Origin of the sequence: Variovorax boronicumulans (assembly GCF_009811375.1) — a bacterium.
Lineage (GTDB): Bacteria > Pseudomonadota > Gammaproteobacteria > Burkholderiales > Burkholderiaceae_C > Variovorax > Variovorax boronicumulans.
In genome coordinates, this window is record NZ_BKDH01000001.1 from 1 (window position 1) to 54989 (window position 54989).

Consider the following 54989-nt stretch of genomic DNA (forward strand, 5'->3'; position numbering starts at 1 on the left):
ACAGGATGCGAGAGGTGCGCACGCCCAGGGCCCGTACGGCTTCGACGAACAGCAGTTCGCGCACGACCAGCGTCGAGGCCCGCACCACCCGTGCGACACGCGGCGTATAGACCAGCACCAGCGCGAGGACGGTGTTCATCAGCGACGGCCCGAGGATGGCCACCAGCGCGATGGCCAGCAGGATGTCGGGGAAGGACATCATGGCGTCGACCACACGCATCAGCGGTGCGTCGAGGCGGCGGAAGAAGCCTGCCATCAAACCCAGCACCGTGCCGGCGATGACGGCACCCAGGGCCGTGAGTGCCGCGATGGCCAGCGAGTAGCGTGCGCCATGCACGATGCGCGAATACATGTCGCGCCCGAGTTCGTCGGTTCCGAGCAGGTGTTCGGCGCTGGGGGCCTTCAGCCGCTGCAGCACGGCGGTGTCGTTGGGGTCGGCCGAGGCGACCAGCGGCGCGCCGATGGCCATGATGGCAATCACCAGCAGCACCAGGGCGGACACCATCACGATGCGGCGGTGCATCAGCTGGCGGAGCATTCGAGGCATGCGCATCGTTCAGACCTTCACGCGCGGATCGACCACCGCATACAGCAGGTCGATCGAGAAATTGATGAGCACGTAGATCGCGGCAATCACGAGCAGTGCACCTTGAATGACCGGGTAGTCGCGCCGCAGCACGGCGTTGACCACCAAATTGCCCACACCGGGCAGGCCGAACACGGTCTCGGTGATGACGGCGCCGCCGATCATCAGCGCGACGGTGAGGCCGATCACCGTGACGATGGGCACGAGCGCATTGCGCAGCGCGTGCTTCAAGACGACGACCTTCTCGCTCAGACCTTTGGAGCGTGCGGTGCGCACGTAGTCTTCGCCCAGCACGTCGAGCATCGAGGCGCGCGTGAAGCGGATGATGAGTGCGGAGTTCAGCAGGCCCAGCACGGTGGCCGGCAGCACCAGCGCGTGCAGCCGCTCGGCGAAGGGCGCATCGGGCGCGCCGTAGCCCGAGACCGGGAACCACCCGAAGGACACCGCGAAGATCTGGATCAGCACGATGCCCAGCCAGAAGCTGGGGATGCTGGCGCCCAGCATCGCGATGCCGGTGAAGAACTGGTCGACCACGCGGCCGCGGAACACCGCCGAGACGATGCCGCAGGGCACGCCGATGAGCGCGGCGATGGCCACCGCCAGCAGCGCGAGCAAGGTGGTGGGCTCGGCGCGCTCCCACAGCGCCTGCGTGACCGGGCGCTGCAGGAAGATCGAGGTGCCCAGGTTGCCCTGCAGCACTTCGCGCAGCCAGTAGCCGAACTGCACGGGCAGGGGCTTGTCCAGGCCGTAGTCCTTCTGCACGCGGGCGATGTCGGCGGCGGTGGCCTGGTCGCCCAGCAGCACGGAGATGGGGTCGCCCGAGGCGGCGCGCGTGAGCACGAAGACCAGCACGGCCACCAGCGCCAGCACGATGAGCATGCCGGCGAAGCGCGAGGCAATGAAACGGAACAAGTGCGCCTCCTACTTGATCTTCACATTCCAGAAGAACGGCCAGTTCGTGGGTTGGTAGTTGTCCAGCGCGGGGCTCTTGGCCGAGAGGGCGTTGAACTTGCCGACGCTGATGTACGGCACCTCGTCGTACACCACCTGCTGCACCTTGCCCCACAACGCGCCGCGCTTGGCAGGATCGCTCTCGGTGTTGAAGGCGCTGAGCGAGGCCTTCTTGGCAGGCGAGTCCCACCAGCCTGGTGCACCGTCGCCCAGTTGCGGTGGCGACAGCATCGGCTCGGGGAACAGCCCCGAATGGGTGATGAAGATTTCCCACAGCCGCGGGTCGTTGCGGCGCTGGGTGAGCGTGGCCCAGTCGACGACGTTGAGGTCGACCTTGAAGCCGGCGCGCTTGAGCTGCTCGGCCATCAGGAGCGACATGTTGTAGTGGAAGTCGTACTGGCGGCTGGTGAGCACGCGGATCGGCTCGCCCTTGTAGCCGGCCTTGGCGGCGGCGTCCTTCGCCTTGGTGGCGTTGCGCTGGTTGTACTGGTCGGCGCCGGCCGCCGAGTAGAACGGCGAACTCTTGGGGAAGTGGTTCGCTTCCGCGATGAAGAAGCGCGTGTCGCCGAAGCCGGCCGCGAGCATTTCTCCCTGGCCCATCGCCGTCTGCAGGGCCTGGCGCACGGCCTGGCTGGCGAGCGGGCCTTCCTTGGTATTGAAGACCACCAGCGGAAAACCGAAGGCAGGCGTGATGATCGGCAGCGTCTTGCCGCCGGCCTTCTCCAGGCGCGGCAGCGCTTCCACCGGCAGCAGGTCGGCGAAGTCGTACTGGCCGGCCAGCGCACCTTCGACGCGCGTGCTGGCGTTGGGCACGGGAACGAAGCGCAGCTCTTCGATGACCGCTTCGCGCTTGCCGCCGTAGCCGCTCGCGGGCTCCTTGCGCGCGGCGTACTTGTCGAAGCGCGTGAGCAGCACGAACTGGTCGGGACGGCGTTCCTTGAACTTGTAGGGGCCGGTGCCGACGAAGTCCTTCAGCGGCGAGGCCATCGATTCCTTGGCCATCATCGCGGCGGTGCCATTGCTGGGCAGCGCGAGCTGCGAGAGCAGCGGCGCATACGGCGCCTTCAGCACGATCTCCACGCCCAGCGGACCCTTGGCCTTGAGGCTCTCGATTTCCTTGCCCACGGCCTTGCCGCGCGGCGACTGGTCCATCCAGCGCTGCAGGCTGGCGACCACGTCGTCGGCCGTGAGATCGCGCCCGTTGTGCAGCGCCACGCCCTTGCGCAGCGTGATGGCGTAGGTCTTGCCGTCGGCCGAGATCTTGGGCATGCCCTCGGCCAGCATCGGCACCACGTTCCACTTGGCATCGAAGGTGTACAGCGTCTCGTACACGTGCTGCATGATGGTTCCGACCAGGTCGGCCGTGGAGGCCATCGGGTCGAGCGTCTGCGGCTCGGCCACCATCGCCAGCGTGGCGAAGTTGCGCGGGCCCTGCGCGTGGGCGCTGGGGTGAGGCAGTGCGGCACACAGCATCGCGAGCAGCGAAGCGCCCAGCAGGCTGCGCTTGGACAGACGAGGCAGGCGCTGGACAACAAGACCGGCGTGAGACATGGGGTGTTCCTTCATGGGCGATCGGTGGGCAATGAATTCACTTTTTTCAGGCCCGAACTTTGAAGCACAACCTATGCCAAAACATCACCATTTACCCTGAGCAATGATCTAAATATTCGAACTCTCCCTTCGAAATTCAATGCCGTTCGCGCACGCATCCGCTGCTAGATTCCGGTCGAATCTTTTCCCACCGAAAGATGGCGTCCGATCGAATTTGCGAGGATGAAAATGAGCACCAAGAAAGTTCTTGCGGTAGGTTTTCTGTTCGGCTGTGCGTTGCTGACGCATGCGGCGATCACGGGGGTGAACCCCCTCGACACGATCAAGAAGGCTGCCACCAGCATGGCCTCCGCGGCCGCTGAGCTGGTGGCCGATCCCTTGCCGCTGCAGGGCCCCGGGCTGGGCAACCTGACTTACACGCAGGCCGAGCTGTTCAAGCCCATCTCGATGATCAAGGAGGAGGTCGACACCGGCGTCGGAGCCGGCACCGGCGCCGACGTGCCGAAGATCCCCGGGGGCAGTGTGACGCACCCCACCGCCGGGTACACCAAGTACCACTACGGCCAGAACGTGGGCCTCATGATCAACGGCTACTTCCTGACGACGTTCACGCCCGACGGCGGCCTGGGCCCCGGTGGCTTCCTGCTCTACGACGTCTCCGATCCGCGCAACCTGCGGCTCGTCAAGCGCATCTACGAGCCGGACGGCCGTACCAAGGAACTGAGGGAGCCGCATTCCATCGGCATCGCCAGCATCGGCGGCAAGCAGTACGTCGCCGTGCCCAGCGTCTTCGGCGTGGAGTTCTGGGACTTCACCGACATCAACGACGTCAAGCAAGTGAAGAAGCTGGTGCTGCCCAACGTCAACAAGGGCGACTACAACAACGTGAGCTGGCAGCTGTGGTGGCAGGCGCCCTACCTGTACGTGGCGGCGGCGGAGCAGGGCGTGTTCGTCATCGACGCCGCAGACCCCGCGAACGCAGTGCTCGCGAACCGTGGCGCCGGCAAGCCCAACCCGATACCGACGGGCGAGCTCGGCGGCTTTCGCGTGGGGCCGATCTTCACCATGGGCAACCACATGGTGCTGACGTCCATGACCAACACCAGCGGCTTCGCCAGCCTGGACATCTCGGACCCGCTGAATCCCAAGGTGCTCGACACCGTCTCCGGGTCCACCGCCAGCTACTACTCCACCTGCTTCGACGGCAAGAAGGTCTACGCCTCGGCGCAGGAGAGCGGCGGCAAGATGTACGGCTACGACCTGAGCGACCGCTCGCGCTTCGTGGCCGAGGACAACCGGCTGGTGATCAACCAGCAGCTGTACTGCAGCACGCAGGACAACTTCGTGTTCCAGGGCGCGCAGAACTACATCCACAAGGTCGATGTGAGCAACCCGCTCAACCACGTCGAAGTCGGGCGCGGCGGACTGTTCGCAACGACGCATCCCGATTTCTCGAGCTCCGACCATGGCCAGGTGTCGCCGTTCGGCAACCTGATCTACGTCGGCAACGACCACGGCTCGGGCAGCGGCTTCATCGTGCATGCGGTGGACCCCGACACCACCAAGCCCGAAGTGAAGCAGGTCTCGCCCGTGAACGGTGCGAAGCAGCAGGCCCTCACCTCGCGCATCGGCCTGGGCATGACCGACAGCATCCGCCCGGAGAGCGTGAACGCCAACACCTTCATCGTGCGCCCGGTCGGCGGCAACACGCTCGCGGGCACCTACAGCGTGCAGCTGGGCATCGTCAACTTTCACCCCGCGCAGCCGCTGCAGCCGGGCACCGCCTACGAGGTGTTCCTGCCCGCCAACGGCCTGAAGGACTATGCGGGCAACGCCATCGCGGCCGACTACCGCTCCACTTTCAACACCGGCAACGCCAACGACATCAACCTGATGCACCACTGGGCGCTGACCGGCAACCTCGGTGACCAGATCAGCGCCAACAACGGCACGCCCGCCACCGGCGACGCGTTCGAGAGCATCGGCCTGAACTTCGCGAACCGCACCACGGGCGTGCAACTGAAGAACGACAGCGTGTCCACCACGCTGGGCGGCACCGCCTCGCTGAGCTTCTACATGAAGACCACGCAGGCCGGCGGTGCGAACTCGTGGACCGCGCCCGGCATCTTCGGGCGCGACCAGTCGCCGGGCGTCGACGACGTGTTCTGGGGCTGGCTCGACAGCACCGGCAACATCAAGCTGTCGGTGGGCGACCACGCAGGCACGCGCTCGCAAAGCGCCGTGAACGACGGCAACTGGCACCACGTCGTGCTCACGCGCGACGCGGCCTCGGGCGCGCAGGCGGTGTACGTGGACGGCGTGAAGACCACCTCGACCGGCCCCACCGGCACCAAGGGCCTGTCGACCAAGTTCCAGCTGCTGGGGCAGATCCAGGGCAACGCCGCACTCTTCAAGGGCACGCTGGCCGAGGTGCGCGTGTACGGCCGCGTGCTCGGCGACACCGACGTGGCGGCGCTGCGGGCGCAGGCCGTGATCGGCGATCCCAGCATCGTGGGCGCACCGAAGATCGTCAACGGCCAGCTGAACTTCAACCCGGCCACGCTGGGTGCCACCGGTGCGCAGTTCCGCTGGAACTTCGGCGACGGCACGCAGAGCGCGTACGCCTCGCAACCCGGCGTCACGCACACCTACAGCAGCCCCGGCCACTACACCGTGACGCTGACGGTGAAGGCCGCGAACGGCCAGGAGACCTTCTACACCTACAACCTCACGGTGATCGCACCCGTCACGGCGGCGGCGCCGACGCACACGACCAACATCGCGGGCGATGCGAACGCGGTGTATTCGGTGAACCCCGACAGCGGCACGGTGGCCGCCATCGACGCGCAGACCTTCGCCAAGCGCTGGGAAGTGCGCGTGGGCGATGAGCCCAAGACGCTGGCCGTGGGCCCCGACGGCCGCATCTGGGTCACGGTGCAGGGCGAGGACAAGCTGGTGGCGCTCAACGCCGCCGACGGCACGCTGTCGACGACGGTGCCGCTGGCCTATGGCAGTGGTCCGTACGGTGTCGTCTTCACGCCCAATGGCACCAAGGGCCTGCTGACGCTCGAGAGCAAGTCGGCCCTGGTCAGCTTCGACCCGACCACCGGCGCCGCCACCGGCACGCTCGCCCTGGAAGGCAGCGTGCGCGGCATCGCGGTCGATGCGGGTTCGCAATCGGCCTACGTGACGCGCTTCAAATCGAAGATGACGGGCGGGCAACTGCACAAGGTGAACCTGCAGAGCTTCAGCGCCGCCACCACCATCGCACTGGCGGTCGACACGACCACGGTCGACACCGAGGCCGCCTCGCGCGGCGTGCCCAACTACCTGAGCCAGGTGGTGATCTCGCCCGACGGCGCGCGTGCGCTGCTGCCTTCGAAGAAGGACAACATCGTGCGCGGCACCTTCCGCGACGGCCTGCCGCTGGAGCACGACAAGACCGTGCGCTCCATCCTGTCGCAAGTGAACCTGCAGACGGCCGCGGAAATGTTCAGCGAACAGCTCGACTTCAACGACCGCGCCCCCGCGCGCGCCGCGCTGTACTCGCCGGCCGGCGACTACATCTTCGTGGCCCAGATGGAAGGCAACCGCATCGCCATCGTCGATGCCTACAACCGTTCGGTGCGCGGCGAGATCAACGCCAGCAGCGCGCCGCACGGCCTGTACCTCGATGCGGCGCGCAAGCGGCTGTACGTCAACAACTTCCTGGCGCGCTCGGTGTCGGTGCACGACGTGGCGCAGGTGCTGTCCTCGGAGTCGGCGGCCCCGGCCTTCCTGCAGAACATCACCACGGTCGCGCAGGAGCCGATGGCGGCCGCGGCACTGCGCGGCAAGCAGGTGTTCTACAACGCGTCGGACCGGCGCATGAGCATGAACAACTACATGTCCTGCGCGAGCTGCCATGCCGATGGCAGCGACGACGGCATGGTGTGGGACTTCACCCAGCGCGGCGAGGGCCTGCGCCGCACCATCAGCCTGCAGGGCCGTCGCGGCACGGGCCACGGCAAGCTGCACTGGACGGCCAACTTCGACGAGGTGCAGGACTTCGAGCACGACATCCGCAACGAGTTCGGCGGCACGGGCTTCCTGACGAACGCCGACTTCTCGGCCACGGGCGACCCGCTCGGCGTGCCGAAGGCCGGCCGCAACGCGCAGCTCGACGATCTCGCGGCCTATCTGAACTCGCTGAACAAGTACATGCGCAGCCCGGCCCGCGCGGCGGACGGCAACCTCAGCGTGGACGCGGTGCGTGGACAGACCGTGTTCAACACGGCCCAGTGCGCGACCTGCCACACGGCCGGCAGCCTGCGCGACGGGCTGCGGCACGACGTGGGCACGATCCAGCTCTCGTCGGGCAAGGGCAGCAACCAGCCGCTGGCCGGCGTGGGCTTTGACACCCCGACGCTCTACGGCACCTGGAGCAACCCGAGCTTCTTCCACAACGGCCAGAAGGCCACGCTGCAGGACGTGCTCGCGGGCGGCCACGGCAATGCCTCGGGCCTGCCGGCGGCCGACCTGCTGGCGCTGGGCGAGTACGTGAAGTCGTTCGACACCGCACCGGCGATCGACACGCGCATCCGCTCGGAGGTCAACAACCTGTGCGTCAACGTGTCGGGCGGCTCGACGGCCAGCGGCGCCACGGTGGTGCAGTGGGCCTGCGGCAACGGCGCCAACGAGACCTTCACCGTCAACAGCAGCGGCGGCTACACCCAGTTCGTCGCGAAGCACAGTGGCCTGTGCCTGGCGCAGGGCAACACCAACGCCGGCGGCGGCCCGCTGGTGCAGCTGGCGTGCACGGCGGGCATGGCCACGCAGTGGAGCGTGGTCGGGGCGACGCTGCGCAACCGGGTGTCTTCGGGTGCGTGCCTGGATGTGCCCGGCTCGACCACCACGCAGGGCACGGCGCTGTCCACCTACGCCTGCCATGGCGGGGCCAACCAGCGCTGGAGTCAGATCCCCTGAGCTCTTCTGCCCGTTCTCTCTCTTTTTCTCTCGCTCTCTCCAAAAAGGAAATCACGTGTCGGCACTCCAACTCTCCCTCCCAGGCGGCTATCGGTTCATTCCGGGCGTCCAGCAGTACTCGGCTGGCGTGGCCGCCGAACCTGGGTTTCGCATCGAGCGCGTGCGCTTCCTGGAGCCCCTGCCCCTGAAGCAGGGCTTTGCGCGCATCAAGGAAATCCTGGAGGAGGCCTCGCGTCCGCTGGCCGCCTTCTGCGCGTGCGAACTGCGGTCCCCGGCACCGTTCACTGAACAGGGCTTCGTCGAGTTCAACAACCTCTACGTGGGCACTTTGAAGGAGTGGGGCATCTTCATCGGCGACCTGAATCCGGTGGCGCGAAGCAACGTGTGCCCCGCGCTGTCGCCGCCGTCGGAGCCCTCGTTCCATGCCTTCAGCTACACCGTGCCCGACGCCGAGGCGGCGGCGTCGTTCGTGGTGGCGGGCAGCGCCGAAGCGCCGGAAGGCAAGGGGCACTACCGCGACCATGCCGTGCGCCTGGGCGACACCTCGCCGCCCGCCATCCTGAAGAAGGCGCAGTGGGTGCTCGACGAAATGGAACGCCGCCTGGCATCGCTGGGCTTCACCTGGGCCAGCACCACGGGCTCGCAGCTGTACACGGTGCACGACATCCACCCCTTCATCGCCGACGAGATCGTCAAGCGCGGTGCCGCGCGGCACGGGCTGACCTGGCACTACAACCGCCCGCCCGTGGTCGATCTCGAGTACGAGATGGACTGCCGCAGCGTCCAGTTCGAACGCGTCGCGGTCTGATCGCACGCGGGTCGCCACACCTTCTCACCGAGATGCCCATGCCCAAGAAATTGCCGCATCGCCTGGCCGCCACCTGCCTCGTCCTGAGCGCGTTCCTGGCGGCCGGCCTCGCCGCTGCGCAGAACATCCAGGAGCGCACCTTCAAGTTCGCCTTCGTGAACCAGAAGGAGCATCCGCAGGGCATGGGGGCGCAGCGCTTCTCGGAGATCGTCGAGAAGAAGAGCGGCGGCAAGATGAAGGTGAAGCTCTTTCCTTCGGGCGTGCTGGGCGGCGATGCCTCGGTCATCGCCTCGCTGCAGGGCGGCACGGTGGAAATGACGATGGCGATCCCGGGCCTGCTCTCGGGCATGGCCCGGGAGTTCTCGCTGTTCGACCTGCCGTTCCTGTTCAACAACGAGAAGGAAGCCGACTTCGTGCTCGATGGTCCGGTCGGCCGCAAGCTGCTGGACAAGCTGCCCGAGAAGGGGCTGATCGGCCTCACGTACTTCGAGCACGGCTTTCGCAACGTCACCAACAGCCGGCGGCCGGTGGCGAAGATGGAAGACCTGCAGGGCCTGAAGCTGCGCGTGATGCAGATCCCCGTGATGATCGATGCCTTCCGCGCGCTGGGCGCCAACCCGTCGCCGCTGCCGCTGCCAGAGGTCTACACCGCGCTGGAGCAGAAGGCCGTCGACGGCCAGGAAAATCCGTACTCGCTGGTGGAAGCCTCGAAGTACTACGAGATCCAGAAGTACGGCTCCAACACGCGGCACGTGTTCAACCCTGTCGTGCTGCTGTTCAGCAAGAAGCGCTGGGAGCAGCTGTCGGAAGACGAACGCAAGATCCTTCTCGATGCGGCCCGGGAGACGCAGCCCTTCCAGCGCGCCGCCAACCGTGATGTCAACGCCAGGGCCGCCGAGTTCCTGAAGGGCCAGGGCATGGTGCTGACCGAGTTCCCCGCCGCCGAACGCGAACGCCTGCGCGAGAAGCTCGCGCCGGTCACGGACAAGCATGTCAGGCAGATCGATCCGGCGCTGACCCAGGAACTGTTCTCCGAGCTCGGCAAGGCGCGCGGCAGCGCCGCCAGATAGCCAGCCAATCAACCACCAAGGAATGACGAATGAAGCTGTTGCGTTACGGGGCCGTCGGCCAGGAAAAGCCGGCGATGCTCGACGCAGAAGGCCGCTTGCGCGACCTCTCCATGCACGTGAATGACATCGCACACGAGGTGCTGTTGCCCGCCGGCCTGGCGCGCCTCGCCGCGCTGGACCCGCAGAGCCTTCCACTGGTGGAAGGCGCCCCGCGCATCGGCGCCTGCGTGGCCGGCTCGGGCAAGTTCATCTGCATCGGGCTCAACTACTCGGACCACGCGGCCGAGACAGGCGCCACGGTGCCGCCCGAGCCCATCGTTTTCCTGAAGGCCACCTCGGCGATCGGCGGACCGAACGACGTGCTCGAGATTCCGCGTGGTTCCACCAAGACCGATTGGGAGGTGGAGCTGGGCGTGGTGATCGGCAAGACCGCGAAGTACGTCAGCGAAGCGGACGCGATGGACCACGTTGCGGGCTACTGCCTGATCAACGACGTGTCGGAGCGCGCGTTTCAAACCGAGCGCCAGGGCCAGTGGACCAAGGGCAAGTCGGCCGACACCTTCGGACCGATCGGCCCCTGGCTCGTGACACCCGATGAAGTGCCCGACCCGCAGCAGTTGGACATGTGGCTGGAGGTCAACGGCGTGCGGCGCCAGAGCGGCTCCACGGCCACCATGGTCTACGGCGTGCGCTACCTGATCGCGTACCTCTCGCAGTTCATGAGCCTGCGCCCGGGGGACATCATTTCCACCGGAACCCCGCCCGGCGTGGGCATGGGGTTCAAGCCGCCGGTCTACCTCAAGCGCGGCGATGTCGTCACGCTGGGCATCGAAGGGTTGGGCACGCAGCGGCAGGTTGCCACGCAGTTCGATTGAAGGGGAGGTGGCAGGGGGCGGCAGCGGGCCGTGAGGCGCCCGCTGCTGCCGCTGTGTCAGACCAGCGTGGCGCTCACGCCGCGTTGCACCACGGGCGCGATGCCGGCGTAGAAGAACGCGAGGCTGTCTTCCGGGCCGTTGACGGCGCGCCCGCGCACCTTGGCCATGGCGCAGACGCCGACCTGTGCGCTGTCGGGGCCGATCACGAGGACGAAGGGGTTGTCGTCGTCGCCGCGCAGGTAGCGTCCGCCGAACTCGCGGCGTGCGGTTTCGAACACGTAGGCCGACGCCAGGAAGTGCAGGTCGTCGGGCAAGGGCGCCTGCTGCTGGAAGAAGTCTTCGAGCACCTGATCGACCAGGACCAGCGAGGCTTCGGAGTAGTCGAGCGCCGCGCTGTCGATGGGCGCGCCGGGTTGCGAAAAAGCGCCGATGAAGTCTTCCGCCTGCGAGGCCATGCCGGCCTCGAGCGTCGACGGCATGTCCACTTCCGGCTGCTTTTTCTTCTTCAGGAAATCGAACAGTCCCATGGTGCTCAGGCCTGCACCGCGGCCGACAGTTGCCGCAGCATGGCCGACTGCCGCGCCTCTTCGGCGTCGCGCAGGCTCTTCGCGGCGCGCGCCGCAACGTAGCTGACGTACAGGGTCTCGACCGCCCGCGCCCATTCGTGGGCCTTCTGCGACACGCCTTCCGCCTTCACCGGCGAGCCGGTGGCCATCGGCGTCGACAGGTCGTCGAGCGGACGGGCCGGGACGTCGACGCCGGCCTTCCCGAGGATCACGGCTTTCTGAAGAATGGTGAGCATGGCGGACCTCTCTTTTTTCTTGTTCCAGAGTAACAGCGCCCTTCGCGGGCTGCCATTCGCCAGATGACGTATCCGCCCCCGAATTCAAGATGAACTTTCGGCTGACATGGGGTTTGTCTGGGTGGCCGGAAGCAGGGCCTACACGAAGCGCCACCGGCCTCTCGCAATGTCCCTTCGATGGTTCTGGATGCAAATAATATTTGTTTTCATTCTCAATAGAATTGATGCTGATCAGTTGGTACGCAACAACAACGCATCCCGAGAGCGGCCCTGTTTTTCCTGCCGTTTCCCGTGGAGTTTTTGCATGTTGTTTTCGCGTTGCGGCCGTCGGCCGCGTCCGTCGGTGCTGGCGCTGGCCGCCGCATCTCTTTTTTCTCCCGCCCTGTTCGCCCAGACGCCCGCTGAACAACAACTGCGCGAGGTCGTCGTCAGCGCGACCGGTTTTGAGCAGGAACTCAAGGACGCGCCCGCGTCCATTTCGGTGATCACGCGCCAGGAGTTGGAAACGCGCCAGTTCCGCGACTTGGCCGAGGCGCTGCAGAACGTCGAAGGCATCGACGTGGGCGGCTCGACCGGCAAGACCGGGGGCCTGGACATCTCGATCCGCGGCATGCCCAGCGACTACACGCTGATCCTCATCGACGGCCGCCGCCAGAACGTGGCCGGCGACGTGACGCCCAACGGCTTCGGCGCCGCGCACACCAGCTTCATGCCGCCGCTGGCGGCCATCGAGCGCATCGAGGTCATCCGCGGCCCGATGTCGACGCTGTATGGCTCCGACGCCATGGGCGGCGTGGTCAACATCATCACGCGCAAGGTGGCGCGCGAATGGGGCGGTCAGGTCACGATGGAAACCGGCATCCCGCAGGACAGCGAGTGGGGTTCGCAGACGCGCTCCAGCGTCTACCTGAGCGGCCCCGTCGCCACCGACCTGCTGGGCCTGACCCTGCGCGGCAACATCTACCGCCGCGAAGCCGCCGACTGGGTGCTGGCCCCCGGCCAGGCGCAACCCGCGACGGCCCGCAACCCCGCGCCCGCCGAGAGCCGCCAGCACAGCGTGGGCGGGCGCCTGATGCTCACGCCCAACCGCCAGCACGACATCTGGCTCGACGTGGAATCGGGCCGCAGCTGGTACGACAACGAAGACGGCCGCCTGGGCACGCGCGACGCCGCCGCGCCCAACCGCACCGGCAACAACCCGCCGGGCTACCTGGACGCGTTGCGCTTCAACCGCGACCAGGTCGCCATCGGCCACACCGGGCGCCTGGGCTTCGGCACCGTGGAAAGCAGCCTGATGCACACCACCACCGAGACCGTCGGCCGCACGATTCCCGGCGGCGCCATCCCGCGCAATGCCGCGGCCCGCCGCACCGTGTACTGGCTGAACGAAGCCGACCGCGGCCGCGCGCGCGAACTCAAGACCACCAACCTCGTGCTCGACAGCAAGCTCGTCGCGCCCGTGGGCGATGCCCACGTGCTCACCGTCGGCGGCCAGTGGTGGGACGCCAAGCTGGTCGACGGCCTGCTGCCCCGCTCGCAGAGCCAGACCATGTGGGCGCTGTTCGCCGAAGACGAATGGCGCCTCGCGCCCGGCCTCACCGCCACGCTGGGCGGTCGCTACGACCACCACAGCGCCTTCGGCGGCCACGTGAGCCCGCGCGGCTACCTGGTCTGGGACGCCACGCCGCAGTGGACCTTCAAGGGCGGCGTGAGCAAGGGCTTTCGCGCGCCGCGCCTGAACCAGCTGATCGACGGCATCAGCGGCGTGAGCGGCCAGGGCGCCACGCTCAACATCGGCAACCCGAACCTCAAGCCCGAGACCAGCACCAGCACCGAGCTGTCGGCGCTGTTCAACAACCAGAAGGGCCTGACCGCCTCGGCGACCCTGTTTCACAACAAGGTGAAGGACAAGATCGCCAGCGGCGGCGACTGCAGCGTGGCGCGCATCTCCAGCTGCGTGGTCGACCCGACCGCCAACTACTCGGTCAACGTCGACCAGGCCAAGACCTGGGGCATGGAGCTGAGCAGCCGCGTGCAGCTCACCAAGGCCTGGGGCCTGAAGGCGGGCTACACCTGGACCGACAGCGAAGTGATCGAAGGCGGCGTGAAGAACGGCAAGCTGGCCGACACCGCGCGCCACCTGCTGCACGCGCAGCTCGACTGGAACCCCGACGCCAAGTGGCGCTTCTGGCTGCGCGGCGAGTACCGCGGCAAGAGCCCGCGCTTCACCGGCGACCCGGCGCGGCTCACGGGCAACAACCTGGCGATCTACCGCGCGGTGGGCGACATCAAGGCGTACCACCTGTTCCACCTCGGTGGCTCCTACCAGGTGTCGAAGAACGTGCGCCTGAACGCCAACATCAACAACCTGTTCAACAAGGACTTCCGCAAGTTCCAGCAGGTGAACCTGGCGGGCACCTCGGCCTGGGTCAACGAGTACTTCCAGGGCGGTGCCTCGGTGGCGGGCACCACGCCGGCCGGACGCACGATCTGGCTGTCGGCGAACGTGACGTTCTGAGGTTGATGGCGGGCGGCGCGGGCCTCAGGGGTCCGTGCGCGCCTGCCACACGAGCGTCGCCGCGCTCAGGTCTTCGAGCGCGCTGCCCACGGCCTTGAACACCGTGCGCTCGGCATCGCCCGTGCGCCCGGGCCGTGCGCCACGGCACAGCTCGGCCAGCGTGCCCTGCACCGCGTCGGCGCGCAGGGTACCGGCCGCGATCGCATCGAGCAGGTCGCCGGCCTTCTGCAGCGCCTCGGGCGTGTCGATGAAGGTGCGCGTGCCATCGAAACAGTGCACATCGGCTTCGCGCATCGCGGGCGTGAAGCTGCCGATCAGGTCCAGGTGCACGCCCGGCGCCAGCCATTCGCCGCGCACCAGCGGCGTGGTCGCCAGCGTGGCGCAGCTCACGATGTCGGCACTGCGCACGGCCGCTTCGAGGTCGGTGCCGGCCGCTTGCGCGTTCCATCCTTCACTGCGCCATTGCTCGGCCAGCGCCTCGGCGCCCTCGGGCCGGTGGTTCCACACCCACACCTCGTCAATGGGCCGCACGCTTGCGTGCGCGGCGGGCAGCATGCGCGCGATGCGGCCGGTGCCCAGCACCAGCAGCTTGCGCGCATCGGCGCGCGCCAGGAACGAAGCGCCCAGCGCCGAGGCGGCCGCCGTGCGCCGCGCCGTGATCTCGTTGCCGTCCATCATCGCCAGCGGCACGCCGGTGCGCGCGTCGTACAGCACGTAGGTCGCGTGCAGCCCGGGCAGGCCGCGCGCACCGTTGCCCGGAAAGATGTTGATCGTCTTGATGCCCAGGAAGCCCGCGTCGCTCCACGCCGGCATGATCAGCACCGTGCCGCGCGTGGCCGCGTCGCCGCCGGTCTCGATGCTGTGCACGTGGCGCGGCGGCACCTGCGCCTCGGCCGCGAAGGCGGCGCGCAGCGCGGGCACCAGCCGCTCGAAGCTCAGGGGGGCGGCGGTGGCGGCTTCGTCGAAGTGTTTCATGGGCGGGCAGGCAGCGCCGGGGCGCTGTCGAAGAAGGTGGTGAGGGCTTGCTGGTACGTCGTGCCGAAGCGCGGCGCCGCCATCGGTTCGAGGTGGCCGGCGCCCGACACCTCGATCAGCTGCTTGGGTTCTTTCGCATCGGCCAGCAGGCGCTGCGAGTGGCCGTGCGGAATCACCGCGTCGGCCGTGCCGTGGATCAGCAGCAGCGGAATCGGTGCGATGGCCGCGACGAATTTCGAGGCCGCGTAGTCGTCGCGCACCAGCAGGCCGGCGCCCGGCAGCTTGTCGTTGGCGATCGAGCGGTACGAATAGAAGGTCGACTCGATCGCCACCGCCTTCACGCCGGCCCGGTTGCCCGAGCCCACGGCCGCGATCGCGTTCGTGCCGCCCAGGCTCTGCCCGAAGACGAACAGCCGCGACGCATCGACATCCGCGCGGGCACGCACATGGTCGAGCGCGGCGTTCGAGTCCTCGAACACGCCCCGGGGTTCGGGTTCGCCGTCCGATTCGCCATAGCCGCGGTAGTCGAACACGAAGACGTTGTAGTCCTGCGCGGGCAGCCATGCGACGAAACGCCAGTGGCTGCTCATGTTCTGCGCGTTGCCGTGGAAGTGCACCACCGTGCCCTTCGCCGTCTTCGGGTCCGCCCGGCCCGCGGCGGGAATGAACCAGCCGCTCAGGCGCGTGCCGTCGGCGCTGGTGAAGCGCACGTTCTCGTAGCGCAGGCCCAGCGCGTCGGGCATTTCGTAGCGCACGCGGTCGGGGTAATAGAACATCGACTGCACGCAGCCGCCGAGCAGCAAGAGCGGCAGCGCGGCGAGCGGCAGCTGCCACCAGCGGCGCGTGGGTGTCGCGGTTCTGGTCATATGCGGCGCGATGGCGGCGTTTCCGGTGGGGGAGTCTGTCGGTTGGAGAACTTCAGCAAGAGGTTGATGCAAAGCGCGTGCAGGCCGAACGCAAGCAAGCCAGGTACATAGACCATGAAGAAATCGCGCCAAAAAAAGTCAGGCCTGCCGCCAGAGCCAGCAATCAGCGAAGCAAGAAACATCGCGGCGATCAGTGTGGAAACGGCGAACGGACGAGAGGTCGAGCGACAGCAAAGATAGAGGTAGTACGCGGTAAGGGCGGCGCCGAGCCAGAGGCCCGGAATGATCAGTGCTTCGAGGCCCATGCAGGTTCCTTGTTCGGGTGAATCGAGTCCTGGCTGCTGCCGGCCTGGATCAGGTAGCGGCTCTCGGCAACTGAAAGACATGCATGTCCAACCACTGCCCCGACGCGTTCTCGATGAGCACGACCTCCGTGCAGCGCGCCTGCACCGGCCCCGACGCAAGCAGCCGCGCCTGCAGCTCGATGGCCGCTTCTTCCGCGTGCAGCGCGTTGCCGTGCGCCACCGACAGATGCGGAACGATGTCGTCGTGCGCGCCGTCGTACGGCGGGAAGTCGGGAAACTCTTTCACCAGCGCGCGCGTCATTTCGATGAACGGCGCAGCGGGCTCCGGTGCGAGGTAAGCGGTCTCGGGAAAGCGTCCGACCTTGCCGAGCACGAACGAGAACAGCGCCGTGCGTTGCAGCACGCGCCGCGCACGGGCGAGCACCTCGTCGGTGATCAACGCGGGGCCCATGAAAGGAACGAGCAGCGTGATGTGGGCGGGCACGCCGAGCGCCACGGTGGGGTCGAAGCGGCGGCGAAGGTCTGCGGCGATGGGTTCAGCCGCGGGGACCTTCACGGCGAATGCGGAGATGGGCATCGGGCGGAGGATAGCCCATCGATGCTCCGATTCGCTCCCGGAAAACGCGGCGATGAAGGCTCCTTCTGCCTCAAAAGAAGTCGGCCTCCCGCAGTGCTTTCGCGGCGACCACCAGCCGTCGGACGGTGATGCCGATCTGTTCGTGTTCCACCCCATTCGACAAGACGGCGCCTGCATGGAAGTCCGGCTCCAGGGTGACCCGGTAGCGCATCTGGAAGCGGATGGCGCTGTTGATGGTCTCGATGACCATGTACAGGGCGTTCTCGTTGAACTGCCTGCCGGTCTTGGCGCCGGAGGCCTTGAGCACCTGCCAGTCGTCCTGCTTGTGAGCTCGAAGGTCTCCCAGATCGTGCTGCCAGGCATCCAGCAGCTTGTCGCAGATCGCCAGCCCGATCTGGTCGTCGGGCGCCGATGCGTCGAGCACGATGGGCGTGCCGGTCTCGGCAATGCTCGTGGTCGAGGAGACGATGTACGTGCTGTCCCCGTACAGGTACAAGACCGCGCGCAGTTCCTTGCCGGTGCGCAACCTGGCGTCGTTGATCTCGACGGCGGAATGGTCGGGCGACGCCCTCCTGGCTGGCTCTTCCTTGGGGGCTTTCTTCAAGAAGTCGAACATGGACAGGTTCTCCTCAGTGCTTCGCAAGCGTTGAAATCCGGCCCCAGTCCAGCCCCATCTTGGCCAGGTACTTGCGCAGCCGGTCCGCATCGTTCACCACGCTGCGCTGCGTCCGCGAGGCCTGGAACAGCTGGCGCCCCGCCTCCGACAGGCTGCGCGCCGGCCGGCACACGCGCACCACCGCTTCGAGCTGCAGGCGGTCGAACAGGTCGAGCGCCGCGAACTTCTCTTCGCCGAGCAAGGCTTCCAGGTCGACCTCATCGTCCGCCGCCACTGAAGCGCCCGTGCCCTCGTGCTTCCACAGCCAGCGCAGCCGCGCGATCTCCGCCTCGACCAGCGCGACCGCGATGCGCCCGCCGTCGGCCAGCGTCGCGAGCCGCGTCACGCTGGCCGAGAGGTCGCGGAAGTTGCCGCGCCAGATCGCCTCGCTGCTCTGCGCAAAGCGCAGGTAGGCCGTGCGCGCCTCGGCGTTGAATCGCACCACGCGGTGGTTCTCGGCCGCGTGCAGGGCCAGCAGGTGGTCGAGATTGGGCTCGATGTCCTCGGGCCGCTGCGCGAGGCCGGGCAGGTCGTAGGTCCAGAGGTTGATGCGCGCGAACAGGTCTTCGCGAAAGCGCCCCTGCGCCACGTCGCGGCGCAGGTCGCGGTGGGTGCCGGCGATGAGCTGGAAGTCGCTCTCCACTTCCTTGTCGGCGCCCACGGGGAAGAAGCGTTTTTCCTCGATGGCCTTGAGCAGCATCGCCTGTTCATCCAGGCCCAGCTCGCCGATCTCGTCGAGGAACAGCGCGCCCTGGTGTGCGGTGCGCAGCAGCCCTGCGCGGTCGCTCGCCGCGCCGGTGAACGAACCCTTCTTGTGGCCGAACAGCGTGGACGCCGCGCCGTCGCCGCGCAGCGTGGCGCAGTTCACCTCGACGAACGGCCCCGTCACCTGGTGGCGCGCCTGCTTCAGCTCGAACATGCGCCGCGCCAGGAACGACTTGCCCGCGCCCGTCGGCCCCACCAGCAGGATGGGCGCGCGCGAGCGCACGGCCACGCGCTCGATCTCGTCGATGAGTGCGTTGAAGCGCGCGTTGCGCGTGGCGATGCCGCTCTTCAAAAAGGCGACCGCGTCGCGCTGGTCGGCGTCGAAGCGGCGCGCGATCGGGTCGTAGCGCGACAGGTCGAGGTCGATCAGCGCGACCTTGCCGGCGTCGCCCTGACGCTGCTTGCGCGGCGGCGAGGTCTGGGCCAGCACGCCCGGCACCACGCGCGATTCCGACAGCAGGAACATGCAGATCTGCGCCACGTGCGTGCCGGTGGTGATGTGCGTCCAGTACTGCTCGCGCTCGGGCTGGAAGGGGTAGGCGCGCGCCCAGTCGTACAGGCGCGTGTAGACCTCGCCGAAGTCCCACGGGTCTTCGAGGTCGAAGGGCACGAGGTGGACGGTGGTCTCGGGCGACACGGCGGCGATGTCGGCCTTCACCAGCTCGGCCAGCGCCGTGTGCTTGCGCGTGTGCAGCAGCTCGATGCGCGCCACCACCATGTCGTCGTGCTGCGCGAGCGAGACCGTGGGGCGCCACTTGTTCCAGCGGCCCGCGCCCTGGCCGGCATCGAGCTGGGTGCCGAGAAAACCGATGACGACGATGGGTTTCATGGATAAAAGACTAGCTGAATTTCTAGAAATTATCTGAATGCTAGCAAGGGGTGGGCGTCGTTTCACACCGGATGAAGAAGAAATTCCCCTTTTCGGTCAATGACTTGCATCACCGTCACCGTGTTTCCAGGCGCCGTGCGCGCAAGTTGGCACGCTCGCTGCAATAGAGAGTCTGTCCGGATGCAGTTCATCCGCTCCCAGGTGCCGCATGAAAGCGGCCCGGTGCCGCAGGCCAGACCTGTTCTTGGGTCCGCGGTATGCCGCTGTTGAACTGTGCTGGTCACTGGACTTGATCCAGTCTGCTCATGGTGGAGCACCGTGCTAACCACGCGGCGTGGCGGGTTCGATTCCCGCAAACAACCTTCGGCGGTGTTCGCACCGCCGCTTTGATGGGGGCGAAAGCCCCACCGCCCCGGCACACCGGAGCGAGGCGCAGGGCAGGGCCCGGCCGAGCGACACCGTGCCAGTGCAGGCGGCTTGCGCATCGCGCGTTCTGCCAGGAACCGCATGCAGCCATCGACGCAGAAGGAGGCGATGGCGCAGCCAAAAAAGGCCGTGCCACCGCACCGACCCGTCGACCGCTGCGTTGCTGACCTCGCAAGCCACGGTGCCCGCCGCCTGCCCTTCGTGGGCCCCGATACGAAACGTAGACGAACAACGAACGACAACCGCAACGAAGAAGAAGAGAGAGGAAGAAAAAATGCTGGGATTCACCCAATTCACCGTGAAGAAGAACGAACGCGTGCTGCTGCTGCGCAACGGCGACTTCGAGGGCCTGTATGCCGCTGGCAAGCACCGCGTGTTCACGGGCTTCGACACCGTGCAGCTCGAGCGCTTCTCGCTGGCCGAGCCGGCCTTCGAGCACGAGCTGGCCGACTACTTCCTGGCGCGCGAGCCGCAGCTGGTGCAGCGCGAGTTCGTGCAGGTGTCGCTGGGTGAGACCGAGGTCGGCCTGCGCCATGAAGACGGCGTGCTGGTGCAGGTGCTGCCGCCCGCCACCCGCAAGCTCTACTGGCGCGGCCTGCGCGAGCAGCGCGTCGACGTGATCGACGTGGCCGCCGATGCACGCCTGCCGGCCGAGCTGCTGGCCAAGCTGCAGAGCGTGGCGCTGCGTCCGCGTGCGGTGCAGGGGCTCGAAGGCGTGCTGCTGGTGCAGGTGCCCGAGTTCCATGCCGGCGTGCTGACCCTCGAAGGCCAGATGCAGGCGCTGCTGCCACCGGGCAACCACGGCTTCTGGCGCTTCAACCGGCAAGTGGCGGTGACGAGCGTGGACCTGCGCTCGCAGATCGCCGAAGTGAGCGGCCAGGAAATCCTGACCCGCGACAAGGTGGGGCTGCGGCTGAACCTGTCGGCGGTGTGGCGTTTCGCCGATGTGCGCCAAGCCCTGGCGCAGATGCCCAAGCCGGCCGAGCATGTGTACCGCGAGCTGCAGTTCGGCCTGCGCGCGGCGGTGGGCGAGCAGACGCTCGACGCGCTGCTGGAGAACAAGTCCGCCATCGACCAGACGGTGCTGGTGCAGGTGCGTGAGCGGCTGGAGGGTTCGGGCCTGGTGCTGGAGAGCGTGGGCGTGAAGGACATCATCCTGCCGGGCGAGATGAAGACCATCCTCGCGCAGGTGGTGGAGGCCGAGAAGTCGGCCCAGGCCAACGTGATCCGCCGCCGCGAGGAAACCGCGGCCACGCGCTCGCTGTTGAACACCGCCAAGGTGATGGAGGGCAACCCCGTCGCCTTGCGCATGAAGGAACTCGAGACGCTGGAACGCGTGGCCGAGCGCATCGACAAGATCTCGGTGGTCGGCGGCCTGGACCAGGTGCTCAACGGACTCGTGACGCTGCGGCCGAACGGGTCCTGAGCAGTAGAGAAAAGAGAGACACACGGGCACGCAGGCACAGAAGGGAGCGCCACTGCCAAAAATGTTTGAAATTGCCGGCAGCCTGGGTAAGACCAGGTACGGCGGGCAAGTCGGTCGACGAGCAAGGTTGAGGATGCAGGTGCTGGCTCCGATGACGGGTCTGTCACTGGCGCGCGTTTCCAATCGTCGACTGGGCCGCTGGATTCAAACACCACGGTCGCCGTATTGATGCGGGTTCGAATCCCGCCGTGTCCACCAACGAGTGTGAAGAATAGATAGACAGAGGAAAGAAAAATGACGAACTACAAACTGCATGAAGTCGCGAACGGCGTCCCCGTGAAGATGTGGACCAACGGCGTGCCTGTGGAAGACGAAGCTCAGAAGCAGCTCGAGAACGCCGCGCGCCTGCCCATCGTGTTCAAGCACATCGCGGCCATGCCCGACGTGCACTACGGCATCGGTGCGACCGTGGGCTCGGTGATCCCGACCTTCAAGGCCATCATCCCCGCCGCCGTCGGCGTGGACATCGGCTGCGGAATGATGGCCTGCAAGACCACGCTCAACGCGCGCGACCTGCCCGACAACCTGGGCCCGCTGCGTTCGGCGATCGAGAAGGCCGTGCCGCACGGAAGCAACCCCAAGCGCATGGGCCGCGACAAGGGTTCGTGGGAAACGCCGCCCGATGAAACCGATGCGGCGTGGGCGAAGCTGGTGGACGAGTTCGAGCTGATCTGCGAGGACCACCCGCGCATCAAGAACACGAACAACCACAAGCACCTGGGAACGCTGGGTACCGGCAACCACTTCATCGAGGTGTGCCTCGACGAAGCGGGCGCCGTGTGGTTCATGCTGCACTCGGGTTCGCGTGGCGTGGGCAACGCCATCGGCACGCACTTCATCGAACTCGCGAAGAAGGACGCGCAGCTGCACCAGCGCAACCTGCCCGACCAGGACCTAGCGTACTTCGAGGAAGGCGCCCGGTACTTCGGCGACTACGTGCGTGCCGTGGGCTGGGCCCAGAAGTTCGCACGGGCGAACCGCGAAGTGATGATGCAGCGCGTGGTCGCGGCCGCGCGCAAGGTCATCACCAAGCCCTTCGAGGCGCACGTGGAAGCGGTGAACTGCCACCACAACTACGTGAGCCGCGAGACGCACTTCGGGCAGGACGTGCTCGTGACCCGCAAGGGCGCGGTGAGCGCGAAGCTCGGCGAGCTGGGGATCATCCCCGGCAGCATGGGCGCCAAGAGCTACATCGTGCGCGGCAAGGGCAACCCCGAGAGCTTCATGAGCTGCAGCCACGGCGCGGGCCGGAAGATGAGTCGGACGAAGGCCAAGAAGCTCTTCACCGTCGCCGACCAGATCGCCGCGACCGAAGGCGTCGAATGCCGCAAGGATGCCGACGTGATCGACGAGATCCCGATGGCCTACAAGGACATCGACGCGGTGATGGAGGCGCAGAAGGACCTGGTGGAGGTGGTTTACACGCTCAAGCAGGTGGTCTGTGTGAAGGGTTGACCGTGGGCATCGAGTACCGCGTCAAGGTTGCATTGCCGTCGCGCGAAGTCGCGCAAGGCATCTGCAGGAAGGCAGGCATCGGCGGCCATCTGAACGTCGAGGGCGAGCGCGCGGATTTCTATCCGGCGCCGCCGTCGACGCCTTCGGAATGGGCGCAGGCCGTGGTCAGCATCGAGGCGGATGGCTTTGTGGTCTGCCTGCTTGCGAACACCAACTTTGCACGACAGGTGTTGGGCAGCATCGTTCAACTCGCTGCGGGCGAAGGTATCGTGACAGTGGAAGAGCTATAGGAGGGGATCGGGAGACCGGCCTGCCTTCGTAGCGACGTATTGCGGAGGTTCAAAGAAAAATGAAAAGCAACAAGCAACGCCGCGCCGAAATCAAGGCGTACCGCCTCGAACGCGCTGCGCGCGCCGTGGCACTGCAGCAGCGCCAGGCCGATGCACGCCTGCTGCGTGCCGAAGGCATGGTCGCGGCCGACACGGCCTTGCTGGCCGCGCACAACAACACCTACGGCCCGCTGCCCACCTTCTACGTCGACAAGGCGTTCACCTGCCGCGATTGCGGGGCGCAAGAGGTGTGGACGGCCAAGCAGCAGAAGTGGTGGTACGAGGTGGCGCTCGGCAGCATCCACAGCACGGCGGTGCGCTGCCGCGCTTGCCGGCTCGGAACCGCGCGAACAAGAACAACGACACACGACTGAACAAGAGAGAAAGACTTTCCCGATGACGGAAGCACAAGAAGAACAACGAGCACTCGATGCCGTCGAACTCGACGGCTCCCAAGGCGAAGGCGGTGGCCAGATCCTGCGCACCGGCCTAGCGCTGTCGATGGTCACGGGCCGGCCGCTGGCCATCGCGAAGATCCGCGCGGGCCGGGCCAAGCCGGGCCTGATGCGCCAGCACCTGGCGTGCGTGCACGCGGCGGCGCAGATCAGCGGCGCGCAGGTCGATGGCGCCGAGCTGGGTTCGCAGTCGCTGCGCTTCGTGCCGGGGCCGGTGCGCGCGGGCGACTACCGCTTTGCGATCGCCGGTGCGGGCAGCTGCATGCTGGTGCTGCAGACCGTGCTGCCGCCGCTGCTGCTGCAACCCGCGGGTCAGGTGAGCCGGCTGCGGCTGAGCGGTGGCACGCACAACCCGATGGCGCCGCCGTTCCACTTCCTGGAGCGCGCGTTCGCGCCGCTGGTGCGTCGCCTCGGCGGCGACCTGCAGCTCGTGCTGCGCCGTTGCGGCTTCTACCCGGCCGGCGGCGGCGAGGTGGACGCGACGATCGTGCCGGCGGCGGAAGGTGCGCGGCTGCAGGCCTTCGACCTGCTGTCGCGTGGTGAGCTGCGCGCGGGCCATGCGGAGTGCCTGGCGCCCGGCCTGCCGCGCCATGTGGCGGCGCGCGAACTCGAAACGGTGGGGGCGGCGATGGGCTGGTCGGCGCAGGCCGAGCAACTGCGCACGGTGCCGACGCGCCAGAACGAAGGTCCGGGCAATGCACTGCTGGTGACGCTCGCCTACGCGCACCTCACCGAGGTGTTCACGGCCTTCGGCGAGAAGACGCTGAGCGCGGAGCAGGTGGCGCACGGCCTCGTGAAGGAAGTGCGTGCCTTCCAGAAGCACGAGGACGCGGCCGTGGGGCCGCACCTGGCCGATCAGCTGGCGCTGCTGCTGGCGCTGGCGGTGTTCCGGCAACCGGGGCAGTCGGGCGCGTTCACCTGCAGCGAAGTGACCCCGCACACGCGCACGAACTGCGCGGTGATCGAGCGCTTCCTGCCGGTGCGCTTCACGATCACCGAAGCTGCAGGCCCGCGCGCGGCGCGGGTGCAGGTGGCGTCGTGATTACAGGCCGGCCTGGCGCGTGAAGCTCACGGCCGGCTTCTTGTAGGCGGAGGGCACTTCGTCGCGGTAGAAGGCGCGGCGGTCCAGGCTTTGCAGCGGGTTGTGGGCAGCGGCCACGGCCTGGTCGCGCACGGCCTGGCGGTCGAGCGTGGAGGTCACGGCGACGGTGCCTTCGGCGGCGGCGTCGGAGTATTCGTTGCCATTGCGCGCGGCGGCGACGGCCTGGGTGCGCACGTCGGCACGGCTGGCGGCCGAGGTGATGGCGTGCACGCCTTCGTAGGTTTCGGCGTGGGCCGCACCGATGGTGCCCAGCAGGGCGAAGGCGGCGGCGGAAATGGCGAGGAGTTGCTTGCTGTTCATGATGAGATTTCCCTTGAGTCTGTGGGCGGCGGACAGTCGTCGTTGCCACAAGCTGCAGTGTGAAACCGCATCACGGAAGGCGCTGTGCGTTTGCGCACCGAATCCGGCAGGTGATGCTCAGGCCGCTTTTGCGGCGCGTGAATACATCACGGCCAGCGGTTCGGAGCGCCCGCGCACGTTCAGCGTGTCGACCGGGCCCAGCGATTCTTCGGCGCCGGCCTGTTGCGCCGCGAACTGCGAGACCACGAGCCGCGCCGAAGCGGTCTTCGAATGGTCCTGCAGGCGGCTTGCGGTGTTGACCACTTCGCCGATGGCGGTGAAGGTGGTGGTCTCGAGGTAGCCGACCTCGCCGACGGCCGCGCGCCCGGCGTGCAGGCCCATGCCGAAGTCCAGGTGCTGGCCGAACTGGGCCTGGAAGTCGACGTTCCATGCGTCCATGCGTTCGCCGATGAGCTGGGTGGCGTGCAGGGCCTGCCGGCAGGCGGTGGGCAGGTCGCTCTCCAGGCCGAAGATGGCCATCACGCTGTCGCCGATGAACTGGTTGGGCACGCCGCCGCTCTCGCGCACGGCAGCACCGACGATGGCGAAGTAGCGGTCGAGCACGTAGGCCAGGTCGAAGGGCCACTGCCGTTCCGACAGGCCCGACCAGCGCCGCAGGTCGACGAACAAAATCGCCACGTCGCGCTCGTGCCCGAAGCGGCCGACCGGCGCGGGCCGGCCTTCGCGCGGCAGCGGCGCGAACAGCGGCGTCACCTCGATGCTGCCGCGCGGGCGCAGCTGGCAGGCCAGCCGCACGTCGTGCGGGGCGCGCACGCGTTCGAGCGTGCGCTGCTCGTCACGTCCCGGCGTGCCGATGTGTTCGGGCGCGCCGCCCACGCGCACGCGGCAGGTGGAGCAGCGCGCGCGCCCGCCGCAGATCGACACATGCGCGATGCCGTGCGAGCGGCTGGCTTCGAGCACGCTCCAGCCGGGCGGCACGTGCACGGTGCGGTCGGGGTAGCGCAGCGCCACGGTGGCGCCACGCGCGCGTCGGGCCAGACGGCTGCGCGCCGCGTAGGCCGCGAGCAGGGCCAGCAGCGCCAAGGCGTAATAGAGCTTGATGTTGGTCTCGGCGGTGTTGAGCGCGCGGCCCTGTTCGGGCGTCGGCAGCACGACGGGCGGCACGCCGGTCCACTGGAACTCGCGCCCCATCGAGACGAAGCCCATCGCGGCGGTGACCGGCAGCAGCACGGCCACGGCGAGCAGCGGCGCGAACAGGCGCCGGTAGAGCGGGCGCACGCGCAGCGCGAAGTGCAGGCCGAGGCAGCCGTGGGCCCAGGCGGCGAGCATCATGCCCAGCTGCGCGCCCGCGCCGGCCAGGTCCCACAGGCCCCAGACCACGCGCACGTACGAACCCTCGATGCCGTAGGCCAGCCAGGCGCCGCGCATGGCGGTGAGGTGGGTGGCCAGCAGCAGCGGCAGCGCAAAGCCCAGCAGCACGCGCAGGGCTTCGAGCGGCGGCATGCGCAGGGTGCGGCGTTCCCACAGGGCGGCCACGGCGAGCACGAGGTGGGTGAGGGCGGCGCCGTACAGCAGCAGCGTGCCGGGCAGGCTGTGCCAGAACTTCTGCACGCCGCGCAGCACGGTCTCGGCCGCGGCGAAGGAGACGATGCCCAGCGAATGGTTCAGCAGGTGCGCCGTGATGTAGGCCATCAGCACCAGCCCGCTCGCCCAGCGGAGGTTGCGCCGTGTCGGCGTTCTCAGCAAAAAAGGGGAAGGAGGGGAACGTCTGTCCATGAACGGGTTCGAAGCGGCACCCGAGCATAATGCGCGCGCTTCGATGACCACCGGCATGGCCCTACCCGAACCCACCCCCCGCTCCAGCCTCGCGCTGCGCCGCATCGCGCTGCTCGAAGGCCTCTCCGACGACCGCTTCGACCATCTGGCACGCCAGTGCCTGTGGCACAGCGTGGCGGCCGGCAAGCCGCTGATGCTGCGCGCCGACCTGCAGGGCGAGGTGTTCCTGCTGGTGTCGGGCCGCGTGCGCGTGACGACCTACGCGGCCAACGGCCGGCAGGTGACCTTCCGCGATTCGGAGGCCGGCGCGCATTTCGGCGACATTGCGGCGCTCGACGGCGGCCCGCGTTCGGCCGACGTGGTCACGCTCGAACCCTGCGTGGTTGCCAGCCTGGACCGCGCCGCCTTCCTGACGCTGCTGCGCGAGGAGCCGCTGGTGGCCGAGCGCGTGATGCAGCGGCTGGCCGCGCTGGTGCGGCAGCTGTCGGAACGGGTGATCGACCTGAGTACGCTGGGCGTGCAGAACCGCCTGCATGCCGAGCTGCTGCGCCTGGCGCGCGAGGCGGGCATCGACGGCAACGAGGCCCGGCTGGAGCCCGCGCCCAAGCACGCGGCGCTGGCCAGCCAGATCAGCACCAACCGCGAGCAGGTGACCCGCGAACTCAACACGCTGGTGCGCGGCGGCGTGCTGCGCAAGGACGGCAAGGCGCTGGTGGTGGCCGATGCCGAGCGCCTGGCGCTGATGGTGTCGCAGGTGCGCGGGGACTAGATCAGTTCCAGCGGCCGTTCGGGCCGGCCACGCTGTAGCGGCCGGCGCCCATCAGGGCCACGCTCAGCGCGCCGAACAGGTACAGGCCCTGCAGTTCCAGCGCCCAGCCGCCCTGCTTGGTCAGCGCGAACAGGTCGGCCATGTGCACGAGGCCGAAGGCGAAGAGCATGTTGATCACCACCACGGCGGCGGCGGCGCGCGTCCACAGGCCCGCGATCATCAGGAGCGGCGCGACGATCTCGCCCACAAACACGAGGTAGGCCAGCCCGCCCGGCAGGCCGGCCTTGGCCAGCATGCCGCTGATGAAGCCGACGCCGGCCGAGAGCTTGAAGATGCCGTGCAGCAGCATCAGCACGCCGACCGACACGCGCAGCACCAGCTTGCCGGCGTCGTCGCGGGCGGCGGGCGTGGCAAGGAACGACGAGGAGGAAGACGCCGAAGCGGCGGAGGCGATCGGGGCAGCCTGGGTGTTCATGGCGAATCCTTGAGTGGAAGAAAAAAGGAAGAAGGCCGCTGCGGACTGCGGCGGTTGCCATGCCAGTGTGAGAGCCCCGCCGCCGCCGGTCGGTGCGTTTACGCACACTTTTCGGCGGTTGGGTCGCTGCCGCCGGGCCTCAGTCGCCCTTGTAGCCCGAGGCCTTGATCACCGGCAGCCAGCGTGCGGCCAGCGCGTCGGTGTAGCGCACCACCTCTTCGGTCGAGGCGCCAGGCAGCAGGTCGTAGCCCACGCGGCCGAGCTTTTCGCGCACGTCGGGCAGGGCCAGCACCTTGCGCACGGCCCGGTTCCACTGCGCCAGCGTGGCGGGCGCGGTGTTGGCGTGGGCGTACAGCACGTAGCGCGACGAGGCCACCAGCGTCGGGTAGCCCGACTCGGCGAAGGTCGGCACGTCGGGCAGGCCGTCGGCGCGCTTGTCGCCGGCCACGGCCAGCACGCGCAGCTTGCCTGCGCGGTGGTACTCGGTGAGGGTGGTGGTGGCGTCCATGCCCGAGGCCACCTGGCCGCCGATCAGCTCGGTGACCATGGCCGCGCCGCCGCGGTAGGGCACCAGGGTGGCACCGCTGCGCGACAGGGCCACGAAGTCCATCGCCAGGAAGTGCAGCAGCGAGCCCACGGTGGTGATGCCGATCGAGCCCTGGTCGGGGTTGGCCTTGGCGGCCTGGACGAATTGGGCCAGCGTTTTCACCGGCGAGGCGGCGCTCACGGCCAGGCCGAACTGGATGCCGCTCACGTCGGTCACGGGCTTGAAGTCGGTGGCCGGGTTGAAGCGCATGTTGGCGTAGATGGCGGGGCCGATGAACATCGGGTCGACCGGCGCCAGCAGCATGGTGGTGCCGTCGGCGGGGCTGTTCTTCAGCACCTCGGCCGCCAGCCGCGTGCCGGCGCCGGGGCGGTTGTCGACCATCACCGGGCGGCCGAGCTCGTCCTTGAGCTTTTCGGACAGCAGCCGGCCCATGAAGTCGGCCGGGCCGCCGGCCGGGAAGGGCACGATCAGGCGGTTGACCGCCGGCTGCGCGTTCGCGCCGTACGGCAGCAGGCCGCCCAGGCCCGTGGCCGCTGCCGCGCGGATGAGGCCGCGCCGCGAGAGCGCGGGGCCGGTGGGGAAAGTGAAGGGGGTCATCGAAAGTCTCCGGGTGGTTGGAATCGTTGGAAGAGCGGGAAAAGGAAGATCACTGCGCGACCAGCGGCGTGAAGCGGGCCGCGTCCTCGATCGCCTGGCCGGCCTCGAGCAGCAGGTCTTCGCGGAAGCGCCAGGCGAGCAGCTGCACGCCCATGGGCGCGCTGCCGGCCATGCCGGTGGGCACCGCGAGGCCGGGCATGCCCAGCGCGGCGGTCGCGAGCAGCGGGCTCTGGGCGTCGATGAGGGCGCGCGCGCGCTCCAGGCTGGCGACGTCTTCGTCCTGCGGGCAGGGGCGCTGCCATGACACGGGCATCAGCACCAGCGGATGGGTCTGCATGAACACCGACCAGCTGCGCAGCAGCGCCTGGCGCCGCGCGAGCGCGTCGAGAAAACCGTCGCGGTCGGTCTCGGCCATGCCTTCGAGCAGGTAGCGCTGGCTGCGCCGCATGAGGTCGTCGCCGTGCTGCTCGACGCCCGCGATGATGTTGCGGCGGGTGTCGTCCACGATCAGCGTGCGCCACAGGGCCGCAGCCTCGCCGAAGCAGGGCAGCTCGGCTTCGTCGACCGCGTAGCCCGCCTGCTGCAGCCAGCGCGCGGCGTCGTCCAGCGCCTGCGTGACGGCCGGGTCGACCGGGATGCCCGGCGCGCGCTTGAACAGCGCCACGCGGATCGGGCCGGTGGGGCGCGGCAGCTCGTGCGGCACCGGTACCCAGTTCGGGTCGCGCGCGTCGGGGCGTGCCATGGCCTCGTAGCCCAGTCGCAGGTCGGCGATGCTGCGCGCCAGCGGCCCCTGCACCGACATGAGCTGCGGCGTGATGCCGCGCTCGCTCGTGGCGCTCGGGTTGAAGGCCGGCACGCGGCCGGCGGTGGGGCGCAGGCCGGCCACGCCGCAGGCGTACGCGGGGTAGCGGATCGAGCCGCCGATGTCGTTGCCGTGCGCCAGCGCGCCCATGCCGGCGGCCACCGCCGCGGCCGCGCCGCCGCTGGAGCCGCCGGGGGTGATGGCCGCGTCCCACGGGTTCAGCGTGCGGCCGTGCACGCCGTTGTCGGTGAACCAGCGCGACGAGTAGGTCGCGGTGTTGCTGCGCCCCACGATGACGGCGCCCGCGCTGCGCCAGTGCGCCACCACCGGCGCGTCTTCGCGGGCGATGTGGTCCTTGAGCGGGATCACGCCGTTGGTGGTGGCGTGGCCGGCCTGGTCGACGTTGACCTTGATGCTCACCGGCACGCCGTGCAGCGGGCCCAGTGCTTCGCCGCGCAGGGTGCGGGCGTCGGCCGCGTCGGCGCTGGCCAGGGCTTCGTCGGCCAGCACTTCGGCCAGGGCATTGAGGCGCGGGTTGAGTTCGGCGATGCGCGCGAGCACGCTGGTCGTCACTTCGCGGCAGGACAGCTCGCGGCGGCGCACGGCACCGGCGAGGTCGGTGGCGCTGCGCTGCCAGAGGGCGGGGGATGCGGTCATGGGAGGTCTCGAGCAAAGTTCAGGCAAAGGAAACCCCGCACCCCGGCGCGACCGGGGTGAAGGCAAGAGAGAGCAGGGAAGAAGGCGGCGGCGACGCGGATCAGCGCGCGCCGCGCGGGCGTCAGCCGGTCGGTTTCTTCATGAGCAGGCTGCCGCGGTCGACGCGGGATTCGGCCTCCAGGGCCAGGGCTTCGGCGTGTTCCATGTGCACGCGCATGACCTCGCGCGCACGCGCGGGGTCGCGGGCGCGCAGCGCGTCGAGCAGTTCGGTGTGGCTGTCGACGATCTCCTCGTCGAACTGGTCGAACTCCGTGAGCGCGTTGCGCACGATGATCACGCGGCGGATCACGTCGTTGAGCAGGCGGCACACCAGCGCCAGGAAGGGGCTGCTGCAGGCCTCGGCCAGGCGGTCATGGAACAGCAGGTCGGCCTCGCGGCGCTCGTTCCAGTCGGCGCTGCCGCCGTGCGCCGGGTGGCTGTGGCCGATCAGCGCCTCCAGCGCGGCCAGGTCGGCCTCGGTGAGGCGCGTGGCCACGTTGGCGGCCAGCTCGGGCTCGACCACGCGCCGCAGCGCGTACAGCATCGTGATGTCGACCGGCTGGAAGTACAGGAAGTTCGACACCGCCTGCAGGCACTGCTCGTACGAGGCCTGCGTGAGCGTGGCGCCGCCGTTGGGGCCGGTGCTGATCGCCACCAGCCCCTGCACCTGCAGCGCGGCCAGCGCCTCGCGCACCGTGCCGCGCGACACGCCGAGCTGTTCGATCAGCTCTTTCTCCTGCGGCAGCTTGTTGCCGACCTGTTGCTGGGTCTGCACGACCCAGCGCTTGATGTTGTCGACCACCTGGTCGGAACGCTTCACGCGCTTGTCGCGCGTGAGCGAAGGCTTGGGTTGGGAAGGGGGCATCTGCGTTTCGGGTATTTATGATCATAAATGTCATAAATCTCGAAAACACTGTCAAGCGGGTTGTCCCGCGAGGCGCGGCCGGGGCGGGCCGTCGGCAGGAAACCGGGCTTCCTGCTACGCTCCCGGACGGCCCGCCTGCCCCTGGCGGGCTTTTTTCTGCGCTGCTGGTTTCCCCATGGTTTTTCCCCTCATCACCGACCCGTCGTTCTACGCGGTCGCCGTCCCCGCCGTGCTGCTGCTCGGCATCAGCAAGAGCGGCTTCGGCGCCGGGTTCGGGTCGCTGGCCGTGCCGATGATGGCGCTGGCCGTCACCGTGCCGCAGGCGGCGGCGATCCTGATGCCGCTGCTGCTGCTCATGGACCTGCTCGGCCTGGCCGCGTTCCGGCGCGACTTCGACCGCTCGCTGCTCAAGTTCCTGGTTCTGTTCGGGCTGGTCGGCACGGTGATCGGCACGCTGCTGTTTCGCGTGCTCTCGGCCCACACGGTGGCGGGCATCGTGGGCGTGTTCACGCTGGTGTTCCTGGCGCAGCGCCTGCTGTTTCCGCCCAAGCCCAACGACCCGCTGCCGTCGCGCGCGGTGGGCGCGGTGCTGACGACCGTGTCGGGCTTCACCAGCTTCATCGCGCATGCGGGCGGGCCGCCGATCAATGCCTACGTGATCCCGCTGAAGCTCAAGCCCGTGGTGTTCACGGCGACCATGGCCTACTTCTTCTTCGTGGTGAATCTCAGCAAGTGGATTCCCTACGCGTGGCTCGGCCTGCTCGACTTTCGCACGCTGGCCACCTCGCTCGTGCTGATGCCGATCGCACCGCTGGGCGTGTGGATCGGCATCCGCATTGCACGCCGCATCGATGCGACTTGGTTCTATCGCTTCGTCTATCTGGGCATGCTGTTGACAGGCCTGAAGCTTGTCTACGACGGCTTTTTGGCCTGAGAAAACATCAGAGCTCGACGATCGATTTGAAGCCGCCGAAGATCATGCGTTTGCCGTCGAACGGCAGGTTCTTCATGTCCATCATGGCCTCCAGGCGCGGGTCGGCCATGACCTTCTTGTTGATCGTGTCGCGGTGCTTGCGCGACTTGTAGGTGATCCACGAGAAGGCCACGGTCTCGTCGGCCTTGAGCTTCACGCTCTGGGGGAACGACGTGAGCTTGCCGGGCTTCACGTCGTCGGCGATGCACTCCACGTACTCGAGCGCGCCGTACTCCATCCAGACCTTGCCGGCCTTGCGCGCCAGCTTGCGGTAGGCCTCGACGTTCTTGGTGGGAATGGCGACGATGAATCCGTCTACATAACGAGCCATGTCTGTTCTCCTGAATAGGGGATAGAAACGTTGAAAAAGAAAAAGCGGGGGCTGCATGGCGCCGTCGCGTTCACGGCGACGCTGTCTTGCCCGCCGCGCCCGGGGCCGACGCTGCTTCGTTGTTGTTCTGGGTGTGTCCCGGCGCGGCCGGGCGAAGCAGCAGGACCCCGATCAGACCCGCCGCCGCCGCGAACACGGCGCCGACCAGGAATGCCAGGTTGTAGCCACCGGTGAGCGCCAGCGGCGTCTGCGCGCCGGCGGTGGCCATGGCCGTGGTGCGTGCCGCCGCGGCGCTGGCCAGCACGGCCAGGCCCAGGGCGCCGCCCATCATGAAGGCGGTGTTGACCACGCCCGAGGCCAGGCCCGAGTCGGCCGGGTCGACCTCGCTCATGGCCGCCAGCAGCACCGGGTTGAAGGCCATGCCCGCGCCCAGGCCCAGCAGCACCATGCCGGGCAGCACGTCGAGCACGAAGCTGCCGTTGACCGGTGCGCGCGCGAACAGCGCCAGCCCGAGGGCCGCGAGCCACAGCCCCGCCGCCAGCGGCTTGCGGATGCCGAAGCGCATCACGATCTTTGCGGAGAGGCCGAGCGAGAACACCGCCATGATCACGTTGGCCGGCAGGAAGGCCAGCCCGATCTGCATCGGCGTGTACTGCAGCACCAGCTGCATGTACAGCGCCGAGATGAAGAACCACGCGAACATGGCCGCGGCCCACAGCACGCCCACCACGTTGGCCACCGACACGCTGCGCAGCCTGAACAGGCCCAGCGGCATCAGCGGATGCTGCACGCGCGCCTCGATGGCGATGAAGGCCACCAGCAGCACCACGGCCGCGCCGAGCAGGCCCATCGTCTGCGTGGAGCCCCAGCCCGCCTCGTTGCCGTTGACCACGCCGTACACCGCGAGCATCAGCGACGAGGTGACGGTGATGGCGCCGGCCACGTCGAGCTTCTCGCCGTGCGCATGGCCGCGCGCGTTGGGCAGCAGCGCCACGCACAGCGCGTACACCGCCACGCCGATCGGCAGGTTGACCAGGAAGATCCAGTGCCAGCTCAGCGTGCTCGTGAGCAGGCCGCCCAGCAGCACGCCGATGCTGCCGCCGCCCGCGCACACGAAGCCGTACACGCCCATCGCCTTGGCGCGGTCGGCCGGCTCGGTGAACAGGTTCATGATCAGCGAGAGCGCCACGGCCGACACCACCGCGCCGCCCAGGCCCTGCACCGCGCGCGCCGCCACCAGCAGGCCCTGCGAGGTCGAGACCCCGCAGGCCAGCGAGGCCAGCGTGAACAGCACCAGGCCCGCGAGGAACACGCGGCGGTGGCCGTACAGGTCGCCCAGCCGACCGCCCAGCAGCAGGAAGCCGCCGAAGGTCAGCATGTAGGCGTTCACCACCCAGACCAGAGACGTCTCGGAAAAGCCGAGGTCGGTGCGGATCGAAGGCAACGCCACGTTCACGATCGTGGTGTCCAGCACGATCATCAGCACGCCCAGGCACAGCACCATCAGGGCGAGCCAGCGCTTTCGGTTGTCGAGGGTTTCGGTCATGGAAGGTGCTTCCTGCGAAGAAGGGAAAAAGTAGAGAGAGGCGGCTCCGTGCTCAGACCAGCGCCTTGCCGCCGTTGATGAGCCACGGCGTGCCGAAGCGGTCGGTCACCATGCCGAAGCCTTCGACCCAGAAGGTCTTCTCGAAAGGCATGCCGACCGAGCCGCCGTCGGCGAAGGCGTCGAAGATGCGCCGCGCCTCGGCCACGGTGTCGAGCGTGAGCGCCACGCCGAAGCCCTTCATGCCTTCGAAGGGCTGGCCCGGCATGGTGTCGGAGGCCATGAGGATGCCGTCGCCGTAGGTGAGCGACGCATGCATGATCCGCTTCTTGGCCTCGGCCGGCATCTGCTCGGTGTCGGGCGCTTCGCCGACGGTCATCATCATCTGCATGGTGCCGCGCAGCGTCTTTTCGTAGAAGCGCATGGCCTCGGCGGCGTTGCCGTCGAACGTGAGGTAAGCGTTGATGGGGGACATGAGAGTTCCTTGAATGATTGAGGTGAGTCGATGAGGGGAGGAGGCGTTTACTTTTCGGTTGCGCTCTTCAGATTGGCCAGGCCCGCCTCGAAGTCCTTGCCGATCATCTGATCCATGTCGAAGAAGATGCCCATGAGCTTGGCCATGTAGGGGCTCGGGCCGTACATGGCCCAGGTGACCTGCGTGGCGCCGCCCTGCGGCTGCAGCGTGAACTCGGCCGTGTTGTGGCCTTCGAAAGGCTTCACGAAATCGAGCTTGATCGCAACCTTCGACGCCGGCTGCGACTCGGTGATTTCCATCGTGCCCGCGCCCGCCTTGCTGTTGCCTTCCCAGGCGTAGGTCGCGCCCTTGCCGCTGGCGGCGCCGCCGTAGCTGCGCTTCATGGCCGGGTCGAGCTTCTCGTAGGGCGACCACGCGCTCCAGCGGTGGAAGTCGTCGATCAGCGGAAAGATCTTTTCGGCCGGCGCCTCGATGCGCGTGGTGCGCTCGACGCGGAAGCTGTCGGGTCGCGTGGCGCCGTAGATGAGCAGCGCGGCAATCAGCGCGAGAACGGCGAGGACGATGGTCTTGAGCATGATGAAGAAAAGCGAGTGGGAAGAGTGAAGAACGAGCCCCCGCGCATCACGCGGCGGCCGGGTCCGCCACCAGCAGCCAGCCCACGCCGAAGCGGTCGCTGAGCATGCCGAAGCTGGTGGTGAAGAAGGTCGGGATCAGCGGCTGCATCACCTGGCCGCCGTCGGCCAGTGCGTCGAACCACTTGCGGGCGTCGGCGTCGCTGTCGGCCGACAGCGACAGCATGATTCCCTTGAACTCGGCCTGGCCGGAGCAACGTCCGTCGGACAGCATGAGCTCGGTCTGGCCGATGCGCAAGACCGAATGCATCACTTTGTCAGGGCCGGGCATGCCGCCGGCGCAGCCGGCGTCGGGGTTGCCCTCGGGGCCGCCGGTGGCCGGCGCCTCGCTGTAGCGCATCAGCTGCACGACTTCGGCGCCGAGCGCCTTCTTGTAGAAGGCAATCGCTTCGTCGCAACGACCTTCGAAGGACAGGTAAGACTGGACTTTCATGGCGTTTCCTTTCGGTTGGTTCACGGGCACAACGGGTCTGCGCGAAAACAATGGAATTACTTTGTGTACACCGTCCACAAAGAATAGCAGAGATAATGGACGGTGTCCACATGGAGTCGCGATGAAGCTCAACAACGTTCCCGAAAGCCTGCCGCCCGCGCGCAGCACCTACCGCCACGGCGACCTGCGCCGTGCGCTGCTGGATGCGGGCATCGAACTGGCGCGGGACGGCGGCCCCAGTGCCGTGGTGCTGCGCGAGGCCACGCGCCGCGTGGGCGTGGTGCCGAACGCGGCGTATCGCCACTTCGCCAGCCGGCACGACCTGCTGCTGGCGGTGCGCGCCGCGGCGCTGTCGGAGGCGGCCAAGGCGATGGAGGGCGAGCTCGCCGTGCTGCCCTGCGACCAGCCGCCCGCCGACTTCGCGCGCGCCCAGGTGCGCGCCATCGGCACCGCTTATCTGCGCTTTGCGCAGGCGCAGCCGGGGCTGTTTCGCACGGCCTTCGTGGTCTCGGAAGACGCGCAGGGCGACGTCGGTCCCGACGGCGCGGGCGCCAGCGGCATGAACCCGTTCGAGTTGCTGGGCGCGGCCGTCGACCGGCTCGTGGACGCGGGCCTGCTCGACCCGGCGCGGCGCCCGGGCGCCGAATACCTCGCGTGGTCGGCGGTGCACGGGCTGGCGTTGCTCATCATCGACGGCCCGCTGCGCGGGGTCGACGCGGCGGCCACGCATGCACTTGGGCAGCGCCTCATCGACATGGTGGAACGCGGCCTGTAGCCGCAGCGTCGCCGCGCTCCGGTCTCAGAGATAGATCTTCTGCAGCAGCTTGATGAGCGTCTCGCGCTCGCGCGTGCTGAGGCGGCTGCTGGCTTCGGTTTCCAGTTGCACCACGGCCTGCTCGGCCTCGCGGATCAGCGTCTCGCCGGCCGGCGTGAGGTGCAGGCCGACGGCGCGACCGTCGTGCGGGTGCGGGCGGCGTTCGATGAGGCCGCGGCCATCGAGCGTGGCCACCAGGCTCACGAGGTTGGGCGGCAGGATGTCCAGCGTGTTGCACAGCTGCCGCGAGGTGGCGCCCGGGTTGTGCGCCAGCAGCGAGAGCACCGAGAAGTCGATCTGCTTGAGGCCGTAGGGCGCCATGCGGTCCGCGAACACGGTGCTCACGATCAGCCAGGCGCGCCGGGCGTTGTAGCCGACCAGCCCTTCGAGCACGCGGGCGTCGAGCCGGTCCGTACGGGGCGACGGCAGGGCGGCGGATTCGGTCTTGGCGGACGGTGTTTTCGCGGGAGGAGGCATGCGGCGAGCGTAACCGCGCGTTGCTTTCTCGAACAACTAGCGTGACGCCTCTTGTGCGGAATGCGCCAGTGCGACACCCTCACAAGCCCGCTTGACGATGCCCAGGCGCATCTCGAACTCGGGCAGCACCCAGCGCCGGAAGGCCGCCGCGGCGCGCAGGCGATCCGCATCGTCGGGCGCGGCCACCTCGATGCGGGCCCAGGCCCACGCCATCAGCGTGAGCGCCGTCACGCGCAGGAAGTCGTCCGCCACCTCGTACGGCAGCACGGGGTTGGCGTGCGCCGCCATCGCCACCGTGGTGCCCAGGTAGCGCAGCTGCGCCAGCCGGCGCTGCACGTCGGCATCGGCCTCGCGCGAAGCGTCGAGCGTGTCGCGCAGCTCGAGCAGCACGGTCGACAGCGCCGCGCCGCCGTCGGGCAGCACCTTGCGCACCAGCAGGTCGATGGCCTGGATCTCGTTGGTGCCCTCGTAGATCATGGTCACGCGCGCGTCGCGCACCACCTGCTCGACGCCCCATTCGCGCACGTAGCCGTGGCCGCCGAACACCTGCAGGCAGTCGCTCGCGCCGTGGAAGGCCTGGTGCGTGCAGGCGGCCTTGAGCACCGGTGTGACGAGCGAACACCAGCGCTGCGCGCGCTCGCGGGCCTTGGGGTCGGCGTCGTGCGTGGCGATGTCGAGCATCAGCGCGCTGCGGTAGGCCAGCGCGCGCGAGCCCTCGATCCAGGCGCGCTGGGTGTCGAGGATGCGGCGCACGGCCGGGTGCTCGGCGATCAGGTCGGCTGCCTCGCTGCCGCGGCTGGCGGGCGCGGCGCCGGGCGCGCGCATCTGGCGGCGCTCGGCGGCATAGGCGTCGGCCTTCTGCCAGGCGGCGTCGAGCAGGCCGATGCCCTGCAGCGCCACGTGCAGGCGCGCCGCATTCATCATCACGAACATCGCGGCCAGCCCGCGACCGGGTTCGCCGACCAGCCAGCCGGTGGCGTCGTCGAAGCGCATGGTGCAGGTCGGGCTGCCGTGCAGGCCCATCTTTTCTTCGATGCGCTCGCAGTGCACTGTGTTGCGCGCACTGTCGGGCAGCACCTTGGGCACGAGCGCCAATGACAGGCCCTTGGGCCCCGCCGGTGCATCGGGCAGGCGGCACAGCACGAGGTGCACGATGTTCGGCGTGAGGTCGTGCTCGCCGCCTGAAATGAAGATCTTGCCGCCGTTCACGCGCACGCTGCCGTCGGCCTGCGCCGTGGCGCGCGTGCGCACCTGGCCGAGGTCGCTGCCGGCGTGGGCTTCGGTGAGGCACATGGTCGCGAGCCATTCGCCGGTCGCGATCTTCTGCAAATAGCGCGCCTTCAATTCGTCGCTGCCGTGGTGCTTGAGGCAGGCGTACGCGCCGTGCAGCAGCCCCGGCGCCATGGTGAAGCCGTGGTTCGCGGCGCTGAGCCATTCGTAGAGGATGGCTTCGAGCACCGCGGGCAGGCCCTGTCCGCCGTCTTCGGTGGCGGCGGAGAGCGCCGGCCAGCCGCCGTCCACGAAGGCCTGGTAGGCCGCGCGAAAGCCCGGTGGCGTGACGACCTCGCCGCCGTCGAAGCGGCAACCCACCTCGTCGCCCTCGCGGTTCAGCGGTGCGATCACCTCGCCGACGAAGCGTGCGGCTTCTTCGAGCACCTGCGACTGCAGCGGCTCGTCGACCTCCGCGAAGGGCGCGAGTGCGCGCAGGCGCGTGGGTGCATCGAGCACCGCGTTCAACAGGAAGCGAGCGTCTTCGGGGCGAGGCTGGTAGTGCATGGGGTTCAGGACTCGGCGGTGAAGCCGATCTTCTTGACCAGCGGGCCCCAGCGCTCGTACTCGGACTGCAGCGACTTCTTCATCTCCTCGGGCGAGGAGCCGTGCGCGATCAGGCCGACCGACAGCAGGCCGTCGGCCACGGCCTTGTCCTTCAGCGCGGCCTGGATCGCGGTGCTCGCGACGGCGATGGTCGCGGCCGACGTCTTCGCCGGTGCGAAGAAACCGAACCACTCGTCGGCCACGATCTCGGGGAAGCCCTGCTCGGTGAAAGTGGGCACGTCGGGCAGGTAGGCGGGGCGTTGCGCGCCCGAGGTGGCGAGCACGCGCAGCTTGCCGGCCTTGGCGAACGGCAGGCAATCGCCGGCCGGCGTCAGGCACGAGGCGATCTGGCCGCCCACCACGTCATTGATGCCGGGCAGCGAGCCGCGGTAGGGCACGTGGCGCAGGTCGGTGCCGGTGCTCAGGCCCAGCAGCGCGCCCAGGAAGTGCGGCGTGGAGCCCGCGCCCGGCGAGCCGTAGCTGGCCTGGCCGGGGTTGGCCTTGGCCCAGGCGATGTAGTCCTTCAGCGTCTTCACGCTGGCCGGCACCATCGGGCCGACGGCCAGGCCGTGCGTCATCACGGCGCCGATGGAGATGGGCGCGAAGTCGGGGATGGCGTAGCTGAGCTTGGTGTAGATGTGCGGGTAGATCGACAGCGCCGAGGCTTGCGCGAGGCACAGCACCGCGCCGTCGGCCGGCGAGGTCTTGAGCGTGTCGAGCGCGATGCGCCCGCCCGCGCCGGGCTTGTTCTCGACCACCGGGTTGGTGGCGGTGAAGGGCGTGTTGCCCAGCTTGTCGGCCACGCGGCGGGCCACGCTGTCGCCTGCGCTGCCGGCCGGGAAGCCGTAGTAGATCTTCACCTGCTGCTGCACCGCTTGGGCGAGTGCGGCAAGGGGATGCAATGCGGCGAGTGCGGCGGTGCCGCCGAGCGCCGCCGTGAATTGGCGTCGGGTGGTCATGGTCTCGTCTCCTGGTTGTCTGCGGGGGCGGGAATCAGCGCGGCGCCATTCGGAGGGCGCCGTCGAGGCGAATCACTTCGCCGTTCAAATGGCCGTTGGTGACGATGTGGCAGGCCAGCTCGGCAAATTCCGAGGGCTTGCCCAGGCGCGGCGGGAACGGGATCGACGCGGCCAGCGAGTGCTGCACCGGCTCGGGCAGTTCCAGCAGCAGCGGCGTGGCGAAGAGGCCGGGCGCCACGGTGCACACGCGGATGGCGTGCTGTGCGAGGTCGCGCGCCATCGGCAGGGTCATGCCGACGAGGCCGCCCTTCGACGCGCTGTAGGCCTGCTGGCCCACCTGGCCGTCGAAGGCCGCGACCGAGGCGGTGAAGAGCATCACGCCCTTCTCGCCGTTGTCGAGCGCGTCGAGCTTCGCGCAGCGCGCCGCGAACAGGCGCGCCATGTTGTAGCCACCGATGAGGTTGATGTTGACCACGCGCACGAAGTCTTCGAGCGGCGCCGGGTTGCCGTCCTTGCCGACGATGCGCTTGGCGCTGCCGATGCCGGCGACGTTCATCAGGATGCGGGCGGGGCCGTGTGCGGCGGCTGCCTTGTCGAGCGCGGCGTTCACGCTGTCGGTGTCGGTGATGTCGCAGGTGCAGGCGACGCCGCCGATCTCTGCGGCCACTTTCTCTGCGAGTGCGGCATTGCGGTCGAGCACCGCGACCTTGGCGCCCAGGCGCGCGAGTTCGCGCGCGGTGGCCTCGCCGAGGCCCGAGGCGCCGCCGGTGACGAGTGCGGCTTGTCCTTCGATCTTCATGGTGTGTCTCCTGAATGGGGTTAGCGGGGCTTGAGCGTGAAAGGCAGCGTGTCGGCGTGCAGCGCGTCGGCCAGCGCGGCGCGGTGCTTGAGCACGGCGCGCTGGTTGATGGAGCCCTTGTCAGTCACTTCGCCCTTGTCGATCGACGGCGGCTCGGCCATCAGGTGCAGCCGCGCGATGCGGTTGGCGCTGCCGGTGGCGCCGGCCGCGAGCGTGTCCACCACCTGCTGGAAGTGCGCCTGCACGGGTGCGCTTTCGAGCACCTGCTGCAGCGGGGCGTCGGCAGGCAGGTCGGCGAGCTGACGCACCTTCTGCGTCGGGAAGATCAGCGCACCGACTTCCTTCAGGTTGATGCCCGTGAGCACCGCGTCCTGCACGTAGGGCGAGCCGGCCGCGATGATCTTCGCGCGCAGCGGGCCCACGCTCACGAAGGTGCCGGTGGCGAGCTTGAAGTCTTCGGCGATGCGGCCGTCGAAGCGCAGGCCGCGGTGGATGTCGCGGTCGTCGATCCACTTCACCGCGTCGCCGGTGGAGAAGAAGCCTTCGTCGTCGAAGGCCTCGGCCGTGGCCTCGGGCGCGCGCCAGTAGCCGGGCGTGATGTTGGGGCCGCGGTAGCGCACCTCGGTCTTGCCGTCGACCTCGATCAGCTTGAGCTCGATGCCGGCGGCCGGCAGGCCCACGTCGCCCGACTTCACGTCGGGGCCGGTCACGTACAGCGCGAAGGGGCCCGACTCGGTCATGCCCAGGCCGGTGCCCATCACGATGCGCTCGCCGACTTCCGACTCCTGCGTGCGGTGCAGGCTGTCCCACACGGGCTGCGCGAGCGCCGCGCCCGAGTAGAAGAACATCTTCACGCGCGACAGCAGGTTGCGGCGCAGCACGGCGTCGCTTTCCATCGCGTTGGCAATCGCCTCGAAGCCGGTGGGCACGTTGAAGTAGATGGTGGGCGCGATCTCGCGCAGGTTGCGCAGCGTCTCGGCCATGCCGGCGGGCGTGGGCTTGCCGTCGTCGATGAACAGCGTGCCGCCGTTGTCCAGCACGATGCCCACGTTGTGGTTGCCACCGAAGGTGTGGTTCCAGGGCAGCCAGTCGACCAGCACGGGCGGCTCGTCGCCCAGCGCGGGAATCGACTGGCGCAGCTGCTGCTGGTTGGCGCACCACATGCGGTGCGTGTTGATCACCGCCTTGGGCATCTTGGTCGAGCCCGAGGTGAAGAGGAACTTGGTGATGGTGTCGGGGCCGGTGGCCTGCATCGCCGCGTCGATGGCGGGCGTGGCCGGCGTGGCGGCGAGCACGTCGAAGCGCGTGGTGGCGCGGCCTTCGAGCGTGCCTTCGGCGAGCACGACCTCGGTGCCGGCCGGCACGGTGGCCGCGATGGCCTTGGCGAAGCGCGCGGCGTCGGCCGCGAACACCAGGCCGGGCGTGAGCGTGTCGATGACGTGGCGCAGCTTGTCGTAGTCCTGGCTCACGATCGCATAGGGCGGCGACACGGGGCAGTAGGGCACGCCCGCGTAGAGGCAGCCCAGCGCGAGCAGCGCGTGTTCGATGCCGTTCTCGCTCAGGATCACGACCGGGCGCTCGGCATTCAGGCCGCGATCGAGCAGGGCTTGTCCGATACCGCGCGCTTCTTCCAGCGCCTGCGCATAGCTCACGCGCAGCCAGTCGCCGGTGCGGCCGTCGGGCAGGCGCTCGCGGCGCGCGATGAAGGTGCGATCGGGCGCGACCTGCGCCCAGTGCGCGAGCCGGTCGGTCATGCGCTCGCGGTAGGCCTGCAGCGGCGTCTCGGCCGTGAGGTAGCGCGTGCCCGGCGCGCCGTCGCGCAGCACCGCGCGCGTCACGCCGAAGGCCAGCGGGCGGTAGCGGACGGCGGTCATTTGGATACCTCCCCCATGCTTCGCCACTGCGTGGCTTCGCACACCCCCTCCCAAGGGAGGGGGCGAGCGCCTTCGGGCGGCCGAGCGGCGCTCATCCCTTGCTCACTTTCGCGCCGCGGCCTTCGAGGAAGTCGCGCACGCGTGCCTTCGCCTCGGGCGCGGCCTGGACGATGCCCGACATCAGCGCCTCGGTGAAGAAACCGTGGTCGGCCGATTGCTCGGAGATGCGCGGCAGGGCGTGCATCAGCGCGTAGTTGGTGAGCGGCGCGTTGGTGGCGATGCGCTTGGCAAGCTCCAGGGCCTTGTCGAAGGCGGTGCCTTCGTCGACCAGGTACTGCGCGAAGTTGGCGCGCTCGCCGTCTTCGGCGTTGTAGACGCGGCCGGTCATCATCATGTCGGTCATGCGGGCCACGCCGATCAGCTTGGGGATGCGCACCGAACCGCCGCCGCCCACGAAGATGCCGCGCGAGCCTTCGGGCAGCGCGTAGAAGGTGGAGCGGTCGGCCACGCGGATGTGGCAGGCGCTGGCCAGCTCGAGCCCGCCGCCGACCACCGCGCCGTGCAGCGCCGCCACCACCGGCACCGGGCCGTGCTGGATCAGGTCGAGCGCGCTGTGCCACAGGCGCGAGTGCTGCATGCCCTGGCCGGCGTCGCGTTCCTTGAGCTCGCTCAGGTCCAGGCCGGCGCAGAAATGCGGGCCCTCGCCGTCGAGCACGGCCGCGCGCACCGTGGCGGGCAGCGTCTCGAAGGTGTCGCGCAGCGCGAGGATCAGGCCGTCGGACAGCGCGTTGCGCTTGGCGCCGCGCGTGAGACGAACGATGGCGACGTCGTCGCGGATGTCGAGGTGGAGGTCTGGATTGGTCATGATGGTGTGCGGGGTTGCGTTGGATTATGGTTATGAGAAATAATCAATTCAAGGCATTGGAGCCTCCCGAAACCTAGGGACTTACCCGAACCGGAGACAACGACATGGACCCACGGAACCTGATCGCGATCGACATCCACACCCACGCCGAAGTGAGTTGCTGGAACCCTTTCGACAACTACGGCGAGGAATACGACCGCGCGGCCGACAAGTTCTTCGGCTCGAACCGCCGCCCCACCATCGCCGAGAGCGTGGCGTACTACCGTGAAAGGAAGATCGGGCTGGTGATGTTCATGGTCGACGCCGAGTCGAACATGGGCCGCCGGCGCATCCCGAACGAGGAGATCGCCGAGGCGGCGCAGCAGAACAGCGACATCATGATTGCCTTCGGCAGCGTCGATCCGCACAAGGGAAAGATGGGTGCGCGCGAGGCGCGCCGGCTCATCGAGGAACACGGCGTGAAGGGCTTCAAGTTCCACCCGACCGTGCAGGGCTACCACCCCTACGACCGCATGGCCTGGCCGATCTACGAGGTGATCGCCGAGTACAAGCTGCCGGCCATCTTCCACACCGGCCACAGCGGCATCGGCTCGGGCATGCGCTGCGGCGGCGGCCTGCGGCTGGAGTACAGCAACCCGATGCACCTGGACGACGTGGCCATCGACTTCCCCGACATGCAGATCGTCATGGCCCACCCCAGCTTCCCCTGGCAGGACGAGGCGCTCAGCGTGGCCACGCACAAGCCCAACGTGTGGATCGACCTGTCGGGCTGGAGCCCCAAGTACTTTCCGAAGCAGCTGGTGCAGTACGCCAACACGCTGCTGAAAGACCGCGTGCTGTTCGGCAGCGACTACCCGCTGATCACGCCCGACCGCTGGATGAAGGACTTCGAGGCCGCCGGCTTCAAGCCCGAGGTGATGCCCGGCATCCTCAAGGACAACGCGGTGCGCCTGCTGGGGCTCGGAACCCCGGCGGCCTGAGGTTCAGGCGGCGCGGGGCGCCGCCTCGTTCCAGTGCGGCTCCCACAGCGCCGCGCCGCGCTCGAACACGGCGGCCAGCTCCTTCTTGCGCCGCTGCGCCACCGCGGTGATCAAGGCATTGCAGACCGACAGCGCCGCCGTGTACGAATCGAAGGGCGAGGCGCTGGAGGTGCGCACCAGCAGCAGGTGATCGGCCGAGGCTGCCGCAGGCGCCGTGGGGCTGTCGGTGACCATGACGACCTTCGCGCCCTTCTCGCGGAAGTAGGCCGCCGTGCGCGCGATCGCGAGCGAGTGGCGGCGGAAGGTAAGCGTGAGCAGCAGGTCGTTGTCGTCGATGCGCAGCAGCTGGTCTTCCAGCGGCAGCGCGCCCGCGCCACCCAGCAGCCGCACATCGGGCAGGCACAGGTTCAGGTTCAGCGCGAGGTGGCTGGCCAGCGGCAGGCCGTTGCGCTGGCCGAGCACGTGCACGCGCACCTTGCGCTGCGTGAGCAGCTTCACCGCCGCCTCGAACGCGCCCACGTCGAGCGCCGCGAAGGTGGCGGCCAGGTTGTGCTGGTCGTGCAGCAGCGCGTTGTCCAGGCAGCTGCGTACGGAGGTGTCGTCGCCGATGACCGCGTCGGCGCGCGTGGCAGGCGAGGCCAGCAGGGCGGTGACTTCGGCGCGCGCCTCCATCTGCGCCTGGGCGTAGCTCTCGTAGCCCAGCTTGGCGAGCAGCCGCACCACGGTCGAGGCGCTGGTGCCCACCTTTCTTGCAAGGCTCGTTGCAGATTCGAGCAGCCCCTGCGGGTGGTGCGCCTGCAATTCCTCGATGAGGCGTCGCTCGCTTTTCGTGAGCTTCTTGCCATAGCCCGAGATGCGCTGGTTCAGGCTGGGGGCGGCGGGGGTGTCTGCGTGCGGCATCGGAGAAACCTCATGTTTGCAACGAGTATTGCAAAAATTGGGCCTCCTTGCAAAAATGAATGCACGATTTCGGCCGGACCTGTCCGCCCGATTGCCCGCTTCTTCTGCAGAAAGACCTTGCCATGCGTTCCACCACCCCCGCCGTGCCCGCCCTGCGTCGGCGCGAGATCCTCGGCGCCGGCCTGACGGCGGCGCTGCTGCCCCTGTCCGCGCGCGCCCAGGCCTTTCCGGCCCGCCCGGTCACGCTGGTGGTGCCGTTCCCGGCCGGCGGCTCGGTCGACCTGATCGCGCGGCTGTACGCCGAGCCGCTGTCGAAGGCGCTGGGCACGCCGGTGGTCATCGACAACCGTGCCGGCGCGGGCGGCTCCATCGCCAGCGCGCAGGTGGCGCGCGCCAAGCCCGACGGCTACACGCTCGTGGTGTCGTCGCAGAGCTCGCACCTGGCCAACCCGCTGACGCAGGCCAACCCGGGCTACGACCCGATCAAGGATTTCCTGTCCATCAGCCAGCTCGCGCGCTCCATCAACGTGCTGCTGGTGAACCCGGCCGTGCCTGCCAAGACCTTCAAGGAGTTCGTGGCGCTGGTGAAGTCGCGCCCGGGCGAGCTCAACTTCTGCAGCGCCGGGCCGGGCAGCATGGGCCAGCTCAACGTCGAGCTGATGAAGTCGCAACTGCAGCTCAACGCCACGCACGTGCCCTACCGCGGCGGCGGCCCGCTGGTGACCGCGCTGATCTCGAACGAAGTGCAGTTCGGCCTGGACAACCTCGCGCCTTTCCTGCCGCACATCCAGGCCGGCAAGCTGCGCGCGCTGGCCGTGGCCTCGCCCACGCGCGTCGCGGCATTGCCCGACGTGCCGACTTTCACCGAACTGGGTTACCCGGTGCTGAACACCACGTCGTGGATCGGCCTGGCCGCGCCCGCGAAGACGCCGCCCGAGGTCATCGCCGCGCTGCACAAGGCGGTGCGCACGGTGGCCGACCAGCCGACGATGGTCGAGGCGCTGCTGGCGCGCGGCTCGCTCGCGCCCGAGGCGCAATCGCCCGCGCAGTTCACGGCCATGATGTCGGAGCGGCTCGCGCTGTACGGCGAGATGGTCAAGCGCGCCGGCATCCGCGGCGAGTGAGCGGGCGGCTGGTTCCATGACGCAGACACTGCCGACCTTCGCACCCGACACCGCACCGCTGGAGGTGCTGCCGCGCGACCTCTCGGCCTACCGCCAGGGCAACACCGGCATCGACTACGTGCACCGCTTCGCGTCCGGCAAGCCGGGCCCGCACGTGCTCGTCAACGCGCTCACGCACGGCAACGAGATCTGCGGCATGGTCGCGGCCACGCACCTGCTCGACACCGGCGTGCGCCCGAAGATCGGCACGCTCACCGTGAGCTTCGCGAACGTCGAGGCCTACGAGGCCTTCGACATCGACCGGCCCTACGAGAACCGCCAGCTGGTGCACAACCTGAACCGCATCTGGTCGCCTGAGCTGCTCGACGGCACCGAACACAGCCCCGAGCTGCGCCGCGCGCGCGAGCTGCGGCCCGTGCTCGACGCGGCCGACTACGTGCTGGACATCCATTCCACGCGCGCCCCCGTGCAGCCCTTCTGGGTCTACCCGGAGTTCGAACGCAATGCAGGCCTGGCGCAGGCCGTCGGCGGCCCGGCGGTGCACCTCGTGATGCCCGTGGGCGCTGCGCCCGGCACAGGTGTCACGGCGTACGGCCGCCACGGCGAGCCGGGCATCGACGGCGGTGCGGTGGTGGTCGAGTGCGGCCAGCACTTCGCGCAGTCGGCGGCCGACCTGGCGACCGACGTGTCGCTGCGCTTTTTGGCGCACCTCGGGCTCGTCGACCCGGTGCCGCGCGTGCCGGTGGCCGCGCGCCGCTTCCGGCTGCTCGAGGTCCACATGGTCACGTCGGACGACTTCGCCTTCGTGCGCCCCGTGCTCGGCTTCGAGACCTTCGACCAGGGTGAGCTGATCGCGGTGCAAGCCGGGCGCGAGATCCGCTCGCCCTGCGACGGCTGCACGATCTTCATGCCGACCCGCGCACCGGTGATCGGCCGCGAGGGCGTGTACCTGACCGTGCCGGTCTGACCTGGGGCCTCAGGACGCCTTCGCGTCGCCCGCTGGTTCGTCTTCGCCGAGCCGGTCCCAGTCCTGGCCCGAGCGCAGCTTGCGCTCCTCGCGCTCGCGCGCCATCTGTTCCTCGAACTGCTGGCGGCCCGCCTTGTTGGCGGCGATCAGCTTGGCGCGGTCCTTGTAGTGCGGGTAGATCTCGTCGCTGAGCTTGAGGTTTCGCTGGCGGAAACGCATCGACGCCTCGCGCGCCTCGGCCGCCGGCCAGCCCAGCGCCTCCAGCGCCGAGCGCGCGCTGCGCAGCGACGACTCGAACACCTCGCGCTCGATGTCCTGCACGCCGCGGTCGCGCAGCTGGAACAGGTGGGTCACGTTGCGTGCGCGCGCAATGATGCGCGCCTGCGGAAAGTTCTCGCGCACCAGGTCGACGATGTCCAGCGACTGCTCGATGTCGTCCACCGCCACCACGATGGCGCGCGCAGTGCCGGCGCCCGCGGTGCGCAGCAGGTCCAGCCGCGTGGCGTCGCCGTAGAACACCCGGAAGCCGAACTGGCGCAGGCCTTCGACGGTGTCGGCGTCGTGGTCGAGCACCGTCACGCGCAGGCCCTGCGACATCAGCAGGCGCCCGACGATCTGGCCGTAGCGCCCGAAGCCGCAGATCAGCACCTTGGCGTCCTGCTGCTCCGAAATCTCTTCGAGCTGCGGCCCGCCCGCGTGGCTGTAGCGCGGCAGCACGAACTTGTCGAGCAGCACCAGCAGGAGCGGCGACAGCAGCATCGAGAGCGCCACCGCGCCGATCAGCAGCGAGGTGGTCTGCGGCGGCAGCACGTCGGGCCCAGCGGCCTGGAACACCACGAAGGCGAACTCGCCGCCCTGCGCCAGCAGCAGCGTGAACACCGGCCGCTCCTGGTAGGCCAGGCCCATCGCCTTGGCGAGCGCGTAGATCACCACCAGCTTGATGACCAGGAAGCTCACGACCAGCAAGGCCATGACCCCCGGGTTGGCCAGCAGCACGCCGAAGTTGATCGACATGCCCACCGCGATGAAGAACAGCCCGAGCAGCAGGCCCTTGAAGGGCTCGATGTCGGTCTCGAGCTCGCGCCGGTACTCGCTCTCGGCCAGCAGCACGCCGGCCAGGAAGGCGCCCAGCGCCATCGACAGGCCGACGAACTGCATCAGCGCCGCGATGGCCACCACCAGCAGCAGCGCGGCGGCGGTGAAGATCTCGGGCGTGTCGCTGCGCGCGATCCAGCGCAGGATCGGGCGCAGCAGCAGCCGGCCGCCGAGGATGATGCCGGCGATCACGCCGACGATCTTCAGCGCTTCGAGTGCGCGGTCCAGCCCGCTCACGGCCTGCTCGGCTGCCGTGGCACCAGCCAGCAGCGGCAGCAGCGCAAGGATCGGGATCGCCGCCACGTCCTGGAACAGCAAGATCGAGAAGCCGGCCTGGCCGCTGGGCGTTTTCAGCAGGTTGCGTTCGCCGAACACCTGCAGCGCGATCGCGGTGGACGACAGCGCCAGCCCGAGGGCGGCCACCAGTGCCACGCGCCACGGCGCGCCCACGGCCCAGCCGACGGCGAACAGCACCGCCGCGCAGCTGAGCACCTGCGCCGATCCCCAGCCGAAGATCGGGCGGCGCAGGCTCCACAGGCGCTTGGGCTCGAGCTCGAGGCCCACCAGGAACAGCATCAGCACCACGCCGAACTCGGCGAAATGCAGCACGTCTTCGACGCTGGACACGAGGCCCAGGCCCCAGGGGCCGATGGCGATGCCGGCCACGAGGTAGCCGATGATCGAGCCCAGGCCCAGGGCCTTGGACAGCGGCACCACCAGCACGGCGGCGCTCAGGTAGATCAGGCTGCTGGTCAGCCAGGCGGGTGCGTGTTCCATGCTCAGGCCGCCTTGTGGGTGCTGCTGCCGTTGGCGACGGCCAGGCCGTGCGTCATCGCGCTGTGGAACGCGCCGGCCATCACCTGGCCCACGTCGTCGGATTCGGCGGGGCGGTCGGTCTCGGGCACCGGGCAGGCGATGCAGGCATCGAGCTCGTCCATCTCCGGCCACACCGGGTAGCTTTCCAGGCGCTGCACGAACACCTCGACATGCGCGGCCACCTCGGCCTCGCTGGCGCGGCGCGCGCCGTGCAGCAGCAGCGGCGGCAAAAAGCGCATGCCGCACAGCGCGGCGGTCTGCTCGTAGGGCGGCAGGAAAGCGTCGAAGAAATAGCGGTTGTAGCTTTGCGGGTGGTAGCTCGGCTCGGGGCCGCCGGTGGTGGCGACCAGCCAGCAGTCCTTGCCCTGCAGCGCGGTGCCGCCGGGGCCGTAGGCCCAGCCGTAGCCCAGCACGTCGTCGACCCAGAGCTTCTGCAGCGGCGGCATCGAATACCACTGGATCGGGTGCAGCAGCACCACCAGGTCCGCGCGCGCCAGCCGCTCGCGTTCGGCTTCGACGTCGATGGCGAAATCGGGGTAGCTGCCGTACAGGTCGTTCACGTCGGCGCCGGGCACGCGCTGCGCCGCGGCGAACAGCCGGCGGTTCACGCGCGAGTCGCGCCAGTGGGGGTGGGCCGCCAGCACATAGATGCTGCCGGCGGGGTTCTCCGTGGATGTTGTTGTCGTCATGTGGCGAACATAACGCAGACGGCCCGCCGTCGCCGACGCGCCACCCGGGGCGACTACCATCCAGCCCTGTTCCAGTTCTGGAGGAGATCCTCATGCCGGTGGTTCTGGTCGCCAATCCCAAGGGGGGCGTGGGCAAGTCGACGATTGCAACGAACATCGCGGGCTACTTCGCGAGCCGCGGCCATGCCGTGATGCTCGGCGACGTGGACCGCCAGCAGTCCTCGCGGCTGTGGCTCGGCCTGCGCCCGCCGCAGGCCCGCCCCATCGCCACCTGGGAAGCCACCGGCGACAGCACCGTGGTGCGCCCGCCGCGCGGCACCACCCACGCGGTGCTCGACACGCCGGCCGGCCTGCACGGCTGGCGCTTCAAGGAGGTGCTGGCGCTGGCCGATCGCGTGATCGTGCCGCTGCAGCCGAGCATCTTCGACATCTACGCCACGCGCGATTTCCTCGACCGCCTGCTGGAAAGCCGCCGCGCCGAGAAGACCCGCATCGGCCTGGTCGGCATGCGCGTGAACGCCCGCACGCTGGCGGCCGACCGGCTGCACGAGTTCATCGCCGGCCTGGGCGTGCCCGTGCTGGGCGAGCTGCGCGACACGCAGAACTACGTGCAGCTGGCCGCGCGCGGGCTCACGCTGTTTGACATTGCCCCGGGGCGCGTGCAGCGCGACCTGGACCAGTGGGCGCCGATCTGCGAATGGCTCGACGCCTGAACTGATCCCCCGGATTTCCCTGAATCCCGGTTGTCGCAAGTCCGACAGCCAGCCTTGTGCCCTTGGCACCAGAATGCCCCGCATGACCAAAAAGACATTCCAGACCCTTCAGGATCTCGCCGCCTGCGTCGGCCAGGAAGTCGCCGTGAGCGACTGGATCAGCGTGACGCAGCAGCAGGTCAACCAGTTCGCCGAGGCGACGGGCGACCACCAGTGGATCCACGTCGATGTGGAGCGGGCCAAGTCCGGCCCCTTCGGCGCGCCGATCGCGCACGGGTTTCTCACCTTGTCGCTGCTGCCGAAGTTCTTCGAGACGGCCATCGACGTGGTCGAGTCGCGCATGGGCGTGAACTACGGCCTGAACCGCGTGCGCTTCATGTCGCCGGTGCCCGTGGGCCAGCGTCTGCGCGCGCGCATGAAGCTGCTGAGCGCCGAGCCGATTCCCAACAACGGCCTGCAGATGACCTGGGAAACCACCATCGAACTCGAAGGCGCCGCCAAGCCGGCGTGCGTCGCCGAGTCGGTGGTGCGCCGTTTTCCCTGAGCGGACTTTTTCTTCTTCTCTCTACTTACATCCGGCGGTCGGTGACCTCGCCGTAGGTGGCCGCGCCCTGCCGGGTGATGCCGACGGCGCTCGCGCGCACCGCCGCGCGGTCGACGTTGCCCGCGGTCGGGCGGGCCACGCCGGTGCCGCCATTGCTGATCTGCAGCGGCTGCATGGCTTGCGCCTGGACCTGGGCACGCGTCAGCGACGACTGGAAGGGCGCGGGTGGCAGCGGGTTCTGCTCGCCCTGGAAGGCATGGGCGCCGCCGGCGAAGGCGAGGGCGGCGATCGTGATGAGGCGCAGGGTGGTGGTGTGCATGGCGGGACTCCTTGGCAGTCAGCGTTGAGGGGACGGATGCCGGTGCGAATCACCGGCATGCCTTCCCATACGCTGCCCGGCACCGATCGGATGTGCCCCTGCCGTGCGAAGGGCCGTCAGGCGAAATCGTTCTGCCGCCAGGCTTCGAACACCGTGACCGCCACCGCGTTCGACAAGTTCAGGCTGCGCTGGCCGGCGCGCATCGGCAGCCGCAGGCGCTGCGCTTCGGCAAAGCCGTCGCGGATCGCGGGCGGCAGGCCGGCGGTTTCCGAGCCGAACACCAGCCAGTCGCCGGGCTGGAAACGCACGTCGTGCACGGGGCGGGAGCCGCGCGTGGTCAGCGCGAACATGCGCTCGGCCGGCGGTTGCTGCGTAGCCAGCAGTGCGGCCCAGTCGGCGTGGCGCTTGACTTCGGCGTACTCGTGGTAATCGAGCCCGGCGCGGCGCAGCAGGCGGTCGTCCATCGAAAAGCCGAGCGGCTCCACCAGGTGCAGCGTGCAGCCGGTGTTGGCCGCGAGCCGGATCACGTTGCCGGTGTTCGGCGGAATTTCGGGGTGGACCAGGACGATATGGAACATGCGCCGATTGTCGCGGGCGCCGCCGATGGCTTCAGCGCGGCGGATCGGTCCGCGCCAGCACCACGCCGGTGATGTGCGCCGCGCCCGCCAGGCGCAAGGTGGCGGCCGCGGCGAACAACGAGGCGCCGCTGGTCATCACGTCGTCCACCAGCACCACGCGCCGCCCCCGCAGCCCGTCGGCGCGCAGCGGCTCCACCGCGAAGGCGCCGCGCAGGTTGCGCAGCCGGTCGGCGCGCGGCAGGCCGCTCTGCGCGGGCGTGTCGCGCGTGCGCAGCAGCAGGGTGGCGTCGGTCTTGGCCGGTGCCAGCCGGCGGGCAAGTTCATGCGCCTGGTTGAAGCCGCGCTCGGCCAGCCGGCCGGGCGCCAGCGGCATCGGCAGCACGAGGTCGCACTGTTCCAGCGCCGGCTCCACCCACGGCGCGCTGCGCAGCAGGGTGGCCAGCGGGCCGGCCCAGCCCGCCTCGCCGCGGAATTTGAACTGGGCGATGCAGTCGGGCCACGGCCAGGCATAGGTGCAGGCGGCGAGGCAGGCGTCGAGCGGTGGCGGGTGCTTGATGCACTCGCCGCAGCGCGCCACGCCCTCGGGCATCGGCAGCGCGCAGCCGCCGCAGCGCGGGGTCGGCGGCGCGAAGCGGGCCACGCAGGCGTCGCACACGCGCTGCGCCGGCCAGGCGCGGCAGACCTCGCACTGGCTGGGCAGCCGCGCGAGCAGCGAGGTGAAAGGCCTCAGGGCCCGGCGGTTGTACATGCCTCAATATACTCACGGCCCCATGGCCACCGACCCCGCAAGAAGACCGCCGACCATCGATCCCACGGCGGCCGACCGCTGGCGCCGGCTCGCGCCCGCCGAGGGCTCGCCCTGGCTGCACGAGGAAATCGGTCGCCGGATGGAAGACCGGCTGCAATGGATCAAGGCCCAGCCCCGCACCTGGGCCGACTGGTCGCCGCTGCGCGGCGGCCTCGAGGCCCACGCGCTGCTCGCCCGCCGCTACCGCGACGCCGAAGCCTTCGTCATCGAACCCGAGCCCGCGCTGGCCGAACGAACGGGCGAAGCGCTGACCGCGCCCTGGTGGAGCGCGCGTCGCTGGCAGGGCGGCAAGGCCCGCTTCGACGCCACGCCTGAAGACGGCGTCGACCTGCTCTGGGCCAACATGTCGCTGCACATGGCGGCCGACCCCGAGGCGCTCATCGCGCAGTGGCACCGGCTGGTCGCGACCAACGGCTTCCTGATGTTCTCCTGCCTGGGCCCGGACACCGTGCGCGAGCTGCGCGCCCTGCATGCCCGGCTCGGCTGGCCCGCCGCCGGCCATGAATACACCGACATGCACGACTGGGGCGACATGCTCGTGCATGCCGGCTTCGCCGAGCCCGTGATGGACATGGAGCGCATCGTGCTCACCTGGGCCACCCCCGAGGCCGCCCTGGCCGAGCTGCGCACCTTGGGGCGCAACCTGCATCCGGCGCGCTTTCCCGCACTGCGCGGCAAGGCCTGGCACCGCGCGCTCAAGCAGGCCCTGCCCGAGCTGGCGCCGGCCGCGGAAGGCGAGGGCCGCATCGCGCTGACCTTCGAGGTCATCTACGGCCACGCCTTCAAGCCGACGCCGCGCGTGGCGCTGTCGCCCGAGAGCGCGGTCTCGCTGCGCGAGATGCGATCGATGCTCCAGCGCGGCCGCCCTGGCGCCTGAGCGACCCGGCAGCCCTCATTCGGTGCGCGGGGCCCGCGCTCTACCCGCTACAATCCGCCGTTGCGTGAAACTCGCGGGTATTGTCCCGTGATCGAGGGGTGTCGGATCCTGTTTGTACGAGGGGTTTGGCCACCATCGACGCACCGATTTGCTGAACTCGCCCGTGTCGAATTCCGTGTTTCGTTTTGCCACCGTCTCAGGCCAGAACATCCACTGGTTCCTGAAACGCAATTGCTCGGTGACGCCGAGCCAGCTGGGCTGGCTCTACGCCTCGCTGTGCGTGGTATCTCTGGGAACGGGCATGGTGTTCTGGCTGCACGGTGCGCCGCTGGTATTGCCATTCGCCTGGCTCGAACTGGCCGCGGTGGGCTTTGCGTTCATGATGTACGCGCGGCATGCCACCGATGGCGAACGGATCGCGCTGCAAGGCGGACGCCTCGTCGTGGAGCTCGAGAACGGTGGGCACTACGAACGCACGGAATTTCTTCCGCACCAGGTGCGGATCGAACCGCAGACCGGCGATCGTTCGCTGATCGAGGTCTCGGGGCAAGGTCGATCGGTCAGGGTGGGGCGCTATGTACGCCCGGAGTTGCGAGCCGCACTGGCGCGCGAGATTCGCATGGCGTTGCGTGGCGCCTGAGGGGGCTCGCGCGGTGCTGCACGGTTGGGTTTTCGAAAAATTGAAGAAACGTGAACACGATGAAGAGCATTTGGCGCAATAAGTACAGGCCGGCGAATCTGTTGCTGGCGGCCGGCGCGGCGTTCAGCAACGCGGCGCACGCAGTCAACGATCTGCCCGGCGGCCCCGCGGTGCGCCAGCTGAATCTTCCGGTCGGCGTGACCAAGATCGCGCAGGAGCAGCATCTGCTCCACACGATCATGATGATCATCTGCACGGTCATCTTCGTCGCCGTGTTCGCGGTGATGTTCTATTCCATCTGGAAGCACCGCAAGTCGGTGGGCCACAAGGCTGCGAACTTCCATGAATCGGTGGTGGTCGAGGTCATCTGGACCATCGTGCCCTTCCTCATCGTGATCGTGATGGCGCTGCCCGCCACCAAGGTGCTCGTGGCCCAGAAGGACACCACGAACGCCGACCTCACGATCAAGACCACGGGCTACCAGTGGAAGTGGGGCTACGACTACCTGAACGGCGAAGGCGAGGGCCTGGCCTTCATCTCGACGCTCGACAGCTCGCAGCGCGCCATGTCCGACGCCGGTGCCAAGGGCGCCATGCCCGACGACTACCTGCTCAAGGTCGACAACCCGATGGTCGTGCCGGTGCAGAAGAAGGTCCGCATCATCACCACCGCGAACGACGTGATCCACGCCTTCGCCGTGCCGCAGCTGGGCCTCAAGCAGGACGCCATTCCCGGCTTCGTGCGCGACACCTGGTTCCGTGCCGAGACCG

55 protein-coding genes (1 of these 55 running past the window's edge) are annotated in these 54989 nt (G+C 68.7%); 21 read left to right on the forward strand and 34 right to left on the reverse strand.

Annotation, left to right across the window (positions count from 1 at the left end; all coding sequences use genetic code 11):
• From VHAB30_RS00005 to VHAB30_RS00015, 3 genes are all read right to left on the reverse strand, one after another.
• On the reverse strand, nt 1-553 hold a 553-nt coding region (locus VHAB30_RS00005; protein ID WP_159275394.1), incomplete at its 3' end, for an ABC transporter permease.
• Between the two features lie 3 nt (nt 554-556).
• Entirely contained in the window at nt 557-1498 is a 942-nt protein-coding gene (locus VHAB30_RS00010) for an ABC transporter permease (protein ID WP_095746728.1), read from the reverse strand.
• 9 nt (nt 1499-1507) lie between these two features.
• Entirely contained in the window at nt 1508-3088 is a 1581-nt protein-coding gene (locus VHAB30_RS00015; protein WP_159275395.1) for an ABC transporter substrate-binding protein, read from the reverse strand.
• A gap of 228 nt (nt 3089-3316) precedes the next feature.
• Here VHAB30_RS00015 and VHAB30_RS00020 point away from each other — a divergent pair, with 228 nt between their 5' ends.
• Genes VHAB30_RS00020 through VHAB30_RS00035 form a run of 4 tightly spaced genes read left to right on the forward strand, consistent with a single transcriptional unit; the run spans nt 3317 to nt 10806 of the window.
• Entirely contained in the window at nt 3317-8053 is a 4737-nt protein-coding gene (locus VHAB30_RS00020; RefSeq protein ID WP_390903967.1) for an RICIN domain-containing protein, read from the forward strand.
• 55 nt (nt 8054-8108) lie between these two features.
• Nucleotides 8109-8861 carry a 2-amino-5-chloromuconate deaminase CnbZ gene (gene cnbZ, locus VHAB30_RS00025; RefSeq protein ID WP_159275397.1) on the forward strand — a complete coding sequence of 251 codons (753 nt, stop codon included), beginning with the start codon at nt 8109-8111 and terminating at the stop codon, nt 8859-8861.
• A 38-nt stretch (nt 8862-8899) separates the two neighbouring features.
• Nucleotides 8900-9931, forward strand: a complete 1032-nt coding sequence (locus VHAB30_RS00030; protein ID WP_159275398.1) for a TRAP transporter substrate-binding protein — start codon at nt 8900-8902, stop codon at nt 9929-9931.
• A gap of 29 nt (nt 9932-9960) precedes the next feature.
• Entirely contained in the window at nt 9961-10806 is an 846-nt protein-coding gene (locus VHAB30_RS00035; protein WP_159275399.1) for a fumarylacetoacetate hydrolase family protein, read from the forward strand.
• 56 nt (nt 10807-10862) lie between these two features.
• Here the strand turns inward: VHAB30_RS00035 and VHAB30_RS00040 are convergent, their stop codons facing one another.
• Nucleotides 10863-11333, reverse strand: a complete 471-nt coding sequence (locus VHAB30_RS00040) for a hypothetical protein (protein WP_062479847.1) — start codon at nt 11331-11333, stop codon at nt 10863-10865.
• Between the two features lie 5 nt (nt 11334-11338).
• The gene (locus VHAB30_RS00045; RefSeq protein ID WP_070061928.1) at nt 11339-11608 is read right to left on the reverse strand and encodes a hypothetical protein; all 270 of its coding nucleotides are present in this window, start codon (nt 11606-11608) and stop codon (nt 11339-11341) included.
• 304 nt (nt 11609-11912) lie between these two features.
• Between VHAB30_RS00045 and VHAB30_RS00050 the strand changes: the two genes are divergently transcribed.
• Nucleotides 11913-14126 (forward strand): TonB-dependent receptor domain-containing protein, encoded by a 2214-nt coding sequence (locus VHAB30_RS00050; protein ID WP_159275400.1) that lies wholly within the window; start codon nt 11913-11915, stop codon nt 14124-14126.
• Nucleotides 14127-14150: 24 nt separating this feature from the next.
• Here the strand turns inward: VHAB30_RS00050 and VHAB30_RS00055 are convergent, their stop codons facing one another.
• The 6 genes from VHAB30_RS00055 to rtcR form a co-directional block, all read right to left on the reverse strand.
• Nucleotides 14151-15101, reverse strand: a complete 951-nt coding sequence (locus VHAB30_RS00055) for a bifunctional Delta(1)-pyrroline-2-carboxylate/Delta(1)-piperideine-2-carboxylate reductase (RefSeq protein ID WP_159275401.1) — start codon at nt 15099-15101, stop codon at nt 14151-14153.
• A complete protein-coding gene (locus tag VHAB30_RS00060) occupies nt 15098-15967 on the reverse strand; it encodes an alpha/beta hydrolase (protein WP_159275402.1) in 870 nt (289 codons plus the stop codon). Before VHAB30_RS00060 ends, VHAB30_RS00055 begins: the two co-directional genes overlap by 4 nt.
• On the reverse strand, nt 15964-16272 hold the full coding sequence (locus tag VHAB30_RS00065) for a hypothetical protein (RefSeq protein ID WP_159275403.1): 309 nt from the start codon (nt 16270-16272) through the stop codon (nt 15964-15966). Before VHAB30_RS00065 ends, VHAB30_RS00060 begins: the two co-directional genes overlap by 4 nt.
• A 49-nt stretch (nt 16273-16321) precedes the next feature.
• Nucleotides 16322-16849, reverse strand: coding sequence for a 2'-5' RNA ligase family protein (locus tag VHAB30_RS00070; RefSeq protein ID WP_159275404.1), 528 nt, complete (start codon nt 16847-16849; stop codon nt 16322-16324).
• A gap of 70 nt (nt 16850-16919) precedes the next feature.
• A complete protein-coding gene (locus tag VHAB30_RS00075) occupies nt 16920-17465 on the reverse strand; it encodes a hypothetical protein (protein WP_095950992.1) in 546 nt (181 codons plus the stop codon).
• 13 nt (nt 17466-17478) lie between these two features.
• The gene (gene rtcR, locus VHAB30_RS00080) at nt 17479-19098 is read right to left on the reverse strand and encodes an RNA repair transcriptional activator RtcR (protein WP_159275405.1); all 1620 of its coding nucleotides are present in this window, start codon (nt 19096-19098) and stop codon (nt 17479-17481) included.
• A 700-nt stretch (nt 19099-19798) separates the two neighbouring features.
• Between rtcR and VHAB30_RS00085 the strand changes: the two genes are divergently transcribed.
• The 5 genes from VHAB30_RS00085 (at nt 19799) to rtcA (ending at nt 24291) form a co-directional block, all read left to right on the forward strand.
• The gene (locus VHAB30_RS00085) at nt 19799-20950 is read left to right on the forward strand and encodes a slipin family protein (protein ID WP_159275406.1); all 1152 of its coding nucleotides are present in this window, start codon (nt 19799-19801) and stop codon (nt 20948-20950) included.
• A gap of 294 nt (nt 20951-21244) precedes the next feature.
• A complete protein-coding gene (locus VHAB30_RS00090) occupies nt 21245-22465 on the forward strand; it encodes an RtcB family protein (RefSeq protein ID WP_159272964.1) in 1221 nt (406 codons plus the stop codon).
• A gap of 2 nt (nt 22466-22467) precedes the next feature.
• Nucleotides 22468-22755, forward strand: coding sequence for a hypothetical protein (locus VHAB30_RS00095; RefSeq protein WP_159275407.1), 288 nt, complete (start codon nt 22468-22470; stop codon nt 22753-22755).
• A 59-nt stretch (nt 22756-22814) separates the two neighbouring features.
• Nucleotides 22815-23168, forward strand: a complete 354-nt coding sequence (locus VHAB30_RS00100) for a zinc-ribbon domain-containing protein (protein ID WP_159275408.1) — start codon at nt 22815-22817, stop codon at nt 23166-23168.
• 22 nt (nt 23169-23190) lie between these two features.
• Nucleotides 23191-24291, forward strand: a complete 1101-nt coding sequence (gene rtcA, locus VHAB30_RS00105; protein ID WP_159275409.1) for an RNA 3'-terminal phosphate cyclase — start codon at nt 23191-23193, stop codon at nt 24289-24291.
• Here the strand turns inward: rtcA and VHAB30_RS00110 are convergent, their stop codons facing one another.
• Both VHAB30_RS00110 and VHAB30_RS00115 read right to left on the reverse strand, forming a co-directional pair.
• On the reverse strand, nt 24292-24651 hold the full coding sequence (locus tag VHAB30_RS00110; RefSeq protein WP_159275410.1) for an alpha/beta hydrolase: 360 nt from the start codon (nt 24649-24651) through the stop codon (nt 24292-24294).
• Nucleotides 24652-24768: 117 nt separating this feature from the next.
• Nucleotides 24769-26427, reverse strand: coding sequence for an adenylate/guanylate cyclase domain-containing protein (locus VHAB30_RS00115; protein WP_159275411.1), 1659 nt, complete (start codon nt 26425-26427; stop codon nt 24769-24771).
• Nucleotides 26428-26482: 55 nt separating this feature from the next.
• Between VHAB30_RS00115 and VHAB30_RS00120 the strand changes: the two genes are divergently transcribed.
• Complete coding sequence (locus VHAB30_RS00120; protein WP_235926357.1) at nt 26483-27196, forward strand: Crp/Fnr family transcriptional regulator; 714 nt, start codon at nt 26483-26485, stop codon at nt 27194-27196.
• A 1-nt stretch (nt 27197) separates the two neighbouring features.
• Here VHAB30_RS00120 and VHAB30_RS00125 read toward each other — a convergent pair whose 3' ends face one another.
• From VHAB30_RS00125 to VHAB30_RS00140, 4 genes are all read right to left on the reverse strand, one after another.
• Nucleotides 27198-27671 (reverse strand): DoxX family protein, encoded by a 474-nt coding sequence (locus VHAB30_RS00125; RefSeq protein WP_062479555.1) that lies wholly within the window; start codon nt 27669-27671, stop codon nt 27198-27200.
• 139 nt (nt 27672-27810) lie between these two features.
• On the reverse strand, nt 27811-28815 hold the full coding sequence (locus VHAB30_RS00130; protein WP_159275413.1) for a tripartite tricarboxylate transporter substrate-binding protein: 1005 nt from the start codon (nt 28813-28815) through the stop codon (nt 27811-27813).
• 49 nt (nt 28816-28864) lie between these two features.
• Nucleotides 28865-30274 carry an amidase family protein gene (locus VHAB30_RS00135; RefSeq protein ID WP_159275414.1) on the reverse strand — a complete coding sequence of 470 codons (1410 nt, stop codon included), beginning with the start codon at nt 30272-30274 and terminating at the stop codon, nt 28865-28867.
• A 121-nt stretch (nt 30275-30395) separates the two neighbouring features.
• A complete protein-coding gene (locus tag VHAB30_RS00140; RefSeq protein ID WP_070061946.1) occupies nt 30396-31178 on the reverse strand; it encodes a FadR/GntR family transcriptional regulator in 783 nt (260 codons plus the stop codon).
• A 175-nt stretch (nt 31179-31353) separates the two neighbouring features.
• Here VHAB30_RS00140 and VHAB30_RS00145 point away from each other — a divergent pair, with 175 nt between their 5' ends.
• Nucleotides 31354-32112, forward strand: coding sequence for a sulfite exporter TauE/SafE family protein (locus tag VHAB30_RS00145; protein WP_159275415.1), 759 nt, complete (start codon nt 31354-31356; stop codon nt 32110-32112).
• Between the two features lie 7 nt (nt 32113-32119).
• On the opposite strand, the gene VHAB30_RS00150 is transcribed toward VHAB30_RS00145, so the two are convergent.
• The 5 genes from VHAB30_RS00150 to VHAB30_RS00170 form a co-directional block, all read right to left on the reverse strand.
• Nucleotides 32120-32482, reverse strand: coding sequence for a DUF1428 domain-containing protein (locus VHAB30_RS00150; protein WP_062479540.1), 363 nt, complete (start codon nt 32480-32482; stop codon nt 32120-32122).
• Between the two features lie 70 nt (nt 32483-32552).
• On the reverse strand, nt 32553-34028 hold the full coding sequence (locus VHAB30_RS00155) for a DHA2 family efflux MFS transporter permease subunit (RefSeq protein WP_159275416.1): 1476 nt from the start codon (nt 34026-34028) through the stop codon (nt 32553-32555).
• Between the two features lie 52 nt (nt 34029-34080).
• Nucleotides 34081-34500: a VOC family protein gene (locus tag VHAB30_RS00160; RefSeq protein WP_159275417.1), complete on the reverse strand. Its 420-nt coding sequence runs from the start codon at nt 34498-34500 to the stop codon at nt 34081-34083.
• A 47-nt stretch (nt 34501-34547) separates the two neighbouring features.
• Nucleotides 34548-35075, reverse strand: coding sequence for an SRPBCC family protein (locus tag VHAB30_RS00165; protein WP_062479532.1), 528 nt, complete (start codon nt 35073-35075; stop codon nt 34548-34550).
• Between the two features lie 46 nt (nt 35076-35121).
• Nucleotides 35122-35565: a VOC family protein gene (locus tag VHAB30_RS00170; protein WP_139699950.1), complete on the reverse strand. Its 444-nt coding sequence runs from the start codon at nt 35563-35565 to the stop codon at nt 35122-35124.
• A gap of 121 nt (nt 35566-35686) precedes the next feature.
• Between VHAB30_RS00170 and VHAB30_RS00175 the strand changes: the two genes are divergently transcribed.
• Nucleotides 35687-36340: a TetR/AcrR family transcriptional regulator gene (locus tag VHAB30_RS00175; RefSeq protein WP_095951005.1), complete on the forward strand. Its 654-nt coding sequence runs from the start codon at nt 35687-35689 to the stop codon at nt 36338-36340.
• Nucleotides 36341-36364: 24 nt separating this feature from the next.
• Here the strand turns inward: VHAB30_RS00175 and VHAB30_RS00180 are convergent, their stop codons facing one another.
• The 6 genes from VHAB30_RS00180 to VHAB30_RS00205 all read right to left on the reverse strand — a co-directional run bounded on the left by VHAB30_RS00180 (nt 36365) and on the right by VHAB30_RS00205 (nt 43168).
• Entirely contained in the window at nt 36365-36856 is a 492-nt protein-coding gene (locus VHAB30_RS00180; protein WP_070061951.1) for a MarR family winged helix-turn-helix transcriptional regulator, read from the reverse strand.
• A 36-nt stretch (nt 36857-36892) separates the two neighbouring features.
• Nucleotides 36893-38632: an acyl-CoA dehydrogenase family protein gene (locus tag VHAB30_RS00185; protein ID WP_159275418.1), complete on the reverse strand. Its 1740-nt coding sequence runs from the start codon at nt 38630-38632 to the stop codon at nt 36893-36895.
• A gap of 5 nt (nt 38633-38637) precedes the next feature.
• The gene (locus tag VHAB30_RS00190) at nt 38638-39630 is read right to left on the reverse strand and encodes a Bug family tripartite tricarboxylate transporter substrate binding protein (RefSeq protein ID WP_159275419.1); all 993 of its coding nucleotides are present in this window, start codon (nt 39628-39630) and stop codon (nt 38638-38640) included.
• Nucleotides 39631-39664: 34 nt separating this feature from the next.
• The gene (locus VHAB30_RS00195; protein ID WP_159275420.1) at nt 39665-40429 is read right to left on the reverse strand and encodes an SDR family NAD(P)-dependent oxidoreductase; all 765 of its coding nucleotides are present in this window, start codon (nt 40427-40429) and stop codon (nt 39665-39667) included.
• A 20-nt stretch (nt 40430-40449) separates the two neighbouring features.
• Complete coding sequence (locus VHAB30_RS00200; protein ID WP_159275421.1) at nt 40450-42303, reverse strand: feruloyl-CoA synthase; 1854 nt, start codon at nt 42301-42303, stop codon at nt 40450-40452.
• A 91-nt stretch (nt 42304-42394) separates the two neighbouring features.
• Nucleotides 42395-43168, reverse strand: coding sequence for a crotonase/enoyl-CoA hydratase family protein (locus VHAB30_RS00205; protein WP_062479508.1), 774 nt, complete (start codon nt 43166-43168; stop codon nt 42395-42397).
• A 104-nt stretch (nt 43169-43272) separates the two neighbouring features.
• On the opposite strand from VHAB30_RS00205, the gene VHAB30_RS00210 reads away from it, so the two are divergent.
• Complete coding sequence (locus VHAB30_RS00210) at nt 43273-44148, forward strand: amidohydrolase family protein (protein WP_062479505.1); 876 nt, start codon at nt 43273-43275, stop codon at nt 44146-44148.
• A 3-nt stretch (nt 44149-44151) separates the two neighbouring features.
• Here the strand turns inward: VHAB30_RS00210 and VHAB30_RS00215 are convergent, their stop codons facing one another.
• Complete coding sequence (locus tag VHAB30_RS00215; RefSeq protein ID WP_159275422.1) at nt 44152-45048, reverse strand: MurR/RpiR family transcriptional regulator; 897 nt, start codon at nt 45046-45048, stop codon at nt 44152-44154.
• 122 nt (nt 45049-45170) lie between these two features.
• Here VHAB30_RS00215 and VHAB30_RS00220 point away from each other — a divergent pair, with 122 nt between their 5' ends.
• Together VHAB30_RS00220 and VHAB30_RS00225 are read left to right on the forward strand one after the other, a co-directional pair.
• A complete protein-coding gene (locus VHAB30_RS00220) occupies nt 45171-46172 on the forward strand; it encodes a Bug family tripartite tricarboxylate transporter substrate binding protein (RefSeq protein WP_062479498.1) in 1002 nt (333 codons plus the stop codon).
• A 16-nt stretch (nt 46173-46188) separates the two neighbouring features.
• The gene (locus tag VHAB30_RS00225; RefSeq protein ID WP_159275423.1) at nt 46189-47139 is read left to right on the forward strand and encodes a M14 family metallopeptidase; all 951 of its coding nucleotides are present in this window, start codon (nt 46189-46191) and stop codon (nt 47137-47139) included.
• 9 nt (nt 47140-47148) lie between these two features.
• On the opposite strand, the gene kefC is transcribed toward VHAB30_RS00225, so the two are convergent.
• Nucleotides 47149-49011 (reverse strand): glutathione-regulated potassium-efflux system protein KefC, encoded by a 1863-nt coding sequence (kefC, locus tag VHAB30_RS00230; protein ID WP_062479493.1) that lies wholly within the window; start codon nt 49009-49011, stop codon nt 47149-47151.
• A gap of 2 nt (nt 49012-49013) precedes the next feature.
• A complete protein-coding gene (kefF, locus tag VHAB30_RS00235; RefSeq protein ID WP_159275424.1) occupies nt 49014-49739 on the reverse strand; it encodes a glutathione-regulated potassium-efflux system oxidoreductase KefF in 726 nt (241 codons plus the stop codon).
• Nucleotides 49740-49831: 92 nt separating this feature from the next.
• Between kefF and VHAB30_RS00240 the strand changes: the two genes are divergently transcribed.
• Both VHAB30_RS00240 and VHAB30_RS00245 read left to right on the forward strand, forming a co-directional pair.
• Nucleotides 49832-50452, forward strand: coding sequence for a ParA family protein (locus VHAB30_RS00240; RefSeq protein ID WP_070061962.1), 621 nt, complete (start codon nt 49832-49834; stop codon nt 50450-50452).
• 73 nt (nt 50453-50525) lie between these two features.
• On the forward strand, nt 50526-50996 hold the full coding sequence (locus tag VHAB30_RS00245) for a MaoC family dehydratase (RefSeq protein WP_062479484.1): 471 nt from the start codon (nt 50526-50528) through the stop codon (nt 50994-50996).
• Nucleotides 50997-51021: 25 nt separating this feature from the next.
• Here the strand turns inward: VHAB30_RS00245 and VHAB30_RS00250 are convergent, their stop codons facing one another.
• The 3 genes from VHAB30_RS00250 to VHAB30_RS00260 form a co-directional block, all read right to left on the reverse strand.
• Nucleotides 51022-51315 carry a DUF4148 domain-containing protein gene (locus VHAB30_RS00250; RefSeq protein ID WP_159275425.1) on the reverse strand — a complete coding sequence of 98 codons (294 nt, stop codon included), beginning with the start codon at nt 51313-51315 and terminating at the stop codon, nt 51022-51024.
• Nucleotides 51316-51431: 116 nt separating this feature from the next.
• Nucleotides 51432-51893: a tRNA (uridine(34)/cytosine(34)/5-carboxymethylaminomethyluridine(34)-2'-O)-methyltransferase TrmL gene (trmL, locus tag VHAB30_RS00255; RefSeq protein WP_159275426.1), complete on the reverse strand. Its 462-nt coding sequence runs from the start codon at nt 51891-51893 to the stop codon at nt 51432-51434.
• A gap of 31 nt (nt 51894-51924) precedes the next feature.
• Nucleotides 51925-52641 (reverse strand): ComF family protein, encoded by a 717-nt coding sequence (locus VHAB30_RS00260; protein ID WP_139699928.1) that lies wholly within the window; start codon nt 52639-52641, stop codon nt 51925-51927.
• A 22-nt stretch (nt 52642-52663) separates the two neighbouring features.
• Here VHAB30_RS00260 and VHAB30_RS00265 point away from each other — a divergent pair, with 22 nt between their 5' ends.
• The 3 genes from VHAB30_RS00265 to coxB form a co-directional block, all read left to right on the forward strand.
• On the forward strand, nt 52664-53578 hold the full coding sequence (locus VHAB30_RS00265) for a class I SAM-dependent methyltransferase (protein ID WP_159275427.1): 915 nt from the start codon (nt 52664-52666) through the stop codon (nt 53576-53578).
• Nucleotides 53579-53741: 163 nt separating this feature from the next.
• On the forward strand, nt 53742-54218 hold the full coding sequence (locus tag VHAB30_RS00270) for a DUF2244 domain-containing protein (RefSeq protein ID WP_056578078.1): 477 nt from the start codon (nt 53742-53744) through the stop codon (nt 54216-54218).
• A gap of 59 nt (nt 54219-54277) precedes the next feature.
• Nucleotides 54278-54989 carry the 5' portion of a cytochrome c oxidase subunit II gene (coxB, locus tag VHAB30_RS00275; RefSeq protein ID WP_062481354.1) on the forward strand. The gene runs 467 nt beyond the window's last position, so only the first 712 of its 1179 coding nucleotides appear in the window; its start codon is at nt 54278-54280; the stop codon falls past the right edge of the window.

Coding starts and splice junctions, on each gene's coding strand:
- VHAB30_RS00035 (WP_159275399.1), top strand. CDS start 9,961: ATGAAGCTGTTGCGTTACGGGGCCGTCGGCCAGGAAAAGCCGGCGATG.
- VHAB30_RS00125 (WP_062479555.1), bottom strand. CDS start 27,671: ATGAACACCCAGGCTGCCCCGATCGCCTCCGCCGCTTCGGCGTCTTCC.
- VHAB30_RS00130 (WP_159275413.1), bottom strand. CDS start 28,815: ATGACCCCCTTCACTTTCCCCACCGGCCCCGCGCTCTCGCGGCGCGGC.
- VHAB30_RS00175 (WP_095951005.1), top strand. CDS start 35,687: ATGAAGCTCAACAACGTTCCCGAAAGCCTGCCGCCCGCGCGCAGCACC.
- VHAB30_RS00265 (WP_159275427.1), top strand. CDS start 52,664: ATGGCCACCGACCCCGCAAGAAGACCGCCGACCATCGATCCCACGGCG.
- kefC (WP_062479493.1), bottom strand. CDS start 49,011: ATGGAACACGCACCCGCCTGGCTGACCAGCAGCCTGATCTACCTGAGC.
- VHAB30_RS00020 (WP_390903967.1), top strand. CDS start 3,317: ATGAGCACCAAGAAAGTTCTTGCGGTAGGTTTTCTGTTCGGCTGTGCG.
- VHAB30_RS00205 (WP_062479508.1), bottom strand. CDS start 43,168: ATGACCAATCCAGACCTCCACCTCGACATCCGCGACGACGTCGCCATC.
- rtcR (WP_159275405.1), bottom strand. CDS start 19,098: ATGAAACCCATCGTCGTCATCGGTTTTCTCGGCACCCAGCTCGATGCC.
- kefF (WP_159275424.1), bottom strand. CDS start 49,739: ATGACGACAACAACATCCACGGAGAACCCCGCCGGCAGCATCTATGTG.
- VHAB30_RS00185 (WP_159275418.1), bottom strand. CDS start 38,632: ATGCACTACCAGCCTCGCCCCGAAGACGCTCGCTTCCTGTTGAACGCG.
- VHAB30_RS00045 (WP_070061928.1), bottom strand. CDS start 11,608: ATGCTCACCATTCTTCAGAAAGCCGTGATCCTCGGGAAGGCCGGCGTC.
- rtcA (WP_159275409.1), top strand. CDS start 23,191: ATGACGGAAGCACAAGAAGAACAACGAGCACTCGATGCCGTCGAACTC.
- VHAB30_RS00240 (WP_070061962.1), top strand. CDS start 49,832: ATGCCGGTGGTTCTGGTCGCCAATCCCAAGGGGGGCGTGGGCAAGTCG.
- VHAB30_RS00140 (WP_070061946.1), bottom strand. CDS start 31,178: ATGCCCCCTTCCCAACCCAAGCCTTCGCTCACGCGCGACAAGCGCGTG.
- VHAB30_RS00210 (WP_062479505.1), top strand. CDS start 43,273: ATGGACCCACGGAACCTGATCGCGATCGACATCCACACCCACGCCGAA.
- VHAB30_RS00040 (WP_062479847.1), bottom strand. CDS start 11,333: ATGGGACTGTTCGATTTCCTGAAGAAGAAAAAGCAGCCGGAAGTGGAC.
- VHAB30_RS00190 (WP_159275419.1), bottom strand. CDS start 39,630: ATGACCACCCGACGCCAATTCACGGCGGCGCTCGGCGGCACCGCCGCA.
- VHAB30_RS00100 (WP_159275408.1), top strand. CDS start 22,815: ATGAAAAGCAACAAGCAACGCCGCGCCGAAATCAAGGCGTACCGCCTC.
- VHAB30_RS00115 (WP_159275411.1), bottom strand. CDS start 26,427: ATGGACAGACGTTCCCCTCCTTCCCCTTTTTTGCTGAGAACGCCGACA.
- VHAB30_RS00055 (WP_159275401.1), bottom strand. CDS start 15,101: ATGAAACACTTCGACGAAGCCGCCACCGCCGCCCCCCTGAGCTTCGAG.
- VHAB30_RS00090 (WP_159272964.1), top strand. CDS start 21,245: ATGACGAACTACAAACTGCATGAAGTCGCGAACGGCGTCCCCGTGAAG.
- VHAB30_RS00225 (WP_159275423.1), top strand. CDS start 46,189: ATGACGCAGACACTGCCGACCTTCGCACCCGACACCGCACCGCTGGAG.
- VHAB30_RS00170 (WP_139699950.1), bottom strand. CDS start 35,565: ATGAAAGTCCAGTCTTACCTGTCCTTCGAAGGTCGTTGCGACGAAGCG.
- VHAB30_RS00120 (WP_235926357.1), top strand. CDS start 26,483: ATGGCCCTACCCGAACCCACCCCCCGCTCCAGCCTCGCGCTGCGCCGC.
- VHAB30_RS00135 (WP_159275414.1), bottom strand. CDS start 30,274: ATGACCGCATCCCCCGCCCTCTGGCAGCGCAGCGCCACCGACCTCGCC.
- VHAB30_RS00075 (WP_095950992.1), bottom strand. CDS start 17,465: ATGTTCGACTTCTTGAAGAAAGCCCCCAAGGAAGAGCCAGCCAGGAGG.
- VHAB30_RS00245 (WP_062479484.1), top strand. CDS start 50,526: ATGCCCCGCATGACCAAAAAGACATTCCAGACCCTTCAGGATCTCGCC.
- VHAB30_RS00070 (WP_159275404.1), bottom strand. CDS start 16,849: ATGCCCATCTCCGCATTCGCCGTGAAGGTCCCCGCGGCTGAACCCATC.
- VHAB30_RS00015 (WP_159275395.1), bottom strand. CDS start 3,088: ATGTCTCACGCCGGTCTTGTTGTCCAGCGCCTGCCTCGTCTGTCCAAG.
- VHAB30_RS00195 (WP_159275420.1), bottom strand. CDS start 40,429: ATGAAGATCGAAGGACAAGCCGCACTCGTCACCGGCGGCGCCTCGGGC.
- VHAB30_RS00085 (WP_159275406.1), top strand. CDS start 19,799: ATGCTGGGATTCACCCAATTCACCGTGAAGAAGAACGAACGCGTGCTG.
- VHAB30_RS00220 (WP_062479498.1), top strand. CDS start 45,171: ATGCGTTCCACCACCCCCGCCGTGCCCGCCCTGCGTCGGCGCGAGATC.
- VHAB30_RS00215 (WP_159275422.1), bottom strand. CDS start 45,048: ATGCCGCACGCAGACACCCCCGCCGCCCCCAGCCTGAACCAGCGCATC.
- VHAB30_RS00145 (WP_159275415.1), top strand. CDS start 31,354: ATGGTTTTTCCCCTCATCACCGACCCGTCGTTCTACGCGGTCGCCGTC.
- VHAB30_RS00250 (WP_159275425.1), bottom strand. CDS start 51,315: ATGCACACCACCACCCTGCGCCTCATCACGATCGCCGCCCTCGCCTTC.
- VHAB30_RS00180 (WP_070061951.1), bottom strand. CDS start 36,856: ATGCCTCCTCCCGCGAAAACACCGTCCGCCAAGACCGAATCCGCCGCC.
- VHAB30_RS00160 (WP_159275417.1), bottom strand. CDS start 34,500: ATGTCCCCCATCAACGCTTACCTCACGTTCGACGGCAACGCCGCCGAG.
- VHAB30_RS00050 (WP_159275400.1), top strand. CDS start 11,913: ATGTTGTTTTCGCGTTGCGGCCGTCGGCCGCGTCCGTCGGTGCTGGCG.
- VHAB30_RS00110 (WP_159275410.1), bottom strand. CDS start 24,651: ATGAACAGCAAGCAACTCCTCGCCATTTCCGCCGCCGCCTTCGCCCTG.
- VHAB30_RS00155 (WP_159275416.1), bottom strand. CDS start 34,028: ATGACCGAAACCCTCGACAACCGAAAGCGCTGGCTCGCCCTGATGGTG.
- VHAB30_RS00065 (WP_159275403.1), bottom strand. CDS start 16,272: ATGGGCCTCGAAGCACTGATCATTCCGGGCCTCTGGCTCGGCGCCGCC.
- trmL (WP_159275426.1), bottom strand. CDS start 51,893: ATGTTCCATATCGTCCTGGTCCACCCCGAAATTCCGCCGAACACCGGC.
- VHAB30_RS00030 (WP_159275398.1), top strand. CDS start 8,900: ATGCCCAAGAAATTGCCGCATCGCCTGGCCGCCACCTGCCTCGTCCTG.
- VHAB30_RS00260 (WP_139699928.1), bottom strand. CDS start 52,641: ATGTACAACCGCCGGGCCCTGAGGCCTTTCACCTCGCTGCTCGCGCGG.
- VHAB30_RS00200 (WP_159275421.1), bottom strand. CDS start 42,303: ATGACCGCCGTCCGCTACCGCCCGCTGGCCTTCGGCGTGACGCGCGCG.
- VHAB30_RS00150 (WP_062479540.1), bottom strand. CDS start 32,482: ATGGCTCGTTATGTAGACGGATTCATCGTCGCCATTCCCACCAAGAAC.
- VHAB30_RS00060 (WP_159275402.1), bottom strand. CDS start 15,967: ATGACCAGAACCGCGACACCCACGCGCCGCTGGTGGCAGCTGCCGCTC.
- VHAB30_RS00165 (WP_062479532.1), bottom strand. CDS start 35,075: ATGCTCAAGACCATCGTCCTCGCCGTTCTCGCGCTGATTGCCGCGCTG.